This window comes from Bradyrhizobium sp. UFLA05-108 (genome assembly GCF_059803455.1).
Window position 1 is genome coordinate 1 of the sequence record NZ_JBANAZ010000077.1, and the last position, 41,090, is coordinate 41,090.

General features: G+C 63.9%; 43 protein-coding genes. 21 read left to right on the plus strand and 22 right to left on the minus strand.

The features are described from left to right. Positions 1-977 precede the first annotated feature (977 nt). The gene (locus tag SO140_RS37775) at positions 978-1,709 is read left to right on the plus strand and encodes a hypothetical protein (RefSeq protein WP_449382152.1); all 732 of its coding nucleotides are present in this window, start codon (positions 978-980) and stop codon (positions 1,707-1,709) included. Between the two features lie 149 nt (positions 1,710-1,858). Here the strand turns inward: SO140_RS37775 and SO140_RS37780 are convergent, their stop codons facing one another. From SO140_RS37780 to SO140_RS37790, 3 genes are read right to left on the minus strand one after another with little or no spacing between them, the layout of a single operon-like run. After that, positions 1,859-2,476 carry an Isoquinoline 1-oxidoreductase subunit gene (locus SO140_RS37780; protein WP_449382151.1) on the minus strand — a complete coding sequence of 206 codons (618 nt, stop codon included), beginning with the start codon at positions 2,474-2,476 and terminating at the stop codon, positions 1,859-1,861. Between the two features lie 8 nt (positions 2,477-2,484). Next, a complete protein-coding gene (locus SO140_RS37785) occupies positions 2,485-3,009 on the minus strand; it encodes a (2Fe-2S)-binding protein (protein WP_449382150.1) in 525 nt (174 codons plus the stop codon). Beyond that, positions 3,006-5,777 carry a xanthine dehydrogenase family protein molybdopterin-binding subunit gene (locus SO140_RS37790; RefSeq protein WP_498541046.1) on the minus strand — a complete coding sequence of 924 codons (2,772 nt, stop codon included), beginning with the start codon at positions 5,775-5,777 and terminating at the stop codon, positions 3,006-3,008. Before SO140_RS37790 ends, SO140_RS37785 begins: the two co-directional genes overlap by 4 nt. Before the next feature lie 246 nt (positions 5,778-6,023). Here SO140_RS37790 and SO140_RS37795 point away from each other — a divergent pair, with 246 nt between their 5' ends. Beyond that, positions 6,024-7,622, plus strand: coding sequence for a multicopper oxidase family protein (locus SO140_RS37795; protein WP_449382148.1), 1,599 nt, complete (start codon positions 6,024-6,026; stop codon positions 7,620-7,622). Positions 7,623-7,745: 123 nt separating this feature from the next. Beyond that, positions 7,746-9,368, plus strand: a complete 1,623-nt coding sequence (locus SO140_RS37800; protein ID WP_449382147.1) for an ABC-F family ATP-binding cassette domain-containing protein — start codon at positions 7,746-7,748, stop codon at positions 9,366-9,368. A gap of 32 nt (positions 9,369-9,400) precedes the next feature. On the opposite strand, the gene SO140_RS37805 is transcribed toward SO140_RS37800, so the two are convergent. Next, positions 9,401-9,862, minus strand: a complete 462-nt coding sequence (locus SO140_RS37805; protein ID WP_449382146.1) for a hypothetical protein — start codon at positions 9,860-9,862, stop codon at positions 9,401-9,403. Between the two features lie 348 nt (positions 9,863-10,210). On the opposite strand from SO140_RS37805, the gene SO140_RS37810 reads away from it, so the two are divergent. Beyond that, complete coding sequence (locus SO140_RS37810) at positions 10,211-11,701, plus strand: amidohydrolase family protein (protein ID WP_498543841.1); 1,491 nt, start codon at positions 10,211-10,213, stop codon at positions 11,699-11,701. A gap of 3 nt (positions 11,702-11,704) precedes the next feature. Beyond that, positions 11,705-12,640 (plus strand): CobW family GTP-binding protein, encoded by a 936-nt coding sequence (locus SO140_RS37815; protein ID WP_449382144.1) that lies wholly within the window; start codon positions 11,705-11,707, stop codon positions 12,638-12,640. Between the two features lie 100 nt (positions 12,641-12,740). Here the strand turns inward: SO140_RS37815 and SO140_RS37820 are convergent, their stop codons facing one another. The 6 genes from SO140_RS37820 to SO140_RS37845 form a co-directional block, all read right to left on the minus strand. After that, complete coding sequence (locus SO140_RS37820; RefSeq protein ID WP_449382143.1) at positions 12,741-12,989, minus strand: hypothetical protein; 249 nt, start codon at positions 12,987-12,989, stop codon at positions 12,741-12,743. 88 nt (positions 12,990-13,077) lie between these two features. Further along, positions 13,078-13,956 carry a dienelactone hydrolase family protein gene (locus SO140_RS37825; protein WP_498543842.1) on the minus strand — a complete coding sequence of 293 codons (879 nt, stop codon included), beginning with the start codon at positions 13,954-13,956 and terminating at the stop codon, positions 13,078-13,080. A 67-nt stretch (positions 13,957-14,023) separates the two neighbouring features. Further along, complete coding sequence (locus SO140_RS37830; protein ID WP_449382156.1) at positions 14,024-14,986, minus strand: alpha/beta hydrolase; 963 nt, start codon at positions 14,984-14,986, stop codon at positions 14,024-14,026. Between the two features lie 602 nt (positions 14,987-15,588). Beyond that, entirely contained in the window at positions 15,589-16,632 is a 1,044-nt protein-coding gene (locus SO140_RS37835) for an HD-GYP domain-containing protein (protein WP_449382141.1), read from the minus strand. Positions 16,633-16,722: 90 nt separating this feature from the next. After that, entirely contained in the window at positions 16,723-17,052 is a 330-nt protein-coding gene (locus SO140_RS37840; RefSeq protein ID WP_449382140.1) for a PilZ domain-containing protein, read from the minus strand. Continuing rightward, a complete protein-coding gene (locus SO140_RS37845) occupies positions 17,049-18,185 on the minus strand; it encodes a DUF2336 domain-containing protein (RefSeq protein ID WP_498543843.1) in 1,137 nt (378 codons plus the stop codon). The genes SO140_RS37840 and SO140_RS37845 overlap by 4 nt, the downstream gene beginning before the upstream one ends. 263 nt (positions 18,186-18,448) lie before the next feature. Between SO140_RS37845 and SO140_RS37850 the strand changes: the two genes are divergently transcribed. Beyond that, positions 18,449-19,396 (plus strand): helix-turn-helix domain-containing protein, encoded by a 948-nt coding sequence (locus SO140_RS37850; protein WP_498543844.1) that lies wholly within the window; start codon positions 18,449-18,451, stop codon positions 19,394-19,396. Positions 19,397-19,457: 61 nt separating this feature from the next. Continuing rightward, entirely contained in the window at positions 19,458-20,048 is a 591-nt protein-coding gene (locus SO140_RS37855) for an NADPH-dependent FMN reductase (RefSeq protein ID WP_449382137.1), read from the plus strand. Positions 20,049-20,050: 2 nt separating this feature from the next. Here the strand turns inward: SO140_RS37855 and SO140_RS37860 are convergent, their stop codons facing one another. Then, on the minus strand, positions 20,051-22,135 hold the full coding sequence (locus SO140_RS37860; protein ID WP_449382136.1) for a methyl-accepting chemotaxis protein: 2,085 nt from the start codon (positions 22,133-22,135) through the stop codon (positions 20,051-20,053). Positions 22,136-22,234: 99 nt separating this feature from the next. Further along, entirely contained in the window at positions 22,235-22,675 is a 441-nt protein-coding gene (locus SO140_RS37865) for a DUF1810 domain-containing protein (protein WP_449382135.1), read from the minus strand. 139 nt (positions 22,676-22,814) lie between these two features. On the opposite strand from SO140_RS37865, the gene SO140_RS37870 reads away from it, so the two are divergent. Together SO140_RS37870 and SO140_RS37875 are read left to right on the plus strand one after the other, a co-directional pair. Continuing rightward, on the plus strand, positions 22,815-23,849 hold the full coding sequence (locus tag SO140_RS37870) for a DUF2778 domain-containing protein (RefSeq protein WP_449382134.1): 1,035 nt from the start codon (positions 22,815-22,817) through the stop codon (positions 23,847-23,849). Between the two features lie 67 nt (positions 23,850-23,916). Next, positions 23,917-24,174 carry a hypothetical protein gene (locus SO140_RS37875; RefSeq protein WP_449382133.1) on the plus strand — a complete coding sequence of 86 codons (258 nt, stop codon included), beginning with the start codon at positions 23,917-23,919 and terminating at the stop codon, positions 24,172-24,174. Between the two features lie 75 nt (positions 24,175-24,249). Here the strand turns inward: SO140_RS37875 and SO140_RS37880 are convergent, their stop codons facing one another. Beyond that, positions 24,250-25,236 (minus strand): phosphotransferase enzyme family protein, encoded by a 987-nt coding sequence (locus SO140_RS37880; protein WP_449382132.1) that lies wholly within the window; start codon positions 25,234-25,236, stop codon positions 24,250-24,252. Between the two features lie 444 nt (positions 25,237-25,680). Here SO140_RS37880 and minC point away from each other — a divergent pair, with 444 nt between their 5' ends. The 4 genes from minC to SO140_RS37900 all read left to right on the plus strand — a co-directional run bounded on the left by minC (position 25,681) and on the right by SO140_RS37900 (position 27,889). Further along, positions 25,681-26,373, plus strand: coding sequence for a septum site-determining protein MinC (minC, locus tag SO140_RS37885; RefSeq protein ID WP_498543845.1), 693 nt, complete (start codon positions 25,681-25,683; stop codon positions 26,371-26,373). Positions 26,374-26,394: 21 nt separating this feature from the next. Continuing rightward, on the plus strand, positions 26,395-27,210 hold the full coding sequence (gene minD / locus SO140_RS37890) for a septum site-determining protein MinD (protein WP_449382130.1): 816 nt from the start codon (positions 26,395-26,397) through the stop codon (positions 27,208-27,210). Continuing rightward, a complete protein-coding gene (gene minE, locus SO140_RS37895; RefSeq protein WP_449382129.1) occupies positions 27,207-27,488 on the plus strand; it encodes a cell division topological specificity factor MinE in 282 nt (93 codons plus the stop codon). Before minD ends, minE begins: the two co-directional genes overlap by 4 nt. Positions 27,489-27,703: 215 nt before the next feature. Next, a complete protein-coding gene (locus SO140_RS37900) occupies positions 27,704-27,889 on the plus strand; it encodes a hypothetical protein (RefSeq protein ID WP_498543846.1) in 186 nt (61 codons plus the stop codon). A 16-nt stretch (positions 27,890-27,905) separates the two neighbouring features. Here the strand turns inward: SO140_RS37900 and SO140_RS37905 are convergent, their stop codons facing one another. From SO140_RS37905 to SO140_RS37925, 5 genes are all read right to left on the minus strand, one after another. Beyond that, positions 27,906-28,151 carry a hypothetical protein gene (locus SO140_RS37905; protein WP_449382127.1) on the minus strand — a complete coding sequence of 82 codons (246 nt, stop codon included), beginning with the start codon at positions 28,149-28,151 and terminating at the stop codon, positions 27,906-27,908. 257 nt (positions 28,152-28,408) lie between these two features. Next, complete coding sequence (locus tag SO140_RS37910; protein ID WP_498543847.1) at positions 28,409-28,786, minus strand: hypothetical protein; 378 nt, start codon at positions 28,784-28,786, stop codon at positions 28,409-28,411. A 164-nt stretch (positions 28,787-28,950) separates the two neighbouring features. Then, a complete protein-coding gene (locus SO140_RS37915) occupies positions 28,951-29,187 on the minus strand; it encodes a DUF6894 family protein (protein ID WP_449382125.1) in 237 nt (78 codons plus the stop codon). Positions 29,188-29,530: 343 nt separating this feature from the next. Then, positions 29,531-29,800 carry a hypothetical protein gene (locus SO140_RS37920; protein ID WP_498543848.1) on the minus strand — a complete coding sequence of 90 codons (270 nt, stop codon included), beginning with the start codon at positions 29,798-29,800 and terminating at the stop codon, positions 29,531-29,533. A 92-nt stretch (positions 29,801-29,892) separates the two neighbouring features. Next, a complete protein-coding gene (locus tag SO140_RS37925; protein ID WP_449382123.1) occupies positions 29,893-30,876 on the minus strand; it encodes a hypothetical protein in 984 nt (327 codons plus the stop codon). A 323-nt stretch (positions 30,877-31,199) separates the two neighbouring features. Here SO140_RS37925 and SO140_RS37930 point away from each other — a divergent pair, with 323 nt between their 5' ends. Then, positions 31,200-31,796 (plus strand): L,D-transpeptidase, encoded by a 597-nt coding sequence (locus SO140_RS37930; protein ID WP_449382122.1) that lies wholly within the window; start codon positions 31,200-31,202, stop codon positions 31,794-31,796. 355 nt (positions 31,797-32,151) lie between these two features. Here SO140_RS37930 and SO140_RS37935 read toward each other — a convergent pair whose 3' ends face one another. Further along, positions 32,152-32,583, minus strand: coding sequence for a COG4315 family predicted lipoprotein (locus SO140_RS37935; RefSeq protein ID WP_498543849.1), 432 nt, complete (start codon positions 32,581-32,583; stop codon positions 32,152-32,154). 174 nt (positions 32,584-32,757) lie between these two features. On the opposite strand from SO140_RS37935, the gene SO140_RS37940 reads away from it, so the two are divergent. Further along, a complete protein-coding gene (locus SO140_RS37940) occupies positions 32,758-33,279 on the plus strand; it encodes a DUF1993 domain-containing protein (RefSeq protein WP_449382119.1) in 522 nt (173 codons plus the stop codon). A gap of 6 nt (positions 33,280-33,285) precedes the next feature. Here SO140_RS37940 and SO140_RS37945 read toward each other — a convergent pair whose 3' ends face one another. Then, the gene (locus SO140_RS37945) at positions 33,286-33,750 is read right to left on the minus strand and encodes a MarR family winged helix-turn-helix transcriptional regulator (RefSeq protein WP_449382118.1); all 465 of its coding nucleotides are present in this window, start codon (positions 33,748-33,750) and stop codon (positions 33,286-33,288) included. A 117-nt stretch (positions 33,751-33,867) separates the two neighbouring features. On the opposite strand from SO140_RS37945, the gene SO140_RS37950 reads away from it, so the two are divergent. The 5 genes from SO140_RS37950 to SO140_RS37970 all read left to right on the plus strand — a co-directional run bounded on the left by SO140_RS37950 (position 33,868) and on the right by SO140_RS37970 (position 38,067). Then, positions 33,868-35,793, plus strand: coding sequence for an FAD-binding monooxygenase (locus SO140_RS37950; RefSeq protein ID WP_498541050.1), 1,926 nt, complete (start codon positions 33,868-33,870; stop codon positions 35,791-35,793). A gap of 135 nt (positions 35,794-35,928) precedes the next feature. Further along, complete coding sequence (locus SO140_RS37955; RefSeq protein ID WP_474797170.1) at positions 35,929-36,870, plus strand: SH3 domain-containing protein; 942 nt, start codon at positions 35,929-35,931, stop codon at positions 36,868-36,870. Between the two features lie 151 nt (positions 36,871-37,021). After that, positions 37,022-37,303: a hypothetical protein gene (locus SO140_RS37960; RefSeq protein ID WP_474797172.1), complete on the plus strand. Its 282-nt coding sequence runs from the start codon at positions 37,022-37,024 to the stop codon at positions 37,301-37,303. 161 nt (positions 37,304-37,464) lie between these two features. Beyond that, positions 37,465-37,656 carry a hypothetical protein gene (locus SO140_RS37965; protein ID WP_474797175.1) on the plus strand — a complete coding sequence of 64 codons (192 nt, stop codon included), beginning with the start codon at positions 37,465-37,467 and terminating at the stop codon, positions 37,654-37,656. A 30-nt stretch (positions 37,657-37,686) separates the two neighbouring features. Beyond that, on the plus strand, positions 37,687-38,067 hold the full coding sequence (locus tag SO140_RS37970) for a hypothetical protein (protein ID WP_449382116.1): 381 nt from the start codon (positions 37,687-37,689) through the stop codon (positions 38,065-38,067). A gap of 20 nt (positions 38,068-38,087) precedes the next feature. Here SO140_RS37970 and SO140_RS37975 read toward each other — a convergent pair whose 3' ends face one another. Beyond that, complete coding sequence (locus SO140_RS37975; RefSeq protein ID WP_449382155.1) at positions 38,088-39,404, minus strand: hypothetical protein; 1,317 nt, start codon at positions 39,402-39,404, stop codon at positions 38,088-38,090. A 499-nt stretch (positions 39,405-39,903) separates the two neighbouring features. Beyond that, positions 39,904-40,236, minus strand: a complete 333-nt coding sequence (locus SO140_RS37980; protein ID WP_449382115.1) for a GYD domain-containing protein — start codon at positions 40,234-40,236, stop codon at positions 39,904-39,906. 324 nt (positions 40,237-40,560) lie between these two features. Between SO140_RS37980 and pdxY the strand changes: the two genes are divergently transcribed. Then, on the plus strand, positions 40,561-41,090 hold a 530-nt coding region (pdxY, locus tag SO140_RS37985), incomplete at its 3' end, for a pyridoxal kinase (protein ID WP_498543850.1).

Here is a 41,090-nt window from a genome sequence, read left to right on the forward strand (position 1 = left end):
CATGTTGTGGCGGTCGCATGGTCGTCATCGAGGTCTTCGCGCGTGGCGCAACGCCACGGCATCGGCCGACAGCTCCAGCGAACCGCATCAGGATCGACACCTCATGACCGCGCCACAGTCCTGCAAATCCGTTCGTCGTGCTCGCAGGCCCTCGACCGGCCACGGCAGAGCGCGCCCGCATATCCGCCAGCCGTCGCAAATCGTCGGGCAACCTATGCAGTTCGACGTCACCCGTCGCTCATTCGTCAGCCGTGTCATCGTCCCACGACTCGTTGCATCGGCTCGACCCAAATCCGCCAGCGCGCCCGCGGCACTCAAATCCCCATAGCGCCTGCGGCACGGCCTTACGTTCCCTCAAGCGCGGTTTCCTCCCTTGGAGGCTTTCGGACGCCGGCCGCCGAATACGCCGCCCCGTCCCTCATGCGGCCGGCATCCGAAACCCTTCACAAAATGCGAAGAGCAAATCTCGTTCGCTTCACCGCGCTGGGCGGACCTTGACGACGCGTGCCGCCACTTCGCTGTGGGCCAATAACAGACTCATGCACCGCAGCAGTGCGTCCTCGGCGGACACCGGTTGGGCGATCGAGAGCCCCAAACCCCTTAATCCATGACACGAGCGTTGAAGCCGACAACGAGGCTTTCGCCGATTGTGTCTGGCTCTCTGACATCAAGGCGGCGTCACGCTCGGCCTATCCTGGCGTTAACCATAAGGAAGCCTCTCGCACCGGCGGCCGTACGCTTAATGCTCGTTTAATATTTTCGTACAAACATAGACGATCAGCGCGGAGATAAATACGCAGAGAGAATACCGGCAGAAATTTATCCTCTAGGGTGATTGCATGAGAGCGTCTCTCATCATCGCGCTGGCTGCGACCTTGGTTGGCTGTAGTCGCGAACCGCCGCGTCAAGCGGCCGCGGAAGTGTGCGCGGACGAACGAGAGTTCGCCTGCTCCAACAGGACGGCTGCCGATCAGCCGATGAAACTCGCGCCGTCCAAAACCAATCTCCCAATAAAATCGACCAAATCTACCATCGCAACGAAGACCGAAAAGCCGCGGCCTCATCGTGTCCATGACAGGGCTCACCTCGCCACCAAGAAGGCCGTCGTCGCGGCAAAGGCAGAGCGCCCGACAACTCCCGTCCCGCCTCCTGCATTGGCGACGCAACCCGAGCCAAAAAGCAACGCCACCATCGGCGCGGGTTCTGGTACGACAGGGCTAAGCATCACGGATTCGCGGCCCACCGTGGATACCGCCCAGAATTCCAAAAGCAGAACGATACACGAGCAGGTGGCAGCCGCTACCGCGGTTGCGGAGCGAATGACCGTCGCGACCCGAACGGCAGCACGCGACGGTGCCGAACCAACCGTAGGTGCGTTTCCCGACGACGCGGACCCCCTTGTTGCCGTTGTAATGGTTCGTCCGGAGATGCCGTCGGTATTCGCTCTTACCGCCAAGAACGTTGCGATGGATGACAGGTACACGGCATCGAGCGCTGATATCAGGTTCGCGATCGTGGCAGCAGGAGGTCCAGTGTTCCAACTGAGCACAGGACAAACAGCGGCGATCGATCGACTGGTCAATGGTGAGGTGCCGGCTGCGCTCCTGGCGCTGGTGTCTCCGGACGCAGCGGAGGCATTTCCTGAGATCGCAGGTTTCAAGATTTACGCCATCCCGCTCTCGTCGCGCTATCTGAAGCCCAGGCCTTAATCAATGCGGCTGGGTCATTTTCACCCGACCGACCGGGATTGTCAGCTGGGTGAAGCGCGCCTTAAGTTATAAGCCGTCGATGACGATCAAGCGGGGCGACTTCCGCTTTGCCTTCGGAAACCGTTTATAGTGCTCGCCCTGGGGCCTCGTCACGGCGCGGGACAGGCCGCTCCGGTCTTCACCCAGGCTTCGACCAGCGCACCGGCCTGGGCCTGCGTGCCGGGCACCGGCGAGCGGCCGAAGCCGGGCTTCCAGGCCCAGCCGACCAGCGTATCCTTGCCGATGTGGTCGATCAGCTCCTCCACCTTGCGGCCGCCGTTGCGTGCGGGATCCCTGATCTGCGCGCAGATCTCGCCGATCGTCTTGCCTTCCCATGCCATCTCGCGCGGTGCAAGGTGCCATTCGGGATGGCCGGGGATGCGGCCGGGCTCGAAATTGGCCTTCTGGTGGCAGGTATGACAGCGCATCGCCTCCAGGCCGTGGCCGTCGGCGCCGCGCGTGACCGGCGGCTGATGGAGACGCGGATTGTCGCCTTGCCGCGGGCTGTCGCCGGCGGGATGGCAGTTGGTGCAGCGCGGATGCGTCAGCACCTTGCCGAGCTCGGTGAAGATCGCGGCCGAGCGCTTCTCAGTGTCGGCAATGTTGGCGAAGCTCTCGGGCGAGGCCAGAGCATGGCTCGCGGTCTCGGAGGCGGCAAAGCCAGCGCAAAGGCTGCTGGCGAGCGCCGCGATCGCAGCCATCATCTTGAAGCGCGCGTCGGAGATCATGGCTCGTGTCACTTGGTAGCCATCAGGTAGCGATTTGAATCGGCGAGGATCACGTCGCGCACGGCCTCGTGATACTTGACGTAGCCGGTACAGCGGCAGAGGTGGCCGTCGAGCGCGTCGGCGATCGTCTGCTCCAGCGCGTCGCGGGCGACCGGCTTGCGTGCCAGGCGCTCGAGCAGGACCTGGCCCTCATTGAGAAAGCCCGCCGTGCAGTAGCCGCACTGAAACGCGAAATGATCGATGAAGGCTTTTTGCAGGGCCGAGAGCTCGCCGTCTCTGGCATGTCCCTCGACGGTGCGGATCGACTTGCCGTCGAAATTCACGGCCGGCGCGATGCAGGTCGGGCTGGTGTAACTGTTGCCGTCGGGTTCGTCGACGATGATGGCACAGCTCAAACATTGCGCGGCGCCGCAGCCGAATTTCGTGCCGGTCATGCCGAGCATTTCGCGCAAGAAATCGTTCATCGAGAGGTCGTCGCGCACCTCTACCGGACCATGCTTCTGGCCGTTGATGGTGAGGCTGAGGATCGTCACGCGAGCACTCCCTTCAAAAGGCTTTGCGTCACCGGCAGCGCGCGGAAGCGGTGGCCGGTGGCATCATGGATGGCGTTGATGAGCGCCGGCACGATCGGGATCATGACGACCTCCGCCATGCCCTTCGGCTCTTCGTCCGGCGTCAACGGTTTCAGCATCTCGATCTCGAGATCGCGCAAGGGGAGGTCCGAGCCGCGCGCGACGAGGTAGCGCCCGAGATTCCATTCGCCGTTGCCCGGGCCGCCTTCGAAGGGCGGCAGCGTTTCGAGCAGCGCGTAGCCGACGCCCATCGCGAAGCCGCCATGGGCCTGGCCCATGACGACCTCGGGCACGAGCGCGGTGCCGCATTCGAACACGCTGTAGGCTTTTGCGATGCGCAAGCTGCCGGTCGCGCGCTCGATCTCGACACGGACGACCGTGCCGCACATCGAGGTGTAGGCGGTGCCGATGCGATTGTTGTCGGTCGGGGGAAACTTGACGCTGGTGCGGTTGATGCGTTCGAACTTGCCGTTGCCGCGGCGGATCGCGAGGGCGTCGATGTCGGCGCGGTATTGCTCGCCGAACAGCGGGAAGCGGGCGCGCGACCAGGCCCAGCGGGAAAAGCTGTGCGCGACGGCGCCGGTGACGTAGCCGCGCGCATGGGCGGTTGCGGCGAGCGTGGGCAGCGCCAGCGGCTCCTGGCCGGGCATGATGAGCTGGCCATTCTCCCAACGCGCGCTAGCCCATTGCCGTGCGCGCGGATCGGTCTTTGGGATATGCCAGAGCTCCAGCGCCGCCGGCCACAGGCCGAAGCGGAAGATGACGCGGGCAGCTTCCGCAGACGAATGCGTGCCGACATGCGCGCCGATCGAGGCTGATGTCGCCGAGCTGATCGAGGGCACCCAGCGCGGATTCCTTTCGGCTGCATCCTGAGTCTTCTGATCCATCGTGTAGGGATCGCCGGAGGTGACGAGCCCGAGGGCGTCGTAGCTGTCGACGCGGGCGACCGAGACCTCGTCGGCGATCGTGCCGAGATGGCTCGCCACCCGGTTCGCCAGCGCCGTGCCGATGCCGTTGCCCATCTCGACGTGATCGCAGAAGATCGCGATCTTGCCGTCGGCGGTCAGCTCGACGCGTCCGAGCGAGCAATCCGCGCCGGAGCCGTAGTCCTTGGTCACGCAGGCAACGCCGGTACCGATCAGCCGGTCGGATGAGCCTTGCTTGAACCGCGCGCGCTGTTGCCAGATCGGATGCTTTTCGAGCTTGTCGAGGATTTCGGGCGTACGGACCGAAACGATGTACGGATTTCCCGTCATGGTCCGGCCGTTCTGCTTCAAGGCATTGCGACGGCGGAATTCGATCGGGTCGAGCTTCAGCTCGCTTGCCGCCTCGTCGATCAGCACCTCCAGCGCGGTCATGGTTTGCAGCGTGCCGTAACCGCGCATCGACCCTGCGGTGACGCCGCGCGAATGCAGTGCCACGGTCGTGACGTCGACCTTTGGAATGTCGTAGATGCCGATTGCACCGGTGGCGGCAACCACGGCGACGTTGGCCGAAAAATTGGCGAGACCGCCGCCGTCGAGCACGTGATCGGCGGCGAAGGCCTTGATCTTGCCGGTCGTGCGATCGATGCCGATGCGCGAGCGCATCTTGATCGGGTGGCGCTTGATGCCGCCCTGGAATTGCTGGTAGCGGTCATGGGCGAGCCGCACCGGCTTGCCGGGAAAGCAGATCGCGGCGAGCGCGACATAGAGAATGAATGGCGTGTGATCGCGGCCGCCGAAGCCGCCGCCAACATGGGCGAACTGCGCATTGATATGCGCCGGCCTGTAGGGCGCACGGGCCTTGGCCAAGAGATGCGCGATCGACTCTGCCGCCTCGTAGGGTGACTGGACGCCGAGCACCAGCTCGAGATTGCTGGCCTTGTTGTCATACCAGGCGAGGCCGCTTTCGGGCTCGAGGAACATCGGATCGACCGACTGCGTCTCGAATTCGCGGTCGAGCACGAGCAGCGAAGCATCTTCCGCCGCAAGCTCCGCGCGGATTTGCTCGCCATGTTTGGCGGCCTTGGTGTAATCGGCCGGCATCTCCTTGGCGAGCGGCGACCACACCGGCAGCGCGGCGCTCTGGACCTTCTTGGGAGAGACCCAGCCGGCCTGGATCGGCGAGTAGATATCCGGCTTCTCAGGTGCGCTACCTGCCACGCGGGTGAAGCGGAAGGAGCCGTAATCAGGCGCGATCACCGGCCCGGTTTCCTCGCCGAATTTGACGAAGGTGCCATCGCGCAGCACGAGGCGCGCCTGGTCGAAGGCATCGAACTTTTCGAAGATGAGGAGCGCGACCGGCTGACCCAGATAGAGCGGCGTCTTGCCGACGGGACAGAAGAGATCACCGGCATAGAATTCGGGCACCTGCGTGCCGATCCGGTCGAGATCGAGGGCCGTAACGACAACGGACGGCTTCAGTGCGCCCGACAGGCGGGCGAGATCCATCCCGGTGTAGACATGCGTGGCGTCGTTGGCGCGAACCAGGATCGCGTGCGAGGTGGCTTTTGGCCAGCCCGGAAGGTCGTTGGCGCGGAAATCGGAGGCGTAGAGCTTTGCGCCCGTCACCTTGGCGACGCCGTCGACGCGGCCGGCACCCTTGATCGCAGGATTGAAATTGCCGCGTCCGGGAAGCGTCTCGTGCGAGGCGAAGGGAGACTCCTTCGCCAGACCGAGATGTGACAGGCTGACCGAGATGCCGCCTGCCGATAACCACTTCACGAGCTCGCGTCGCGAAGGCCGCATGTTCTGATCCTTGTACAAGATTTCGAGGACATCACGATGCTGACGGCATCGGTGCCCGGAGGGTACGCGCCAACGCTCGCGTGAAGCTGTCATGATTCGTCATGCAGGCATAGAAACGGCAGGGCGTTTACATCAGATGAAGACGCTGCGTGTCACATGTGCGCGGATTGAGAATTCCATTTCCGCTTGCCTAGCAGTCGAATCAAATTGATTGAGGGAATTGGATGACGAGGGGCGGGAACTCACATGCAGCAGAATTCGAACGATCTCTCTCCGGTTAGCACGTCGACCGGAATGACAAGGCGCCAACTGCTCGATTGCGGTCTCAAGATGGGCGCGCTGTCATTGTTCGCTGGCGCCGCGAACGCCCAACACGCGATGCACGACCATGCCGACGCCTCGCACGCCGCGGACATGTCGCCGACGACGGGCATGGTACCGGAAACGACGGTTCCGGCCATAGATCAGAAGCTGGTCGAGCCCGAGGTGCGCAGGTCCGTCAGTGGCGTTCTGAGCACCACCTTGCGCTGCGGCTACGCCTATCGCCAGATCGGCGGCGTCAGGCTCTATGTCAGATCTTACGAGGGCGGCAGTCCGGGACCGACCTTGCGCATGAAGCCGGGCGAGACGCTGCGGATCAAGATGATCAACGATCTGCCGCCGAACCGCGACGGGCTCCCCGCCGACATCAGCCACCCGCATCAGTTCAACAACACCAATTTCCATTTCCACGGCGCGCATGTCAGCCCAAGCGGCATCGCCGATAACGTCATGCGTTCGATGGCGCCCGGCCACAGCTACAATATCGAGATCACGCTGCCGGCCGACCACACCAAAGGCACCTACTGGTATCACCCCCACCACCACGGCAGCGCCGACATCCAGATGTCCAGCGGCATGGTGGGCGCTGTCATCATCGAGGGCGATTTCGCCGACGTTCCGGAGATCGCGGCCGCGCGCGAGCGCCTCCTGGTGCTGACCCAGGTCGTCTTCGATGCCAACGGCATGGTGGAGAATTTCGAGACGCTATTCCCGGAGACGGCGACTCGATTCCTCGCGATCAACGGCCAGCGGCGGCCGGTCGTCGAGATGCGCCCCGGCGAGGTGCAGCGCTGGCGGATCCTCAATGCCGCCTATCAGGACGACATGCTGCTCGCTCTGGAGCAGCATGATCTGCACGCGATTGCATATGACGGCATCCAGCTCGGCGCCGTGCAACCGTTGAAGCAGCTCCTGATCGCGCCGGGCCAGCGCGCCGACATCCTCGTGAAAGCTGGCAGCCCGGGTACCTATGCCTTCAACGCGGCGCCCTACGATCAGGGGCATCCGTCTCCGGTGGGGCCGCTGGCGCGCATCGTAGTGTCGGGCGCGCCGATGGACATGAAACTGCCGAAGGCTCTTCCGCCGGCGCCGCTCGCGACCATCAAGGACGCGGAAATTACCAACCGGCGCAAGGTGGTGCTGTCGGCGACCGCGCCCGAAGCCGATGCCGCGGGCCATTGGCAGGAGTTCGGCTTCTTCATCGACGGCAAGAAGTTCGATCCCGCCCGTATTGATCACCGGGTCAAACTTGGCGCGGTCGAGGAGTGGAGCATCGTCAACACGCACGAACATGACGACCATGTCTTCCACATCCACACCAATCCGTTCCAGATCGTCTCGGTCAACGGGAAAGCCTTGGCGGCGCCGGAATGGCGGGATTCCGTGATCGTGGAGCGCCAGGGCGGCGAGGTCGTGTTCCGCTCCCGCTTCCTCGATTTCACCGGCGTTTTCATGCTCCACTGCCACATGATGAACCATGAGGAGATGGGCATGATGCAGACGGTCGAGGTCTACAAGTCCTAAACCCAGGGGCGGATTGCGGGAATTTGGTGTCTCGCGGGGGGAATCCGGGTGCGGCCGGGCTTCCCCTGGCGACCGGCATGGCCTATTTACGCTGCAACGCAAAACTCCCCCAAAAAAGACCCCATGATCCGCCTCGACAACGTCAGCAAGCAAGCCGGCCACCAGATCCTTTTCATCGAAGCCTCTGCAGCGCTCAACAAGGGCGAGAAAATCGGGCTCGTCGGCCCGAACGGCGCCGGCAAGTCCACCCTGTTCCGCATGATCGCCGGGCAGGAGCTGCCCGATGAGGGCCAGGTCTCGATCGATCGCGGCATCACCATCGGCTATTTCAGCCAGGACGTCGGCGAGATGAGCGGCCGCAGCGCCGTGGCTGAAGTCATGGACGGCGCAGGCCCGGTCAGCGTGGTCGCGGCCGAGCTGCGCGAGCTCGAGGCCGCGATGGCCGATCCGGACAAGGCCGACGAGATGGACGAGATCATCGCGCGCTATGGCGAGGTGCAGCATCGTTTCGAGGAGCTCGACGGCTATGCGCTCGACGGACGGGCGCGTGAAGCGCTGTCCGGCCTCGGCTTCAGCCAGGAGATGATGGAGGGCGACGTCGGCGCGCTTTCCGGCGGCTGGAAGATGCGCGTGGCGCTGGCGCGCATTCTCCTGATGCGTCCCGACGTGATGCTGCTCGACGAGCCGAGCAACCATCTCGATCTGGAAAGCCTGATCTGGCTGGAGAAGTTTTTGCGCGACTACGAGGGCACGCTGCTGATGACCTCGCACGATCGCGAGTTCATCAACCGCGTGATCTCCAAGGTGGTCGAGATCGATTCCGGCTCGCTGACTACTTATTCCGGCGATTACGAGTTCTACGAGCAACAGCGCGCGCTGAATGAGAAGCAGCAGCAGGCGCAGTTCGAGCGCCAGCAGGCGATGCTCGCCAAGGAGATCAAGTTCATCGAGCGCTTCAAGGCGCGCGCCTCGCATGCCGCGCAGGTTCAGAGCCGGGTGAAGAAGCTCGACAAGATCGAGCGGGTCGAACCGCCGCGCCGCCGCCAGACAGTCGCGTTCGACTTTCTGCCTGCGCCGCGCTCGGGCGAGGACGTCGTCGCGTTGAAGAATGTCCACAAAGGCTATGGCAGCAAGCGGATCTATGACGGGCTCGATTTCATGATCCGTCGCCGCGAGCGCTGGTGCGTGATGGGCGTCAACGGCGCCGGCAAGTCGACCTTGCTCAAGCTGGTGGCCGGTGCGAGCGATCCCGATCAAGGCACGGTGGCGTTAGGGGGCAGCGTCAAGATGGGCTATTTCGCCCAGCACGCGATGGATCTGCTCGACGGGGACCGCACCGTGTTCCAGTCGCTGGAGGACGCGTTCCCGACCGCGGGGCAGGGGTCCTTGCGCGCACTCGCCGGCTGCTTCGGCTTCTCCGGTGACGACGTCGAGAAACGCTGCCGCGTGCTCTCCGGCGGCGAGAAGGCACGCCTCGTGATGGCAAAGATGCTATTCGACCCGCCGAACTTCCTGGTGCTGGACGAGCCGACCAACCATCTCGATCTCGCCACCAAGGAGATGCTGATCGCGGCGCTATCGGATTTCGAGGGCACCATGTTGTTCGTCTCGCACGACCGGCACTTCCTCAGCGTGCTCTCCAACCGCGTGCTGGAGCTGACGCCCGAGGGCATCCACCAATATGGCGGCGGCTACACCGAATACGTCGCCCGGACCGGCCAGGAAGCGCCTGGATTGCGGTCGTAGACGCGGCCCTCGCGTCGAGTCTCTTGAAGCGCTTAGCGACCGATCTTTCCTAGCTTCTGAGCGATCGTCGCGATCGTCCCTCCTACCGCCGTGCCGATGAAGGTCACAGTTATTTCCGGAGGGAGTTTGCCCATCGCGGTGAGCGGTGCGAGCATCAGGATCACCACAGCGCTAAAAATGAGGATGCTGTAGATGACCTTTTCCGTCGCGAATCTCGGCGGGTTGAGCTGCGTCATCAAGAGGCGGGTTTCCTCGATCAGCTTGAATTTCTCATCGAAGGAAAGCTCGGCGATACCGATGGAATCGATGATCACTGCTCTTTGCCGCAAGAGTTCTTGGATACCCTGCTTGCCGGCCTCGCCGATTTTCTCTGTGCGGCCGTAATCTGGGGGCGAGGTTGAAGAGGGCGACTCCTCTTCTTCCATTCGAATTTGAGGCGGCCCCGGATAAAAGCCGATTCTCCATCTTGGTCCGAGTGGATCGCTACTAATCATGATCGGATCTCCTGATACTCAGGCCTGTTGGCCCATGTCGCCGCATCCCGAGTACACGTCGCTCGGGGATCATGAAGCGAGGAACTCCGTCACACGGATCGTCTTGATCAAGTGCTTCTTGATTTGAAAACGTGCGCTTCCGTCACGTGTGCCGGGCGCCTATTGGTTGCAAAATATCGATCGTGCCATGTTAGTGCGAACCCGAGTTGCCGGCAATATGGATGCGGCGCCGCGGAGATGCTGATCAAGGTGCTGTCGGTATTGCGGAGCTAGCATTCCCGTACGTGCCTTGACGCGTTGATGGCGCTCGCTACGCTCGCGCCGCTTTTGGAATGCGGAGTAGCTCTAATGGGCGGCTTGGTGATCGCGGGTGGTCGGGTGGTCGATCCGGCCAGCGGGATGGATGCTGTCGGCGACGTGGCTGTCATGGATGGCCGGATCGTTGCCGTCGGCACCGCCCTTGGCGGCGCGGAGCGGACGATCGACGCGACCGGCCTGGTAGTGGCGCCCGGCTTCATCGATCTGCATGCGCATGGCCAGTCGATCCCCGCCGATCGCATGCAGGCGTTCGACGGCGTGACGACGACGCTGGACCTCGAGGCCGGCGTGCTGCCAGTCGCAGCCTGGTATCGCAAGCAGGCGGCGAAAGGGCGCGTGCTCAACTATGGCGCCTCAACCAACTGGGCTTTCGCACGCATCGGCGCGATGACGGGCTCCAACTCGGAAAGCTCGCTGGAGGCGTTCGGCAATGCCATGCGCGATCGCCGCTGGATCGACAACGTGGCAAGCGACACGGAGGTCAACGGCATCCTCGATCGTCTTGCGGGTGGGCTCAACGAAGGCGGCATTGGCATCGGCATCCTGAACGCCTATGCCCCCGGCGCCGGCGTGCAGGAGCTCACCGCGGTGTGCCAGCTCGCGGCCACCCAAGACGTTCCGACCTTTACCCACGTCGCCTTCATGTCGCGTGTCGATCCGGAAAGTGCGGCCGAAGCCTATATCCGCCTGATCGGCTATGCCGGCGCCACCGGCGCGCATATGCACATCTGCCACTTCAACTCCTCCAGCAAGACCGACATCGAACGTTGCGTGAAGCTGGTGGCCAAGGCGCAGGCGCAGGGCCTTCCGATCACGGTCGAGGCTTATCCTTACGGCACCGGTTCGACCGTGCTCGCGGCCGCGTTCTTCAGCGACCCTGAATTCGAGGCGCGCAACGGCACCGGCTACGACTCGGTGCAGCGGGTCGCCGATGGCCGTCGCTTCCGCGACCGGCAGGAACTGCTGGCGGCGCAGGCCGCAGAGCCCTCCACGCTGGTGCTCTGGCACATCCTCGATATCGAGAACAATGCGCATCATCGCGATCTCCTGGACATGTCGGTGCTTTATCCCGGCGGCGCGATTGCATCCGACGCCATGCCCTGGACGCTTTCCGATGGCCGCACCTACACCGGCGATGCCTGGCCGCTGCCCAAGGACGCCACGTCCCATCCGCGCTCTGCAGGCTGCTTCGCCCGCTTCATCCGTGAGTGGGTGCGCGAGCGCCGCGCAGTGTCGCTGCTGGAAGGCATCCGCAAATGCGCGCTGATTCCAGCGCAGATTCTCGAGCACAGCACGCCCGCGATGCGAGCCAAGGGACGGCTTGCGGCCGGCACTGACGCCGACATCGTGGTGTTCGACTACGAGACGCTGACCGACCGGGCGGAATTCTCCGCGATGAACCGTGCGTCGGAGGGCGTACGCCATCTCGTGGTGAGTGGCCATCTGCTGATCACCGATGGTGTGCTGGATGTGGCGGCAAGGCCCGGCCGGCCGGTGCGCCGGCCCGTCACCGAGGCTTGAGGCGTGTCCGTCCCGGTTCTGCTCGTGGCGGGCTTCCTCGGGGCGGGCAAGACCACGGTCGTGAACCATCTCTTGGCGCATGCCGGCGGACGGCGGATCGCGGCGGTCGTCAACGATTTCGGTGCGATCAACATCGACGCTGAGCTGATCACGGGCGCCGCCGACGGCGTGGTGAGCCTCGCCAATGGCTGCATCTGCTGCTCGCTCGAAGGCGATCTCTTGCGCACGCTTGCCGTGCTGCTGCGGCGTGATCCGCGCCCGGACGTGATCGCGATCGAAACCAGCGGCGTGGCCGATCCGGCGGATGTCGTGCGCAACCTGATGGACCCCCTGATCTTTCGCGAAGCGCCGCTGGAAACCGTGCTGTGCGTGGTGGACGCGACTATGCAGGTCACCATGTTGGACGACGCATTGCTGCGGTCGCAGCTACGGGCGGCCGACGTGGTGGCGCTGAGCAAGGTGGATCTGGCAGACAGCGCCGGCGCCGCGCAGATGCGGGATGCCATCCGCGCGATGCGCCCCTCGGCCGTCCTGGTCGATTCTGTCCATGGCGAAGTGCCCGCGGCGCTGCTGTTCGCGCCCGACGTCGATCGCGCGCCAGCGCCGCGCCAGCCGGGACCGAAACGACCGGCTGCCGAGCGGTTCGAGACCATGAGCTGGACGGCAGACAGGCCGATATCGCTGCCGCGATTGCAGGCGGCGATCGGACGCCTCGCGCCAAAGCTCGCGCGGGCGAAGGGGCTGTTCGAGACTGCCGAGCAGCCCGGGCGGCTGATGGTTTTTCAACTTGCCGGCGGTCGGGCGACGCTGGCCGCGGGCGGGACGCTGTCAGCGGGGACGCCGCGGACGCGGATCGTCTTCGTTGCCGAACTCGGCGTCCTCTCGCGAGAGGAGATCGATCGGATCATGGAAGGCTGCGTCGACGCTGCAGGTGCGTGACGGACTCCGGCGACCGTTTCAAGCGGGATGAGGTTGCTCAAAAACAAGATACGCCCGCGGTGGCGGGCGTATCGGGATCGAGGGTTAATCGCGCCGTGTCTTAAGCGCTCGTCTCGCACTTCTTCATAAAGCTGTTCTTGGCGGCACCGGCGAGCGGTTTGCCGTCCGAGCCAACCGCCTTGGGCGCGCACGCGTCTTCCTTGCACTTCTTCATGAACGAGGTCTTGGCGGCGCCGGCCAGCGGCTTGCCGTCCTTGCCGACGGCCTTGCTTTCGCAGGTATCCTCCGCGAAGGCCGAACCGGCCGCGAAGGTGGCGACGACGGCAGCCAGGAAAATCCGCTTCATCATGGGTGTCTCCCTAAACAATGGTTCGGGAATAGGAACTCCGAATCGTGGCGCAATCAAGCAAGATCAGGCGCTCAGCCTGGTGACCGTTTCAATTTTTCCAGCGTGCAACTGCGGCAATCGCCTTGGTCTGCACGTCGTTCAACGCGGCCTGGTTCGCGGCGACCGACTGACGCCGTGGCGAGGGATCGTCGAAGTCATGAGTCGCGCCCGGATAGACCGTGACGTCGATCTTGCTGCCGGCCTGGTGCGCCCGATCGGCGGCCTGCTGGCAGAACGTGGGCGACACCTCCTCGTCGTCGGCCCCCAGGAACATGGCAATCGGCGCGGTCGTGGAGATCGTCGGCTGCAACAGCGCCTTCGGCCCGCAACCCGGATAGAAGGCAAGCGCGCCGCGAAAGCCGGCTGCCAGGTTCGCGCCTTGCCGGATCATCACGTTCAGCGCGGTGCTGCCGCCGTTCGACCAGCCCTGGAGGAAGATCTGGTTGCCGATCACGTCGCCGCGGCTGCGCAAATAGGCAAGCGCGCCCTCGGCATCGAGCGGGCGCACGGTCTTCTCGTTGACGTCATCACGATCGGGATCGTCATGGGTGAAACGGCCAAAACCGTAGGCCTTGCCGCGCGGACCAAAACTGTCCGGCAGCAGCGCGAGATAGCCGCGTGCTGCCCAGTACTGGCCCCGCATCGCGTGCCGTTTCGACAAGGTCGCGGCGTTGCAAGGCGAGGAGACCTTGGGGCCAACGACGGTGCAGTCCGCGTTGACGTTGCTGGAATAGGGGCCGCCGCGGCCGTGCAGCAGCACGATGGCGGGCGCGGGACCCGCCGCCTGCGGGCGGAATAAATAGCCGACGAGCTGCGTGCGGCCGTCGGCGCTTTGGAAATAGACAGTCTCCGGTGCGGCTGTCGCATCTGAGATCAGCCACAGTGAGGTGGTCGCGGCAAAGACAATGCGGGTGAAAAAGGCTGTCATGCTGGTCGGAATCCCCGGTCTTCCGGCAGGAGACGCTGGTAGAGGCGAAGATTCAACTCCGCCGCCCTCATGTGCCACGAACGAGCAAAGCCCTGAAATCGGCACGCGCGCGCTGGGCCTCGAGGCGCGCAACCTCGGAGGCTTCACCCATGCTGAAATAGCCGTGAATCAGGCCGGCGCCCTCGTGATGCCTGACGGGAACGCCGGCAGCTTCCAGCGCCCGCGCGTAGGCCGCACCTTCGTCGCGCAGCGGATCGAACCAGGCCGTCGTGACTACGGCCGGTGCAACGCCGGCGAGCGATTTGGCCCGCAGCGGCGAGACACGCCAGTCCTGCGCGTGCGAGGGATCGGCGAGGTAATGGCCAGCAAACCACTCCATCACCGCGCGTGACAGAAAGTAGCCATCCGCGTTTTCGATGCGCGAGGGAAAGCGCGCGTTCTCGACCGCATCAGCATAATTGCCGACCGCGTCGGTCGCGGGATAGACCAGAAACTGTCCGGCGAGCCTGATGCCGGCGTCTCGGCAGGCGATTGCGGTGACTGCTGCGAGATTGCCGCCGGCGCTGTCGCCGGCGACGCCGAGGCGCTTCAAGTCGCCGCCAAATTCCGCGATGCGCTCGAACACGTCGCGTGCTGCGGCAAAGGCATCCTCGAATGCGCCGGGAAAGCGCGTCTCCGGCGGACGCCGATAGTCGACGGAGATCACGACTGCGCCGGTCTCGATCGCGAGGAATCGCGCCTGCCGGTCATGGGTGTCGAGACCGCCTGCAACCCAGCCGCCGCCGTGGAAGAAGACCACCGTCGGCGATGTCGTCGAGCCGACGCGATAGACGCGTGCCGCGAGCGCTCCCGCGCCGCCCTTCACCTCGATATCGCGAACCTCGTCTACGGGCGGGGGCGGCACGGCCGCACGCGCCGCTGCGAGTGCAAGCAAGGACTCGCGGGCGCTCTGCGGTGTCATCGTCACGGGATCGCGCAGCGGCAGCGTCGGGATGATCTGGGCAATGACGGGATCGAGCGGTGCGGCCATCGGCAGGTCTTTCAAGGGGCTTGCAACGGTTCTTGGTCTTGCTTGCGCGCTAGCATAGGTTTCGAGCGCAGCTTGGGCAACCGGCGGCAACGTCACGACGACACGTTTGCCGCCAATGCCGTGCGATCCGATCGCGAGGAGAGCAGCGAGTTCGTGCGTTTCGTCGGGTTCGCTGACTAGAGGTTGTGTGCTCGAGACGCGCATTGCGGTTTGCAAACAGAATATTCTTCTGCCGAAATTTTTGGTGCGGACTCCCAACCGGCTCTTGCAATCTCGACTCGTCAGGAGGAACAATAAGCGCTGTGAAAGGTTTGTTGCTGGCGCGAGGGAATTCACATGCGGCGGCTGGCTAGCCTGGTGCGATGGTTGCTCGGACCGCGAGTGCGGTATCCCGTTGATGATGATCCAAGTCTCCCTTTCTCCCCCGAAGAATTCGGCCGGTTGATTTGCAGCGGCAAACATGAAGATATGAAGCGGCTGGCGGAGGGCTTGGCGTGCCGGTCGATCCCGCGTCGCGCCAAATATCGCGCGACGCATTGAGACCAACGCGCATTTAAGCCAACGCGCATTTAGACCAAAGCAATGAAGGCGGCGATGCGCGATCAGCGGGTCAGCGCGACCTGCTTGAACGAGGCGACCAGCGCCTTCTCCAGCTTACCCTGCATTCCCAGAAGAACGCCGTAGGCCTCCTCGCGCGGCATTGTCTGCCGGTACGACCGGTGCTCGATCAGCGCGGCGAAGATGTCGGAGATGGTGAGAATTCGAACGACATCCGTGATGCTATCGGCGCAAAGCGCGTCCGGATATCCGCTGCCGTCGAGATATTCGTGGTGATGACGGACCGCATCGAGGATCTCGGGCGAGATATTGGCGTAATCCTTCAGAACCTCGTATCCCGCGACCGGGTGGGTCTCGATCAGCGAGCGCTCCTCGGCGTCGAGGCGTCCCGGCTTGTCGAGGATCGCCAGCGGAATCTTTGCCTTGCCGATGTCGTGAAACATGGCCGCCGAGTACAGCCGTTCCAGGTCGTCTTTCCTGACGCCGAGACTTAGGCCAAAGTCGATGGCGACACCGGTGACCAGCAGGCAATGCTGGTAGGTTCCCTCGTGATGGCGCCGTACCGTCGTGAGCCATTCCGACAGGCCGTGTTCTGCGATGCGGTTGGCGATCTTGCGGCCGGCCTCTCTTGTTCCGTCGACGTCGATGGTCTCACCGAGCATGACCGAGCTGAACATCGAGCCGATGGCGGTCGCGGCCGCTTCGACGGCATCATCCGGCTGCGACTGGCCATCTGCGGACGTGGCATCGGACTGCGGCGTCCCGAGCAGCGCGGCAAGGAGCTTGGCCTGATTGGGCGCGCCCGGCAGGACGTGCGTGGCGCCGAGGGCGTAGGCCTGCGAGATGCAAACGTGGGAGGGCGGCTCGACCAGAAAGATGCGTTTGCCCGCCTTGGCCAGCCGTGCAGACCGTTTCTTCAGCGCAGCAATGTTGCCGACGTCGCGAAGATCTGCGCGCACGACGACGGCAAGCGGTGAGTGCGGCAGCCGTGCCTCGGCATCGAGCCGCTCACCCGCCACGGCGAATTTCCGTTCGACGATCGAGCAAATTCCGGAGAGTTTGTCCGAGCTGTCGGCCAGCACGTGCACGAAAGCCGCCCGAGACTCCGGGACGCTGCTTTGAGCTTTGACTGGTGCGACGAAACTGGAACCTGGCACGACTGTGGCTTTCGGCGACGGCTATTTGCTCGCGCCCTTCGCCGCGTGTTCGCTGTCGACCTTCGTCGGTCCTTTCTTCGTTCCCCCCTTGATGAAGTGAATCCCAGCCATAGTTCCGTCGATCCAAACCAGTTCGCAGCGGCGATAGGCGAGGCCTGTCGAGGACAGCAGCATGAAGAATTCCCTCGCTTGCAGAACGTCGAGAGTTCCTTCGACCTCGATCTTGGCGCCGCTGTCCGAAACATCGAGCAGCACGCAGGCGCGGCGCCAGGTGCCGTCCGCTCCCATCAGATTGACGGGTTGCTTGTGATCCATCCGAACGCGGTGTGATTTGCGACCGTCAAATTTCATCGGCTGGCCCCCGATTTCCCGCGCTTGTTGTTGTCAGTGGTCATGGCGTCGGCGCTTGCGGCCATTTCGCCCCAGCGCACCGCCCACTGGCTTGTTGAAAGATAGAGCTCGTCGAACAGTTTTTGGGCGCGCTCGCGCTGCTCGTAGGAAAGGCGCGGACCGCCGCGATTGCAGAGGATGGCGAGCGTCGTCTGCCAGTTCAGGCGGGAGGCGCGGCAGGCCATGACCAGTGCTTCGCAATCCTCGTCGGTGATGATCTTTTCAATCACGTCCATCGGCGCGCCCGACAGCACCGAGAGCGAGGCGATCAGATTGGCTGCCTCGCCCCGGATCGCGAAGCGGTTGACGGTTGAGTCGTTGAGCTTCCCGACGCGGTTGAGCGCGACGACGGAGAGCCGTGCTTCCGCATAGTCGGTCGATGATGGAAGCTTCGGCCGTGCCGCGGGCGGTGTCGGACTGAGCACGGTCTCGATCCGCTCGCGCAAAGCGGGGGCGGCAGCATCAAGTATGGAGGCCCTCGCGTCCGGGCTCAGCCGGGGGAAGAGCCCGCGGACAATTTTGTCGGGCGTGTCGGACCGGAATGCCAGCGCCCTGGCGATCTCGTTGTCATGTTCGGCCCTGGCGATCAGCATGGCGTAGCCCGTGGCGGAAAAAGCGGCCCCCGGATTGTTCACCAGCGCGCGACCGACATTCTTGCCGCCACGCTTCAGCAGGATGTCCGTCAGGACCGGATCAACCGAGTTCCTTCCAGAGATCGCCAGCAGATGCTGCTCCCCGCGCGAGGTCGCAATCGTTTCTAGGTCGTTTGCCGAAATCGTGCGCGATTTGAGAAGGAGCGGGCCCGCAACCATCGGGTCGTCATGGAAGGCAAGACGGCGCGACGTTTCCCTTGGAGCCAAACTCAGATCGACCAGCGCTGTGCTCAGCTGTGTGAGTGCCTTCGGCTCGATGCGTTCCGCAATGCGAAGCAGGACCTCGTCCAACGCGCTGATTTCGGGCTCCTGAAGACGATCGCGACCTGCGACGAGCAGGTCGGTCGTCCGCCGGAGCATGCGGACGCGGCGCTCGTAGGCGCAGCCTGCAATGGTGCTCTCGAGCTCGGCAACAATATCGGCAGGCAAAATGGCATTCATGGCGGGCCTGATCCGCTAAAAAACGACGGTGCTTCTACGGAGGCAATTGCGCGCCAAAGTTGTTAAACATCGGTTATGGTGGAGGCGTCGACGGTGCCATCGCACCGTCCTCCGAATTTGAATCGATATCGAAATTCGGCAAACGCAACTGCGGTATTTTTGATTTCTGCGCGCTCAGGCAAGCGCGCCCGACGGAACCGAAGATACAGTTGAGCGAATAGCCGGATTAGGGGACCGTTGTTGAACTGATTTCTTGATTCGCGATGAATGCCATTTTTGGGATGCCGATGTCGGCGCCAAAGATATTTCGATTTGACGATGTCGATGAATTCCGCAGTGCGATACGAACCCTGGATGTGGAGTTCACGCCGCTCGTGCGGAAGATTGCGGCCGAGCAGACCATCCTGAATCTGCCGGGTTGCGACGTCAACTTCACGAAATCCTTTCCACGTATCGTGGATGCGCAGCTCGTGAAGAACTGCACCGCGGTTGGCTTCACGATGGACGACCATGAGGTTCCCATCCGTTTCAACGGAGCGCACCGGGATCGTGCGGCCATCGTGATCGGCGGCGGTGGCGCCGTCTTCAACATGGTCGAGGAAGTCGAGCGGCAATACGCCTCTGTGATGTTTACGCCGGAGGTGAGCGGGCGCGGCTGGCCGGAGACGAGGGCAAACTTCCGCATCTACGAAACGAGCGCGTTGGCGCTGACCTGGCTGCGCAAGCTGATCAGGGAGGTGATCGCTGCTGCCTCGGAGCCTGTCGATGCCGTCGAATGGCCGATGAAGGCATCGGCGATGAGGGAATCCCTGCTCGCCGCGATCGATGCGGCGTTTGCTGGCGTCGTTCCAACACGCTGGACCGCGCGGGCCAATGACGAGCGGCACTTCAGGACATTCCAGGACATCCGCGCGCTCCTGCTGGATGATCTCGCTCAGCCGATCTACAGTGAGGAGTTGGCCAGGAAGCTCGGCCTGTCCGTGCGCAGCATGCACGATGCAGTCCAGCGCTATCGAGGCATGAGCCTGCACCGCTATTTGCGCCTGCGGCGACTGTGGCTCGTTCGCAAGCGATTGCTGGCCGGGCCCGAGAGCGTGAAGGCGGCGGCGCTTGCCTTCGGCTTCTGGCACCTCAGCGACTTCTCGAGAAGCTATCGGCAACAGTTCGGCGAAACGCCGTCACAGACGCTGGAGCGCGCCCGAAAGGCCTGACCTTTCGTCGCGGCTTTCGTGAATAGGTCGGCATAACGCTTCATGCTAGGATGCGCCCGTCATGGGCAATCGCATCCTCGTCCTCTACGGCTCCTACCGCGTCGACCGCATGGGTATTCGTCTGGCGCATTTCGTCGTCAACGGCTTGCGGAGCCGTGGCGATGAGGTCACCTTCATCGACGCCAAGGCGGTCGGCCTTCCCATGCTCGACCGCATGTACAAGGAGCATCCCAAAGGGAAGGCGCCGGAGGCACTTGAGAGGCTGGCGACGCAGATCCGCGATGCCGACGGTTTCGTGTTCGTCACCGGCGAATACAATTGGGGTATTCAGCCGGGGTTGAAGAACCTCACCGATCATTTTCTCGAGGAATGGTTCTGGCGTCCGGCCGCAGTCGTCAGCTATTCCGCCGGTCGCTTTTCCGGCGCACGCGCCGCAACCGCCTGGCATGGCACGCTGTCGGAAATGGGCATGGTGGTGATCTCGAGCACGATCGCGGTCGGTCCGATCGCGCAGACGCTGTCGGCGGAGGGCGAGCCGACGGGCGAGGGCGGCAAGGCGCTGGAGCGCTCGTTCCCGCGTTTTGCCGACGATCTCACCTGGTGGGTCGAGGCTGCCAAGGCGCAACGGGCAAGGAAGGCGCCGCCTTACTGACGTTACGCGGCCCTGACCTCGCTGAGGAAGCGGTTGACCTGGCCGGCGAGGTCGCGTGACTGCGAGGAGAGCTGTTCGGCAGCACCCAGCACTTGATTGGCGGCAGCTCCCGTATCGTCGGCGGCGCGCTGCACGCCTGTGATGTTGGAATTGACCTCCTGGGTGCCGCGCGCGGCCTCCTGGACGCTGCGGGAGATTTCCTTGGTCGCCGAACCCTGCTCTTCGATCGCAGCGGCGATCGCGGTGCCGATCTGGTCGATCTCGGCAATAACGTCGGCGACGTTGCGGATCGCGGCGATCGTCTCGTCGCTCGCGGACTGGATCGCGGAAATCTGCTCGGAGATTTCGGTCGTGGCCTTCGCAGTCTGCCCCGCCAGCGATTTGACCTCGGAGGCGACTACGGCAAAGCCGCGGCCGGCGTCACCGGCGCGCGCCGCCTCGATGGTCGCATTGAGCGCCAGCAGGTTGGTTTGCTCGGCGATGCTCTGGATCAGCGTGACGACGTCGCCGATCTTCTGCGCGCCCTCGGCAAGGCTGCGCGCGGTATCGCCGGTGCGCCGCGCATTGTCGACGGCGCGCGCCGCGATCTCGGTGGACTGGGCGACCTGGCGGCCGATCTCGGCGATCGAGGAACTGAGCTCCTCGGTCGCGCTCGCGACCGTCTGCACGTTGGTCGAGGTCTGTTCGGAGGCGGCCGCGACGACCGCGGCCTGGCTGTTGGTCGCGGACGCCGTCGAGGTCATCGACTGCGCCGTGCTTTCCATCGTTGCCGATGCCGACGACAGGCCACCGACAAGCTCTGAGACCTTGGCCTCGAAGGCGCGGGCGAGCTCGTCGAGGATCTGGGCCCGCCGCATCTTGCCGTCGTTCTCCGCCTGCTTCTCGACCGCGAGCTGTTCGGCCTTGAGCATGTTGTCCTTGAAGACCTGCACGGCGGCCGCCATCGCGCCGATCTCGTCGGAGCGCGCTGCGCCCGGAATTTCCTCCGCCATCTCACCGGCGGCAAGGCGCGACATCCTCCTGGTCAGGTTGACGATCGGCGCGCAGACGCGGCGGCGGACCATGACGATAAGGCCGATGCTTGCGACGAGCACGGCCGCAAGGCCGGTCAGCGCGATCGTGAAGCTCAGCCGCGCGTCCGCAGAGGCCGTGCCGAGGATCTGCTCGGCATTCTCGTAGAATGCCTCGCGGACGCCGATGATGGCGCCCAGGCCGCGCTGCGAGCTCGCATACAACGTGTCGACGTCGATGTCGTATTTGCCGCTCGCCGCGCCGTCCTTGATGAGCTTGAGGTCGCGACCAAAGCTCTCGACATAGTCGGAATTCATCTTCTCGAGCGCGGCCGCGACGTTCGCCGGCGTCGTTGGATTGCCGCGTAATTCCTGGAGCGACATCAGGATCTGGTCGTTGCGGCCCTGCGCGCGGCTGATGTCGATCTTCTCGGCCTCGCTCGCCACCTTCTTGGAGCCGACGAGGTTCTTGTACTGGCTGGCATTGAAGCCGCCGACGTCACGCAGCGTCCAGGCGACATTGGCGTAGCTTGCCTGGCGATAGGCATCTCCGTTGAGGATCGCCATGCGGCGAACCTGCTCGCTGAGGAGTGCGGTGATGCCGTTGTTGAACACGGCGTTGTCGGCGACGATTTTGCGCGCAGCGTCCTTGCGGGCGTCCGCAGGACCCTCGATCGCCTTGTCGATGGCCTCGCGCAGGGCGGCAAACTTCGCATTCAGGGCGTCGATGCTGCTGGCAATGGTGTTGCCGTCCTCGAGGCTGCCCGGAAGCTGCTCCTTGCGCAGCGCGTTCATCCTGTCGCGCGCGCCGTCCGTCAGCTTGCGCAGCTTCTCGTGCTCGGCGCGCATCGCGGGATCGACCGTCGCCGGGCCGTAGAGAATGTTGGTGGCGTAACCGCGCTCGGGATTGAGATAGCGCGGGATATCGCCGACCGCGCGCACGATCTGGAGCCGGCTCTGGGCCTCCGCGATCCGGTCCATGGTCTGATATTTGGTCACCGCGACATAGACGGCGAGGCCGCCGCCGACGGTCGACAACGAGACGATGGCGGCAGTCAGAAGCGTGTTGATTTTCATAGCGGGTCCGGAAAAAGAGCCGAGGCGTGAAATCGCGTGAAGGGTAGGTGGGCTCGCTTAACTCCGGGTTTATGCTGCCGCGGCCGGCCGGTTTTGCGATCAGCCGGCCCTGCGGTCCATTGCCGCGAGGATCTCGAGCGTCGCGCCATCGCGCGCGCCGGCAAAATAGCGGGCAAGCGCCTGGCCGAAGATCGCCTCATCCGACACGGCTTCGAACAGCGTCATCGACGAGTGGAATTTGACGTCGTCGGGCGCGCCGAGGATCGCGTTGATGCTGCGATCCTTCACCGCGAGCACGAGGCCTGTGCATTCGAGGAGGCGCGGTCCGAGCACGGGGTGGGCGAGGTAGGCCTCGGCCTCCACCCGGGAGGCGATGGCATAGCGCTGCGACATGGCGCTGGCGCCGAGCCCGGCTAGTTGCGGGAAGATGAACCACATCCAGTGGCTGTGCTTTCGCCCCGCCGAAAGCTCTCCGACGACCCCCGGATAGATGTCGTTCTGGGCCTGGATGAAGCGTTTGAGGTCAAAAGGATCGCTCATTAACCGCCTCCGGCTGCCGCCCCGGCCGCGATTATGCCTAACTTTTGGCTCCTGATGTGGTAGCTGGTATAGAATCTCGACGGGGTTGGGTACCCCGAGGGGTTCGAGACGGGGTTGGGCGGGTCGATTTGGGGATCTGATGGTTTCCGACGCAGCACGGGCCAAGAAGCTCTTGTCGCGCCGCCGTATTGGGCGGCCGGAAACGCTTTTGCTGTCTTTGGCCGCCGTGGCGCTGTCGGTCGGCGCGGTCGCCTGGATCGCCTACGGCAACGGCACCGCCTCTCTCGCGTCGGCCGCATTGCCACCTAGCGGCCCAACGACATCCTTTGAGGACCGATTCCAGCCCAGTTCGCCGCCGCGCGACGCCGGCTTGCGCTCCGTCGAACGCTCGGCGGTCAGCATGATCCAGCTCAAGCTCCGCGACGCCAAGGCCCTGCTCGCCCAGCAACTCGTCCGTGACGACTGGCGCTCGACCCTGACCGAGGACGACAAGCAGGTGGTCGAGGCGACGGCGCCGCCATTGTCATCGCAGAAGCCCGACGTCCCGATGCCCCGGTCGCGCCCGGTGCAGGCCGATCTCGCCTCCCAAGTCGCCTCCAGCCAGGCCTTCGCCGATTCCCTGCCGAAGGGCGACAACCGCAGCCTGCTGCAAAAATTCTCCGACATGTTCCCGGGCAAGGTCAGGCTTGCCTCGCTGACGCCCGACAGCGGCCTGTTCCGCCAGGGGCCTGACCTCGCCGCGCTCGGCTACAATTCGCAGACCGCGGTGTACGACATCTCGGCGAAGGCGGTGTACCTGCCGGGCGGCGTGGCGCTCGAAGCGCATTCCGGCATGGGCGCGATGATGGACGACCCTGACCATGTCGACCAGCGCATGGTCGGCGCGACCCCGCCGGCGACCTACGAGCTGAAGCCTCGCGAAAAGCTGTTCCATGGCGTGCGCGCACTGCGCATGACGCCGGTCGACGGGACCAGCGCCCTTGGCCGCGTCGGGCTGCTCACGCACAGCTACATGCTCGGGCCGCGCGGCGACTCCAATGGCTGCGTCTCGATCAAGTTCTACGATCGTTTCCTGAAGGCCTATGACGATGGCGAGATCAACCGTCTGATCGTGGTGCCGAACCTGAAGGGCGCCACGTCGGTGTCGCAGCGCGCATCGGCCTCGGACTCCTAAAAGTCTGAACAAACGGCGGGCGCTGCCGTTTTCCCTTCGTTAAGCCGTTTTCGTGCAGAAGCAGCCCATGACCGATCCAACCAGTTCCGACACCCCGCTGCGCACGACGTTCAAGATTCGCCTGAACGGTAACACGCTGGCGATCGCGACCGTCGGCCAGGCCTATCAATTCCTCACCAACTACAATTCGATGGAATGGATGGAATTCCGTTCGCTGCATGAGGAGGCGGTTGCCGCACTCGAAGGCGCCGCTGACAACGCGATGCTTGCCGTGCAGGCGACGAACACAGTGCGCGCGCTTTTCGTGAGCGCAAAGCTGCTCTGAATGGCGTCCTTCTCCACGTCGCCGTTGCCGTGCTCCACGTCGAAGCTGCCTTCGTGAGGCTCGGCAACGCTCGACCTAAAACAATCGATCTGCCAGGCGGTCGGTCTCCCAGGCCCTCAAGAATTCGACCTCGCGTGCGACCCACTTGACGGGTTCGCTGCCCCATTCCCGCGTGCGGCTTGCATACTCGCCCATCAGCCAGAAGTGCCTGACGATGACGAACGCATGCGCGGCCTCGAAATCGTCTGGAGCGATAGGGCGGATCGTCCGATAGCCATCGATGAAGACGTCCCACATGGTGTACAGCTTGCGGCCAAAGGACAGCTTCGCCCAGAGGAAGACCGACAGGTCGTACGCCAGATAGCCGGGACCGCCGTCGTCGAAATCGAAGAAGACCGCATCGCCGGCGTCGCTGATACGCGCATTGAAGCCGTGACAATCGCCGTGACAATGGGTCCAGGTCAGGTGATCCAACGTCTCGATCCGTTCGGCGGTTCTCGCTGCAATGGCCTCGAGATCGCCGATGTGCGCGCCTGCGATCTCCAGGATGTTGCTGTCGCGAATTCTCGCAAGCGGCCGGCGCAACAGATGATCGAGATCGAGTTTGTAAAGCGCAGCCGGAGCACTATGTGACTCCGCGGCGTTGTGCAGCTTCGCCAGGGTCACGCCGTTCGCGCGGGCATCGGCGGTGGATGTTGCCTCGGGCACGCGCCCCGCGAGCTCGCGAAAGAGTACGCCCTCCCGCACGCCTTCCGGGGCCTGTCCCTGTACGAAGAGAGAGCCTTCGCGCGTTTCAACGGGCGCGGCAACCGGCACGCCGGATCTGTCCAGGTGGACCAGGAAGTCCGTTTCGGTCCGCACATCGGCGGCGCCGCGCGCGCGATGATGCGACAGGCGAAACACATAGCGTTCATCGGTTGCCGTGACGATGAGGTAAACATCGTTGAACCCGCGATTGAGCATCCGGCACTGAAGCGGAGCGGGCAGGGCGTAACGTTCGGCGACGAAGCGCGCAACGGTCTCTGCCCGGGACGTGGTGTAGACTGGCTCGAAATCGACCAAAGGCGGTGCTCAGGATTGCGTGCCGATCCTAATGCGGAGCGGTCATCTGTGGAAGCAAGAGCCGCCTCGAAAAGGACGATGCTGCGCCCCGCGTAGACGGGGGTCCAGCATCTTCTCGAGCTCATTGGCGCGGGAATCGGCGATTAGCGCCTATCCTCACCACGACCATCATCGTCATCGCCAGAATCATGATCAGCGCTCGGACTGCTGCCGGTCGATGCGGGCAAAGGTCGCCGCGTCGTTGGTCATGCCGCTGCCCTTGGGGCCGAAATCTCCGGGAAATTCATTGCAATCCGCAGATCCAAAAGTCCGCCAGTCGCGTAGGGCGAGGAATAGTGCCCAGGACGCGCTCTCCGAGTGGCGTAACCCGCCGAGAAATTAACCGGCCATTAACCATCTCGGTCGCATCGTTAACCATTCAATAACAAGGACGAGTCGGCAGCCATGGAGGCAGCAGCAAGACCTCAACGCCAATTGGTGCGCCTGCGCGGCCGATCCTACGTCGCCTTCGTCTTCGTGCCGACGGTTCCGATCGTCGATTGGCTCCAGGAGATCGACGCCACGATCGCGCGCTCGCCGGGATTCTTTGCCGGCCGCCCGGTGGTGGTCGATCTGTCCTCGGTCGATCTCAGCCAGTCCGGCATCACGCATCTACTCGGAAGCCTCCAGGAGCGAAATATCCGCGTGCTCGGCCTCGAGGGGGTGGAGGAGGCGCGGCTGACGCCGAACATGCCCCCGCTGCTCTTGGGTGGACGTTCCTGCGGGCTCGAGCCGACCCCGCCGAAGAAGGTCGAGGTCACGAAGCAGCCGAGCTCACTGCTGCTCGAAAACCCCGTGCGGTCGGGCCAGACCGTGATCTTCCCCGAGGGCGACGTGACGATCCTGGGCTCGGTCGGCTCCGGGGCCGAGGTCGTCGCGGGCGGCTCCATCCATGTCTACGGCGCGCTGCGCGGGCGCGCCATGGCCGGCGTCAACGGCCACTCCTCCGCGCGTATCTATTGTCAGAAGATCGAGGCTGAACTGCTTGCAATTGATGGATTTTACCAGACTGCGGACGACATCGACGCCGCCTTGCGCGGCAAGCCGGCGCAGGCCTGGCTACAGGGCAATACCATGCGAATTACAGCACTGAACTGACCAGCAAGGGAGATATTTGAGATGAGTAAGGTACTGGTCGTGACATCAGGCAAGGGCGGGGTCGGCAAGACCACGACGACCGCAGCCTTGGGGGCAGCGCTGGCGCAGCGCGGCGACAAGGTCGTGGTCGTCGATTTCGACGTCGGCTTGCGCAACCTTGACCTCGTGATGGGCGCCGAGCGGCGCGTCGTGTTCGACCTCATCAACGTGGTGCAGGGAGTTGCGAAGCTCCCGCAGGCCCTGATCCGCGACAAGCGGTTGGAGAATCTCTGGCTGCTGCCGGCCTCCCAAACCCGCGACAAGGACGCGTTGACGGAGGAGGGCGTCCGCACGGTCATCGCCGATTTGCGCAGCCGGTTCGACTGGGTGATCTGCGACAGCCCTGCCGGCATCGAGCGCGGCGCCTCTATGGCGATGCGCTTCGCCGACGAGGCCGTGATCGTCACCAACCCCGAGGTCTCCTCGGTGCGCGACTCCGACCGCATCATCGGCATGCTCGACTCCAAGACGGTGCGCGCCGAGAAGGGCGAGCGCGTCGAAAAGCACGTCCTGATCACGCGCTACGATCCCTCGCGTGCCTTGCGCGGCGAGATGCTGAACATCGACGACATCCTCGAGATCCTCGCAACGCCGCTGCTCGGCATCATCCCGGAGAGCCAGGACGTGCTGAAGGCGTCCAACGTCGGTACGCCGGTGACGCTGTCCAATGCGGACGGCGCGCCAGCACGGGCCTACATGGATGCGGCGAAGCGGTTGTGCGGTGAAAACATCCGCATGACCGTGCCTTCGGAGAAGAAGGGCTTCATGGATCGCCTCCTGCGACGGAGGGCAGCATGAGCATGGGTCTGCTCCGGCTTCTTCGCGGCAACAAGGCCACTGCTCCCGTCGCGCGCGAGCGGTTGCAGATCCTGCTTGCGCATGAGCGCGGCCAGCGCGGCCAGCCCGATCTGCTCGGCGTGCTGCGCGAGGAAATCCTCGCGGTCGTCTCGAAACATGTCACGCTCGACCCGACCAAGGTGATCGTGCGGCTGGAGCGTGGCGACGAAGTCTCGACGCTCGAGGTCGACATCGAGGTGCCCAACGACATCGAGCGCAAGCGGGTGGCGGTCGGGTAGAGACCCGGCCGGGTCGTCTAACTTGGGGTGGATGAGAAGGCAGTCCGCTGGCGACAGCGGGCTGCCTTTGTTGCATTCGCAATGCCTGGCCATTCAAATTCCGGGGCGTGCCGATGTGATGTGACGCGCGGGAACCGGGCTCGCGCTCGACCGTTTGAGAGAGGCCGCGGCCGCATCGACGTCGCGGCTGCGACGCGTCAACCGGGAGAGCGCCCATGATGTCCGAGGTCCAGGTTCACACCATCGCACGTCAGATGCTCGAGAAGCATGGCTTTGCTGCGATTGCTCAGGCCGCACAGTTGGCGCAGGCCTGCGAGAACCGCGGCGAGGCCGAGGAGGCGAAGGAGTGGCGTCACATCGAGGACGCCATGAAGATCATGAAGGGCCCGCACCAGAGCTGAACGGGCGGCCGCGGCCTCAGTGCGCGTCCGGTTCAGTGCCCGGCGCCGGCGGCTTGTGCTGCGTCTGCGCCTGGCTGCTGTGCTCGCCGGTCTCCTTGCAGGGAAGCTGCGTCCAAGAGCCGTCCGGCGCCTGCTGATAGGCACTGCACGTTGACGCGGCCGATTTCTCTTCGGCCTGCTGGGTGTTGGAATTCCTGGCAAGCACGGGCGCGGTCAACGCGCCTGCGAGCACGCCTATTAGCACGATGTAGGCAGTCCGCATTGTGGGTCTCCTTGACGAAGCCGCCCGTATGCTTGCGAGGATTGTGACGATTGTTGGCCAAGGCCACCGGTTCCATCGCGGCATGGCTAACGTTGGCACGAGCGCCTCACTGCCCCGCGGGCTCGCGCCTTCCCGCGACACACCATCAGGCGAGGGCGTGTCCGTGCAGCCGACATCGTGCGTTTTCCTCAACTTGAAGGATTGGACGAAGGAGGGACCCGAAGTTCACCGGGCGCGCCGGCTGTGCTGTGAGATCATTATTTGGTGTGAATGAGCCCGGCGAGGTTGGTCTTCTGGGCTTCGCACCAGCCGCTCATTCCGAGCCGTCGCTGGTCGAGATCGGTTGATTGGGTCGCGACCGCGACCTCGGCCATGAGATCGTCGTCCTGCTTCTCGCCCATCTTGCCGCCGGTGTGCATGAAGGCGATGGCCTTGCGTACTTTCTCGGTCGTGCCGTCGGGCAGCTGCATATCCTGCGCTCGCTTCACCAGGTCCTGATAGACGAGATCGGTGCCGGGGCATTCGACCTTGGCGGCGAAGGCCTGCAGGACCATCGTCACATAGACCGATCGCGGCGCGGCCTGGGCGGGTGCAGCAATCAGAATCAAGCCCGCGATCAACCAACCATAGCGCATTCCAAAATCCTCCCTTTTTTTGAGAGGCTAGCGCTAGGGGCCCCGCCGCGCAATGGGGGTGGAAGATCACGCGCACTCGCGCGGGCCGTGAGGTCGGTACGCCTCACGCGAGGAATGCCGCCCCGTCATGCGATGGCGAATGCGGGTTGGCGATGCGTGACGAGCTAACCGGACCGTTGCCAGCTCGGAACGGGATCGAGCGGCGTCCGATAAACCTCGTTGTGATCGCGGTCGGTGACGCGCACGGCGCATCCCCTATGCTGAAGATCGGGATTCACCTGAGACAACTCGTTGGCCAGTTGCTCAGCGCGATCCGAGGCGACCTCGAGGTCTTCGAGGATAATACCGCCCTGGTTCTTGAACTCTTCACCAACCACGAGATCGAAGTAGTAGTAAGGCATCCGAGGTCCCCAAGTCTTGACTACAAAGTCTTGCGTACTCAAGTCCGACGACAAGTCTCACGCAGGAGATGGTACCACTGAGTCGATCTTTCCCGAACGAAGTGTCCGCGCAATCTCTGTGCTTATGGGGCAAAAATCATGTGCACCACGCGAGATCGTTAAGATTTTATTAAGTATGCGCGCGTCATGCTCGCAGCATGGAATTGCAACAGAACCGGGCTCCGGGAACCGGCAGTTGCAAGAGAAGGCCGGCGGCATAGATCCCGACGGCCTTTTCTCCTTCCGGTCACAGCACAAAAATTCGCAGGCCCGTAACCGCCCGGACTCAACGTCTCACGACGACTCAGACAGCGTCACCTCTGTTCGGCCTGCGCTCGCGCACGAGCGAGGCGAACGCGTAGATCAGAATCGCAAGCGGCGCGAACAGCACCAGCATCGCGAACAGCGTCATGACGTTGGCGACGAAGTCGTCCGAGACCTGCGGACCTGCGACCGTCGAAACGATCCGGCTTGCTGCTCCGATCAGCGCGAACAATCCGACGATCGCGAACAGAATGACCAGCGGCGTTGCCGCAAGCCATAGATTCGAAACGAAGCGTCTGATCGTCGGCATGGTTGTCAGCTCGAAGCGCATGTCCGGTCGGTGAGCGAACCGGTTCTGCGCTCTGGTCTCGGTGTGCCGTCGAAGGGTTCACGAGCCCGAGGCTAGTGCACCGGCATCGGCGGACGCACCACCGGTCCGTCGTCATCGGCGAGCTGCGAGGTGGAAGCAGGCGGTAGCGGCGACGGAACGGCAGCAGCTTGTGGTGGAGGTGCGACCGGCACTGGTGCGTAAGTTGGTGCATAGGTCGGAGCGGCGGCCATCGGCCTGGGTTTGCGCACAGGCGGCGCCGGCGGCCGCGGCGGCAGAGCCGAGAGCTTCGCGCGTGGATCGGCAATCCTGGCCTCAGCCGGCTTCGGCGGTGCGGCCTTCGCGATCTCGCGCGCGATCTGCTCCTGGCTCGCTTTCAGTTCGGCCATGTTGGCCTTGAGCTGCTCGATCTGCTGCGTCATCGCGGCGAGATCGCGCGTCATCGACTGGAGCGACTGCGCCGCGTCGGGCGCCGTCGTCGGCGGGCTCGTGTTGCCGTTGTCCTGCGCCTGAGCCGGAATTGGCGGCTGCGCGGCGGGTTGATCGGCCACCGTGGCCTGCTGTTCGGTTGTGGCCTGCTGTTCGGTTGACGCAGCCTGCTCCGTTGCCGGCGGTGTCGCTTGTGACGGCGAAGCGACCACGGTCGGCATCCATGCAGCAACCATCGCTTTTGCGGTATCGCCGTGGGTCTGCCAGGCGATGGCTGCGGCGGCGCTGCCTCCGGCAAACAGCAGGGTGACGAACGCGCTGCGAAGCCATCTGCCGACCGACGAGCGCTTGCGCGTGACGCGGAGATCGCTGGCGGCTGCGCGAACTGCGGTGTCGACTGACGGCGCCGCGGAGGAAATCTCTTTCATCAGATTGATCTTCAGATTGATCTTGGGCTCCGGACGCGTTGCGCTGTCAGGCACGAGCGTGGGCGTGGTCGCGGCCTTGTCCGGGCGCGCGGCGAGGACGATCTCGGGCGCGATATCGAGCGCGTCGTGCGGATCGTTATCCTTGACCGTGTCCTTCACGATTTCATCGACGATTTGCTTGCTGTTCAGCGTCGCGAGCATCGAAGCTCCTTAAACCTTGGTCGTCCGCATTCGCGCGAGCCGATGGAAAGAGATCAGTCGGTCCTCCACCCCCAGTGCGCACGAGTCCAGCCGGGTTTGACGAAAGCAAGGCGGCAGGAAGGAGAGTGTGGGGCTGCCCCCTTGCGGGCGTGCCGGCGGAACCCCTGGCTCCCGGACACTTGTCAGTTTTCCCGCCGTGCCGCCATTTTTTCAGCACGATTTGGGCAGCAGATGTAGAAGGTTGGGGGCGCAACCTGGGGCAGGCTGTGCAAAAATCCTCTATCGCAATACTGGTAGCCGCGTTGCTGCCACTGGGCGGTTGCATGCAGGCGACCCTGTCGCCGTCCAACAGCGCGAGCATGACGCCACGCGACCGTCAGTTGCTGGCGCATACGCCTTACGCGCAGGCGAACGTACCCGAGCAATATCTCCGCCATATCGTCGACTATTCGCGCAAGGAGCAGCCGGGCACGATCCTGGTCGATACCGACGCGCGCTATCTCTACTACGTTCTGCCCGATGGCAAGGCGATCCGCTACGGCGTAGCCGTCGGCGAGGAGGCGATGGCGTTCTCCGGCGTGGCACGGGTCGGCCGCATGGCCGCGTGGCCGGACTGGATCCCGACACCGGAGATCCAGGAGCGGCTTGGGCCCTATCCTTCGCGCGTTCCCGGTGGCGCGGCCAATCCGCTCGGTGCGCGGGCGCTTTACCTCTATGCCGGCAACAAGGACACGCTCTATCGCATCCACGGCACCAATCAGCCGGAATATATCGGCCAGGCGATCTCCTCCGGCTGCATCCGGATGCGCAACGAGGATGTGATCGACCTCTACGACCGGGTGAAGATGGGTTCGACCGTGGTGGTGCTGCCACCGGGACGGACGGCGCAAAGCGGGGCAGGAGACGGCTTGCGCGGGTAAGCAGGTAGCTGCGGAGATCGTTGAACTGGCGCGGGCTCGGCGAGCGTTGACCGGGCCCTTCTACGTTCTGGAACCGCAAAACGTGAAATGCCTCACAGCGGATGTGCTGCAGGTGAGCTATGCCTCACGCGCTAGCTGCCAACGGAGGCACCATGCAGAAATTCTTTTATGAATTGAACGAGCACGACCGCCGCATTGCGCGAAAGTGGCGGTGGGCAAGTGTCAGCTTTTACGGCTCGATTCTCGCAGGACTGATCCTGTACGTTGAATCCGGAGGTGAACTACGCTTCCGCCGATTCCGTGCCGCATGCAAAGGTCGCGAGCAGTTCGAGGCACTGAGCTTCGAGCGGCCTCGCTACTCGTCGGGCCGGGCGATCCGCCATTGCAGGGTCGTGGCGTTGCCATTGGTGTCGCCGGGCGCCTTGTCGGCGGGAGACGTGTAGAGCGGGCGATAGCGGTACGCCCACATCTTGCTGCCGTCATTGCGTGTGATCACGGTGAAGTCGCCGACCGCCTTGGCGTCGGTGGGCGCTGACAGCGGTGTCCAGATCTGGGGACATTTGCCGTCGCAGTTCGATGTCTTGCCGCTGGTGTCACGCTCATAATAATAAAGCGTCATACCTTTGAGATCGACGAGCTTTGGGCCTTGCTTGGTCAGGATCACGCGCGCCGGCGCGGTCGTGGCGTCGGGCTTTGGCGGCGGCGGAGCATCCGAGCCATGTCCGTTTGCGAGCGCCTGCCCGGAAAGGAGCAGTGCGGCTGCGGCCACCATGACGAACCTGAACATCCAAGGCCCCCGATCACAAAATTAATCGCGCGTTAAGCGCAGAATGGGGCGACGGTAACAGTCGAAAGTTAGTTCCAGGTTTCGCCGCGCTGCGACAAATGTGGGCACTGGTTGCAATCGGCGAGGATTTGCGGGAACTCTATCCCACGCGACATCCAAGCGGGGAGTTACGCCATGGCCTTTTCGCTCTACGACGCAACGGTTGCCAATTATCTCCAGATTCTGGGCGCGGTCGGCGGTTTCCTCGACAAGAGCCTGGTCCATTTCAAGGAGAAGGGCATCGATCCGGCCGAGGTCGTGGAGACGCGGCTTGCGCCGGACATGTGGCCGCTGCGCGCCCAGGTGGTGTCGGTCGCGCATCATTCGCGCGGCGCGCTCGCAGCGGCGAGGGACGGGGTGTTCGTCCCGCCGAGCATCAACCCCGATCACGACTACGCCTCGCTTCAGGCGCTGGTGACCGAGGCTCGCAACGAGATCTCCGCTCTGACACCCGAAGCCGTCGATGCTCTGGTCGGCCGCGATGTCACCTTCAAGGTCGGTGACCGCACGGTGCCCTTCACCGCGGAGGGTTTTCTGATGTCGTTCTCACTGCCGAACTTCTTTTTCCATGCGACCGCGACCTACGCCATCCTCCGTCACAAGGGCGCGCCGCTGGGAAAACGCGATTTCATTGGCCGGCTGAAGCTGAAGACGTGAGCGCACTCACGTCGGCGCCTCGCGCATCGGCGCGCGGCTAAGGTCATTGCCCGCGGCGATCGCCTTGCGCAGCAGCCGCATTAATTCATCGGCTTCCTTGTCGGTCAGGCCGCGGAGCATGATCCGCTGCGCCGCCTCGACTGCTGGTGTGATGGCACGCAGCGTCTTGCCTCCTTCGTCGGTGATCTCGAGTTCGCGCGCGCGCCGGTCGCGGCTGCTGGCGCGACGCTCGGCAAGGCCCTTCTGCACGAGGCGATCGATCACGCCGGTGATGGTCGTGCGGTCGTACGCGATCAGGCCTGCCAACGTCACCTGGTCGAGCCCGGGATTGGCCTTGATGGTCGCGAGCGCCGCATATTGCACAGGCGTGAGGTCGAAGCCTGCGTCCTCCACCTCGGCGAGGAATACCGCCACGGCAATCTGCTGAAAGCGACGGGCCAGATGGCCGGGCATGTCGTTGTTGTCTTTCACCGGACGCTCCTCGGATGACGGGCATTGACAAGTATACTGATAGTCAGTATACTGATCAATACTGAAGAAGGACCTAACGCGGTCCACTTAACGCGCAACAGGGGAGGAGCAGGTCTCATGCAGTTCCATCTCAATGGATTTTTGGCCGGCGACCCCGATATCGCCGACCCGGCAGAGCGCATTCAGGCCTCCGGCGCGGCCGGCTCCGTTCCGGACGAGGTCGACGTTTTGATCGTTGGTTGCGGCCCGGCAGGACTCACGCTCGCGGCGCAGCTCGCCGCGTTTCCCGACATCAAGACCTGCATCGTCGAGCAGAAGCCCAGTCGCCTTCTCGTCGGCCAGGCCGACGGCATCGCCTGCCGCACCATGGAAATGTTCCACGCCTACGGCTTTGCCGAGCGCGTGCTGAAGGAGGCCTATTGGGTCAACGAGACGACGTTCTGGAAACCCGACGGCAAGCACAGCGCAAACATCGTGCGCAGCGGCCGGGTGCAGGACGTCGAGGATGGGCTATCCGAATTTCCGCATGTCATCCTGAACCAGGCGCGCGTGCATGACGGCTTTCTCGACGTCATGCGCAAGTCGCCAGCCAAGCTCGAGCCGCACTACGCACGGCGTCTGATCGATCTCCATGTCGACCCCGCGGCGCGCTTCGAAGATCATGCGGTGACGGTGAGGTTGGAGAGGATCGATCCGGCTCACGAGGGTGGGATCGAAACCGTGAAGGCGCGCTATGTCGTCGGCTGCGATGGCGCGCGCTCCGGCGTGCGCAAATCCATCGGCCGTGAGTTGCACGGCGATTCCGCCAACCACGCCTGGGGCGTGATGGACGTGCTCGCGGTGACCGACTTTCCCGACATTCGGTTCAAGGCACTGATCCAGTCGGCCAACGACGGCAGCATCATCGTGATTCCACGGGAGGGAGGCTATCTCGTGCGCCTCTATGTCGAGCTGACGACGCTCGATATCGGCGAGCGTGTTGCGAACCGCAAAATCACCTCCGACGATTTGATCGCGAAGGCGCGCCGCATTCTCAATCCCTACACGCTCGAGGTGAGGGAGATCGCCTGGTGGTCGGTCTACGAGATCGGTCAGCGCCTGACAGACAAGTTCGACGATGTGCCGGAGGCGGAGACCGCGACGCGGCTGCCTCGCGTCTTCATCGCTGGCGATGCCTGCCACACTCACAGCCCGAAGGCGGGGCAGGGCATGAACGTCTCGATGCAGGACGCTTTCAATCTGGGCTGGAAGCTTGCCGCCGTGCTGCGCAAGCAGTGCGCACCGCACCTTCTGCACAGCTATTCGAGCGAACGTCAGGCGGTGGCAAAAGAGCTGATCGAGTTCGATCGCGAGTGGGCGACGATCCTGGCCTCGGCCAAGGGCGACGGCAAGGCCGCGGATGCAGCCAAGACCCAGGACTACTTTGTCCGCCACGGGCGCTACACCGCGGGGACAGCAACGCATTATCGGCCGGGGCTCCTGACCGGTAACACCACACATCAGCATCTGGCCAGCGGTCTCGTGATAGGCAAGCGTTTTCATTCCGCACCGGCGATCCGCCTTGCCGATGCAAAGCCCGTTCACCTCGGCCACGTCGCCAGGGCGGACGGCCGCTGGCGCATTTTTGCGTTTGCGGGCGCGGGCGACCCCGCGGCGGGCGACGGAGCGATTGCCTCGTTCTGCGATTTCCTGAGCCAGGGACGGGAGTCCCCGGTGCGACGCTATACGCCGGTAGATGCGGATATCGACTCCGTGATCGATGTACGCGCGGTGTTCCAGCAGGATCATCGCGAGCTCATCATCGGCGCGATGCCGCCACTGCTTCTGCCGGCGAAGGGGCGGTACGGACTTCGCGACTACGAAAAGATGTTCTGCCCCGATCTCAAGAGCGGTCACGATATCTTTGCCATGCGCGGGATCGGTCGCAATGCAGGATGCATGGTCGTGGTGCGGCCGGACCAATACGTCGCACATGTGCTGCCCCTCGATGCGTATGCAGAGCTGGCGGCATTCTTCGACAGCTTCATGTTGCAAGTGAATTGAGGGTCGCGCGATGAATGGCGGATGAATATTGAACCCGTCTGCCATCGGCCTCTTCATCTTTCGGCCAGTTCGACGCGGTGGCGCGGAACGCTCGCTCCGCTCGAACGTTCCTGCTCGCATGAGGAGGATCACGCTATGAAGCTTAGACTTGCGTTTGCCGCAGCCATGCTGCTCGCGCCGACCGCCGCACTCGCGGCGCCCGGCATCGTCACTGCGTCCGTCGGGTTGAGGGCGGGGCCGGGTCCCGGCTTTCCGATGGTCGATCGCATTCCCGGAGGCTCCCGCGTCAATGTCCACGGCTGCCTTGACGGCAAGGCCTGGTGCGACGTGAGCTGGTCGAACGACCGCGGCTGGGTGTCGTCGCAATATCTCGAATATCTCTACCGCAACCACTACGTCTATCTGCCCGACTATGTCGACGAGGTCGACGTGCCGGTGGTGCCGTTCGCGCTGAGCTCGTACTGGTCGAGCTACTATGCCGGCCGGCCCTGGTATCACCGCCGCGACTACTGGGCGAACTACTGGACATCGCATGAGCGCAATGCGACGCGGATGACGCTCGATCCGCGAGCCGCGCGCATCGGGCGAGCCGCGACGCGCGAAGGTGCGATCGCGGTCGGAGGCGGGCGCGCCGGCGAAGCCGCGCGTGTGACGCGCGAGCAATCGCAGGCTCGCGAGATCCGCGGTCGCCCGGCGGATGCACAGGCGCGGATGACGCATGAGAACGCGGTACGTGCGACGCACGAGAATGCGCGCGCCGCTGCCCATGAGAACGCTCGCGCCGCGGCCCGCGTGCAGCCAATGGCGCGCCCTCAGCCGCAGAATGCGCGCAGTCACGAGGCGCCGCGCGTCTCGGCGGCGCCCGCGGCACGTCCCGCGATGCCGCACGTCGCGCAGCCCAATGTCAGTCATGGCGCGCCGATGAACGCGCATGCGCAGATGCCGGCTCCGCGCGCAGCAGCGCCCGCGACACCCCATGTCGGTGGTGGTGGTGGCGGCGGTGCGCCGCATATCAATGCCGCGCCGCATGGCGGCGGTGCGCCCGCCGGCGGCCCTCCGGGCCGTGAGCGGCACTAACAAGAGCGAAAGCCCGGCCAAGAGCCGGGCTTTTCCTTTCCGGCCTGCACAATTTGAGGCAATTACGCAGAGGTAGATTTCATCGAACGTAACAACTTCACCGGATGCTCCCTTTGTCCACTCGGGGCAAGGGGCTTACGGGAGGATGACGATGAGACAGCCAGGCCATTCGGAGACGCGCCGGCAAAATGTCGCGATGAAGTCGATGTCGAAGGAGGCGAAGCAGCTCGCGCGTGTGATCGCCGGCTATCGCGGCTCGCTTCTCGATCTCGACCAGCAGCGGACGAGGACGAAATTGTCCGACGCCGAAAAGGGTATTTTGGACGAGCGGCGCAACAATTTGCTTGTGACGATTGCAGCATTGGAAGACCGCCTCTCGGCGGTGCAAGGATTGATCGACCTCGGCCGGCCGCACGTCATTCGCGTGCATTGACCGCCGCCAGCGCGTCCGACATCCATGACGTGATGGTTTCGCGTGCCGCGGCGGCGGTCGCGAGGCTGCACGATGCTCTGGACGGCACCAAATTGCCATGCTCCCGGCGAATTGCCGCCAAAGCCCGCTGGCACGTGAGAAGCGGGAGCAGGGGACGTGCGATGGGGACGACAGTGGCTTACAAGATGGTCGCAGAACGCGACAATGAGACGTATAGGTTCGAGCGTGAGAGCCGGCTCGTGATCGTGGCGAAGGCGCGCGTGTGGGCGAGCGAAGGCTGGCAGGTCGTGATAACCGACCAGGATGGCAAGGCCTACGCGCCGGCCGAATTCGAGGCGTTGCTGGCGGCCTGACCGGCCGCTTGATGGGGACAGGGGACAATTTTGACGTCATCTGATCGATCGGGGCGCGGGCTAATCGCGCCCCTGTTTGGCGTGGCCGCAGCAGTCCTGCTGACCGCGACCATTGCGCGCGCGCAAAATCTCGACGAGGGCAAGCCGCCGCAAAAACTGTTTGCCGATGGCTGCGCGAGCTGCCACCGCAGCCCGCGCGGTCTCGCCAAGGGGCGCTTCAGCTTCACGCTCTATTGGTTCCTGAAGGACCATTATGCGAGCAGCGCGGATTCGGCGAAGGCGCTCGCCGCCTATCTGGAGAGTGTCGACAGCCCGCCCGCGGGAAAGTCGCGCGCGGCGGCGAAATCGTCGAAGCCCACCGGTGCACCTCGGTCGTCGCTGCGACCGCCAGCGTCAGTGCCGCAGAGGTAACGAGTTACGCGGCTACCCGCTCAGCTCGTGCGCACTTTCGAAGCTCTGGCCGCCTGCGGCTGTTTCGCGGAGCCTCGCGCATCGCGCGCAACGGTGTGCCGGGCCGAGCGTGCGGCCGCGAGCTTCCTCGCAGCAATCTTTTTGTGCGGCTTCGCCTCAGCCGTGGCCTGCCTGGAGGTCGCGCCGCCCCGGCGAGACACATATTCCTGGCCGTCGATAGGGCCAACATGCGGCGGATCGTGGTCGAGATAGGGCCGGCCGATGCCGAGCGCCTTGCCGTTGGCATCGACCCACTTCCATAGCAGTTCGGTGGAGACCCAACGCTGCGCGCGGTTCTCGCCCTTGACGCTCACGATATCGGCGGCGAGCCCATGGCCATAACCGCCACGGGTGCTGCCGCCATGATACGACCGGTTGGAGGCGGCTTTCAGGCCGCTCGCGATCGATTGACGATAGTCGTCGCGGAAGGCGCTGGTAATGCCGGGCTCGAGACCGGCCGCCTGCGCGGCGTGAAGCGCGTGGAACAGCTTGAGCTTGAAGCTGCGGTCCATGCCGCCGATCACGTAATCCATCAGCGACATGCCGGCCTTGTCCGCGGCCTTCGGATCCTTCCAGGCAAAATCCTCGTCGACCAGCTTGGTGAACGTCCTCATGACCGTCACCATCTTGCCGCGACGCTTCACCGTCACGCTACGGCGCTCCTCCTCCTTGATCGAATCCTCCTTGGGCGTGCGCTGATAGAGCGCCCAGAGATAGCGGTCGATGCAGACGTCGACGACGAGGCATTCGTCGGCGACTTCGAGCGGATCCGGACCTTCGCGCGTGACGGCTGTCGCGTCGGTCGAGACGGGCTCCGCGCTCGCTGCGGCGAGTGGCGGCGTCTCCGCAGGCAGCACATCCGTCGGATCTGCGGAAGCAAGCTTGACGGTCGGCTCGTGCGTCTCCGTGGCGGTGATGCGCTCCGGCGTGCTTGAACTTGCGGGCTGCGGCGCTGTTTCCGCCGGCAGCATCTGTGCTGGATCGGCCGATGCAAGCTTGACGATGGGATCCGATGCGGTCGCGGCTGGCACCACGTCGGTCGTCGTCGTGCTCACCGCCGGCAGTGCGATCGTCGGCACGTCGATCACGGCGACGGGCTCGCTCACGGTCGCAGCGCGCGGGACGTCGGCAGGTTCGCCGCGCGCGGCGAGAGCAGGTGCGGAAGAGTCTGCAGCGACGTTGGCGCTGCTATTCTGGATTGCCCCAGGGGCGACTGTGGTGAGCCAAAGTGCAAAGGAGCCCGCGAGTACCGCCACGGGGCACGACACCGCCACGATGAGAGAGCGCTGATCGTTCATCATCCCAGCCTCCAAAGGCTCCCGCCGGAACCCGATTGCAACAGCCAAGCATGCGACGCAGCAATTGTTCGGGCGATGATATGGCGGCGCAATGGCACAAAAGACGGTTGCGGAGCTTTTCAGCGTGAGTGTGTCCCGGTGGACACGCGCGGGTTCCCTGCAGTTCCCATACGCCTCGCTGAGCGTCGCACGATCACGACGCTGAAAACAAAAAGGCCGCCCAACGGGCGGCCTTTGAAGTCATAAGCGCAGAGCCAATCAAAGTAGGTACCGCAAAGCCAGCCCCGGGATTCTCAAAATCGGCACGAGCTGAAACATTCTGCCCGGTCGCGTCGACCTTAATAGAAAATTGTTTCGCGCGAAATGAGGAACTATGACTTCGCTTAATGCAAACCCTTAACGCGCGATGCAGCGTGAAAAGTCATGACTGGAGCGCGCCCGGCCAGGCCGATATGCAGATAGTGCCAAGGCGCGCCAGCATCGCGCACCATTACCGGCTCTACTTTCCCGGCGGCGTGTAAGCGGCGGCGAGGCGCGAGGCCTTTTCCGCGACCGACTTGAACTCGCCCATCTTCCAGGCGCGCACCGTTTCGATTTTCGCGATCGCACCGCTCGCAGCAGCCGCCATGCCGACCGCGATGGCATCGGAGCCGTCGGGCATATCCGTGATGATCACGGCATCATGCGCGCCGGTGGTCATGAACGCGCCAAGCAACTTGCCGCCGGCCTTCTCGACCAGCGTGTTGACGACCTCGGTGCGGTCCGTCGGCTTTTCGACAAGTCCCTTCACGCCCGTGTTCGAATAGGAGACGTAGGTGATGAACAATGGCATCGTTCCCTCCGTTGGGTGACTGAGCGCACGATCAGCTTTTTGAAAAAGGCGCCCGCAAGGGCGAGGATCAAGCCTGCCGACGGCATGCAAGCTGCCTGAAAAACGAAGCGGACTTCGGCACGTCCAGTGTGGCGGCAGCGAGGGACTATAGTCCCTTTTTCCCACGCGACAATGCGTTCACCTCGTGCAAGCGCGGTTGGGCTCTTGCGAAAGGTATCATCTTGGTGGAGCAATTGATGAGTATCGCTTTCGCTCCATCCACCTCCAAATTAAATCTTCCAAATCAACTCCTGCAAGTCGCATCCTCCAGGTCAAATCGCGCACATGCTCGTCATCTCCATTCAAAGTCAGGTCGTTCACGGCCATGTCGGCAACTCGGCCGCCGTCTATCCCATGCAGGCGGAGGGCGTGAATGTCGCGGCGGTGCCGACGACATTGCTGTCGAACCACCCGCGCTATCCGACGCTGCGCGGCCGCGTGCTGGACGCGGATCTGGTGGCCGATCTCCTGCTCGGCGTCGAGGAGCGGGGCCTGATCGAGCGGGGAAGCGTCCTTCTCACGGGCTATCTCGGCTCGCCTGCAAATGCAGAGGTCATCGCCGATTTCGTCGAGCGCGCGCGGCGACGAAATCCAAAGCTTATCTATCTCTGCGACCCCGTGATCGGGGACGACGGCAAGGTCTACGTCGCGGACGGCATTTTGGATGTGATCCGCAAGCGGCTCGTGCCGTCTGCGACCATCATCACGCCGAACCAGTTCGAGCTGGAACTGCTGTCCGGTATTGCAGTGAAGGATGCGTCCAGCCTGCTGGCCGCGAGCGTCGCCCTCGCGGCGCAGGGCCCCCGAGGCGTCAT

What these genes read in the sequence shown, in the direction of transcription:
- SO140_RS37965 (WP_474797175.1), top strand. Translation starts at nt 37,465, where the DNA reads ATGGGGACGACAGTGGCTTACAAGATGGTCGCAGAACGCGACAATGAG.
- SO140_RS37855 (WP_449382137.1), top strand. Translation starts at nt 19,458, where the DNA reads ATGGGCAATCGCATCCTCGTCCTCTACGGCTCCTACCGCGTCGACCGC.
- SO140_RS37975 (WP_449382155.1), bottom strand. Translation starts at nt 39,404, where the DNA reads ATGAACGATCAGCGCTCTCTCATCGTGGCGGTGTCGTGCCCCGTGGCG.
- SO140_RS37925 (WP_449382123.1), bottom strand. Translation starts at nt 30,876, where the DNA reads ATGCTCGCGACGCTGAACAGCAAGCAAATCGTCGATGAAATCGTGAAG.
- SO140_RS37950 (WP_498541050.1), top strand. Translation starts at nt 33,868, where the DNA reads ATGCAGTTCCATCTCAATGGATTTTTGGCCGGCGACCCCGATATCGCC.
- SO140_RS37805 (WP_449382146.1), bottom strand. Translation starts at nt 9,862, where the DNA reads ATGATTAGTAGCGATCCACTCGGACCAAGATGGAGAATCGGCTTTTAT.
- SO140_RS37910 (WP_498543847.1), bottom strand. Translation starts at nt 28,786, where the DNA reads ATGCGCTATGGTTGGTTGATCGCGGGCTTGATTCTGATTGCTGCACCC.
- SO140_RS37845 (WP_498543843.1), bottom strand. Translation starts at nt 18,185, where the DNA reads ATGAATGCCATTTTGCCTGCCGATATTGTTGCCGAGCTCGAGAGCACC.
- SO140_RS37935 (WP_498543849.1), bottom strand. Translation starts at nt 32,583, where the DNA reads ATGTTCAGGTTCGTCATGGTGGCCGCAGCCGCACTGCTCCTTTCCGGG.
- SO140_RS37870 (WP_449382134.1), top strand. Translation starts at nt 22,815, where the DNA reads ATGGTTTCCGACGCAGCACGGGCCAAGAAGCTCTTGTCGCGCCGCCGT.
- SO140_RS37825 (WP_498543842.1), bottom strand. Translation starts at nt 13,956, where the DNA reads ATGACAGCCTTTTTCACCCGCATTGTCTTTGCCGCGACCACCTCACTG.
- minE (WP_449382129.1), top strand. Translation starts at nt 27,207, where the DNA reads ATGAGCATGGGTCTGCTCCGGCTTCTTCGCGGCAACAAGGCCACTGCT.
- SO140_RS37840 (WP_449382140.1), bottom strand. Translation starts at nt 17,052, where the DNA reads ATGAAATTTGACGGTCGCAAATCACACCGCGTTCGGATGGATCACAAG.
- SO140_RS37960 (WP_474797172.1), top strand. Translation starts at nt 37,022, where the DNA reads ATGAGACAGCCAGGCCATTCGGAGACGCGCCGGCAAAATGTCGCGATG.
- SO140_RS37850 (WP_498543844.1), top strand. Translation starts at nt 18,449, where the DNA reads ATGAATGCCATTTTTGGGATGCCGATGTCGGCGCCAAAGATATTTCGA.
- SO140_RS37865 (WP_449382135.1), bottom strand. Translation starts at nt 22,675, where the DNA reads ATGAGCGATCCTTTTGACCTCAAACGCTTCATCCAGGCCCAGAACGAC.
- SO140_RS37860 (WP_449382136.1), bottom strand. Translation starts at nt 22,135, where the DNA reads ATGAAAATCAACACGCTTCTGACTGCCGCCATCGTCTCGTTGTCGACC.
- SO140_RS37955 (WP_474797170.1), top strand. Translation starts at nt 35,929, where the DNA reads ATGAAGCTTAGACTTGCGTTTGCCGCAGCCATGCTGCTCGCGCCGACC.
- SO140_RS37875 (WP_449382133.1), top strand. Translation starts at nt 23,917, where the DNA reads ATGACCGATCCAACCAGTTCCGACACCCCGCTGCGCACGACGTTCAAG.
- SO140_RS37795 (WP_449382148.1), top strand. Translation starts at nt 6,024, where the DNA reads ATGCAGCAGAATTCGAACGATCTCTCTCCGGTTAGCACGTCGACCGGA.
- SO140_RS37930 (WP_449382122.1), top strand. Translation starts at nt 31,200, where the DNA reads ATGCAGGCGACCCTGTCGCCGTCCAACAGCGCGAGCATGACGCCACGC.
- SO140_RS37940 (WP_449382119.1), top strand. Translation starts at nt 32,758, where the DNA reads ATGGCCTTTTCGCTCTACGACGCAACGGTTGCCAATTATCTCCAGATT.
- SO140_RS37820 (WP_449382143.1), bottom strand. Translation starts at nt 12,989, where the DNA reads ATGATGAAGCGGATTTTCCTGGCTGCCGTCGTCGCCACCTTCGCGGCC.
- SO140_RS37790 (WP_498541046.1), bottom strand. Translation starts at nt 5,777, where the DNA reads ATGCGGCCTTCGCGACGCGAGCTCGTGAAGTGGTTATCGGCAGGCGGC.
- minD (WP_449382130.1), top strand. Translation starts at nt 26,395, where the DNA reads ATGAGTAAGGTACTGGTCGTGACATCAGGCAAGGGCGGGGTCGGCAAG.
- SO140_RS37830 (WP_449382156.1), bottom strand. Translation starts at nt 14,986, where the DNA reads ATGGCCGCACCGCTCGATCCCGTCATTGCCCAGATCATCCCGACGCTG.
- SO140_RS37900 (WP_498543846.1), top strand. Translation starts at nt 27,704, where the DNA reads ATGATGTCCGAGGTCCAGGTTCACACCATCGCACGTCAGATGCTCGAG.
- SO140_RS37915 (WP_449382125.1), bottom strand. Translation starts at nt 29,187, where the DNA reads ATGCCTTACTACTACTTCGATCTCGTGGTTGGTGAAGAGTTCAAGAAC.
- SO140_RS37920 (WP_498543848.1), bottom strand. Translation starts at nt 29,800, where the DNA reads ATGCCGACGATCAGACGCTTCGTTTCGAATCTATGGCTTGCGGCAACG.
- SO140_RS37780 (WP_449382151.1), bottom strand. Translation starts at nt 2,476, where the DNA reads ATGATCTCCGACGCGCGCTTCAAGATGATGGCTGCGATCGCGGCGCTC.
- SO140_RS37905 (WP_449382127.1), bottom strand. Translation starts at nt 28,151, where the DNA reads ATGCGGACTGCCTACATCGTGCTAATAGGCGTGCTCGCAGGCGCGTTG.
- SO140_RS37810 (WP_498543841.1), top strand. Translation starts at nt 10,211, where the DNA reads ATGGGCGGCTTGGTGATCGCGGGTGGTCGGGTGGTCGATCCGGCCAGC.
- SO140_RS37800 (WP_449382147.1), top strand. Translation starts at nt 7,746, where the DNA reads ATGATCCGCCTCGACAACGTCAGCAAGCAAGCCGGCCACCAGATCCTT.
- minC (WP_498543845.1), top strand. Translation starts at nt 25,681, where the DNA reads ATGGAGGCAGCAGCAAGACCTCAACGCCAATTGGTGCGCCTGCGCGGC.
- SO140_RS37775 (WP_449382152.1), top strand. Translation starts at nt 978, where the DNA reads ATGAAACTCGCGCCGTCCAAAACCAATCTCCCAATAAAATCGACCAAA.
- SO140_RS37980 (WP_449382115.1), bottom strand. Translation starts at nt 40,236, where the DNA reads ATGCCATTGTTCATCACCTACGTCTCCTATTCGAACACGGGCGTGAAG.